Raw genomic sequence first — 57435 nt, 5'->3', positions numbered from 1 at the left:
ATCGGAATTGGCGCTGAGGGTGCCATATCTGGTTTGGGAAGGAGCGCGAGCGGCGAGGGGCCGTGGACGCGCGACACGGGCTGCGGCGGTTTCGGGGGGAACCGGCCGCAGCCCGAAACCTTCTACTTCGCCGCCACCCGCCAGATCACATTGCCGACATCGTCCGCCACCAGCAGCGCGCCGGTCCTGTCGGTGATCACGCCGACCGGGCGGCCCTGCGCCTGGCCGTCCTTGTTGAGGAAGCCCGTCAGCACATCGACGGGCTTGGTGCCCTTCAGCGGGAAGCCAATGTCGCCGAACGGCACATAGATGACCTTGTAGCCCGACACCGGCACCCGGTTCCACGATCCATGCAGGCCGACAAAGGCGCCATTGGCGAACCGCTCCCCAAGCTTCGCGTCGCCAGCGAAGGCGATGCCGAGCGCGGCGGTGTGCGGCCCAAGCGCATAATCGGGGCGCTTGGAATATTGCTGGAGCTGCGGATTGCCTGGATCGACGCGCGTGTCCGGATAGCCGCCCCAGTAAAACCAGGGCCAGCCGAAATGATCGCCCAGCTCGACCGCGGTCATATAATCGGGCGCGAGATCGGAGCCGAGCATGTCGCGCTCGTTGACCGTTACCCACAGCCCGCCCGATTTCGGTTCGATCGCCAGGCCATTGGGGTTGCGCAGGCCCGCGGCAAAGACGCGGAAGGTCTTTGCCTCGGGATAGACCTGCAGGATATTGGCGCGGAATTTCTCCGCCTCGATCCCGTTCTCGGCAATATTGCTCGCCGATCCGACTGTCACGTACAGCGTCTTGCCGCCCGGATCCGCGATTACGTTGCGTGCCCAGTGATTGCCGCCCGGGTTGAGCTTGATCACCGTCTCGGGCTTGGCGGAAATCGTCGTCTCGCCGTCCTTGTAGGGCACGCGGACCAGCGCATCGGTATTGCCGATGTACAGCCAGCCCCCCATCAGCGCCATGCCGAAGGGCGAGTTGAGCCCGGTCATAAAGGTCGTGCGGCTCTCCGCCACGCCGTCGCCGTCGGTGTCGCGCAGCAGGATGATCTTGTTCGGGGAAGCCACGCCCGCGCCGGCCCGGCCCATCAGATACCCCATCACTGCGCCGGCGATGCCGCCACCCTCACGCGGCGGCGAATTGCTCTCCGCTACCAGCACGTCGCCATTGGGCAGGCGGTAGAGCCAGCGCGGATGATCGAGCCCGCTCGCAAACGCCTTCACCGCAAGGCCGGCGGCGGGCACCGGTGTCACGCCCTGCGGCCAGCCGACCGCGTCTGCCACCTTCACCGTCGGGAAGCTCTGGATCCGCGGAGGGGTGATCTCGGGCCTGTTGCCGGTGACGGCTTCGACCGGGAGATGCGCCACATCGGGCTGGCGCAGCCAGAACCAGAAGGCGATCGCCGCGACGATGAGGATTCCGGTGATGATCAGGAAGTGTTTGCGCATGAGATAAGGTTACGCCAGCGACAGGGGGAAAGGAAGAGGTGTCGCACGCTCTACGCCGCCCTTTCGGCGTTGTTCCGTTCCATGGAAGACGCGGGGAGGATTGGCCGAACCGCCCATCCCCCGTTATGGCGCACTCATGCTCCGCATCACTGAACTGAAACTGCCGCTCAACCATGCGGAAGAGGCCCTGGCCGCCGCGATCCGCAATCGCCTGCGCATCACCCCACGCGACCTGGTCCGCTTCACCATCGCCCGCCGCGCTCATGATGCGCGCGACAAGATGGACATCCAGCTCGTTTATTCCATCGACGTCACTCTGCGCGACGAAGCGCCCGTGCTCGCGCGCTTCAAAAAAGACCGCCATGTCCAGCGCACGCCCGACACGAGCTATCGCTTCCCGGTAAAGGCCCACGCCGGCTGGAGCGGCAAGCGCCCCGTCGTCATCGGCACAGGCCCCTGCGGCCTGTTCGCCGGGCTGATCCTAGCCCAGATGGGCTTCCGCCCGATCATCCTCGATCGCGGCAAGGAAGTGAAGCAACGCACCAAGGACACCTGGGGCCTGTGGCGCAAAAGCGAGCTCAACCCCGAATCCAACGTCCAGTTCGGGGAGGGCGGCGCCGGCACTTTTTCCGACGGCAAGCTCTACAGCCGTATCAAGGATCCGCGCCATCTCGACCGCAAGGTGCTGATCGAGTTCGTCAAGGCCGGCGCGCCCGCCGAGATCCTCACCGAGGCCCACCCCCATATCGGCACCTTCCGCCTCGTCGCGATGGTCCAGAGCCTGCGCGAGACGATCGAGGGCCTGGGCGGCGAATATCGTTTCGAACACCGCGTCGACCGCCTCGACATCGCGATCGACCCTGACGGCACCCGCCGCGTGCGCGGGCTCCACCTCCACACCGGTGAGTATCTCGAGGCGGATCAGGTCGTGCTCGCGATCGGCCACAGCGCGCGCGACACCTTCCACATGCTCCATGACGAGGGCGTGTTCGTCGAGGCCAAACCCTTTTCGATCGGCGTGCGCATCGAGCATCCGCAAAGCTGGATCGACGACGCCCGCTTCGGGCCCTCGGCCGGCCACCCGATCCTCGGTGCGGCGGACTACAGTCTGTCGCACCACTGCAGGAATGGCCGTACCGTCTACAGCTTCTGCATGTGCCCCGGCGGCACCGTGGTGGCGGCAACTTCGGAGGAAGGCCGCGTCGCCACCAACGGCATGAGCCAATATTCCCGCAACGAGCGCAACGCGAATTCAGGCCTGGTCGTCGGCATCGATCCCGCGCGCGACTATCCCGACCACCCGCTCGCCGGCATCGCGTTGCAGCGCCACTGGGAATCGCGCGCCTATGTCGCCGGCGGCTCCAACTACAAGGCGCCCGCCCAGACCCTCGGCGACTTCCTCGCCGGCCGCCCGTCGAGCAAGCTCGGCACTGTTGCGCCTTCCTATCTCCCCGGGGTCACCCCGACTGACCTGGCCGAATGCCTGCCCGATTTCGCCGTGACGGCCATGCGCGAGGCACTGGTCGCCTTCGGCCGCCTGGTCCCCGGCTACGACCACCCCGACGCGCTGATGACCGGCGTCGAAACGCGCACCTCCTCCCCCATCCGCATCACCCGCGGTGCAGACTTCCAGAGTCTCAACACCACCGGCCTGTTCCCCGCCGGCGAAGGCGCGGGCTATGCCGGCGGCATCCTCTCCGCCGCGGTGGACGGCATCAAGGTGGCGGAAGCCGTGGCGGCGCGCATTATGGGTTAAACCTCGCCCGTTCCCCCGTTCGTTTCGAGCGAAGTCGAGAAACTGACCCGGGCGCTATTTGGCTTGTTTCTCGACTTCGCTCGAAACGAACGGGGAAGGGGATGTAGCCAACTCGTTGGCGCATCCTCTTCGCGCCTCCGCGCGAACCAAATAAAAAGGCCGCCGGCGAGGGGGATCGCCGGCGGCCTGCGAGCGCGTGCGCTCGGGGAACGGATTATGCCCGCAGATCGTAGCGATCGGCGTCCATCACCTTGGTCCAGGCGGCAACGAAGTCCTTCACGAACTTCGTCCCCGCATCGCTCGACGCATAGACCTCGGACACTGCCCGAAGCTGCGAGTTGGACCCGAAAACCAGGTCGGTCCGCGTCGCGGTCCATCGTTGCTCGTTCGTGTTGCGGTCGGTGCCCGCGAACTCCTCGTCGCCAGCCTCGTCGATTTCCTTCCACGCCGTGCCCATGTCGAGCAGATTGACGAAGAAATCGTTGGTCAGCTGCCCCGGCCGGTCGGTCAGCACGCCGTGCGCCGATCCGCCATAATTGGCGCCCAGCACGCGCAGGCCGCCCACCAGCACCGCCATCTCCGGCGTACTCAGCCCCAGCAACTGCGCCCGGTCGACCAGCAATTCCTCGGTCGGCACGCTGAACCGCACCGAGAGGTAATTGCGGAACCCGTCCGCCTTGGGCTCGAGCACATCGATATTGCCGATCTCGGTCTGCTCGGCGCTGGCATCGGTGCGGCCCGGCGAGAAGGGCGCGGTCACGTCCTGACCCGCATCCTTCGCCGCCTTCTCCACCGCGGCCGAGCCACCGAGCACGATCAAATCGGCAATGCTGACCTGCTTGCCGCCGCCAGCACCGTCGAAGTCGCGCTTGATGCCTTCATAGACCTCCAGCACCTTGGCCAGCTTCGCCGGCTCGTTGACTTCCCAGTCCTTTTGCGGTGCCAGCCGGATGCGCCCGCCATTGGCGCCGCCGCGGTGGTCCGATCCGCGATAGGTCGCGGCCGACGCCCAGGCCGTCCTCACCAGCTCGGCCACGCTCAGCCCCGATCCGAGGATCTTCTGCTTCAGCGCCGCCACGTCGCCGCTGTCGATCGGCGCATAATCCGCCTTGGGGATCGGGTCCTGCCAGATCAGGTCCTCGGCCGGTACGTCGGGTCCGAGATAGCGCACCTTCGGCCCCATGTCGCGATGGCACAGCTTGAACCAGGCGCGGGCAAAGGCATCGGCGAACTGGTCGGGATTGTCCCGGAACCGCTCGTTGATCGCGCGGTATGCCGGGTCCGCCTTCATCGCGATGTCGGCGGTGGTCATCATCGTCGGCAGGCGCCGCTCGGGGCTGTGCGCACCCGGCGCCAGATCCTCGGGCGCCTGGTTGATCGGCTGCCACTGCTTGGCTCCCGCCGGGCTGCGCACCAGTTCGTACTCATAATCGAACAGCATGTGGAAGAAGCTCATATCCCAGGTGATCGGCGTCGGCGTCCACGCGCCTTCGATGCCGCTGGTGATGGTGTGATCGCCCACGCCCGATTCATGCCCGCTCTGCCAGCCGAGGCCCTGCTGCGCGATATCGGCGCCTTCCGGCTCCGCACCGACCAGCGAGGCATCGCCCGCGCCATGTGCCTTGCCGAACGTATGGCCGCCCGCCACCAGCGCCGCGGTCTCCTCGTCGTTCATGCCCATCCGGCCGAACGTCTCGCGGATGTCGCGCGCCGACTGGATCGGGTCGGGGTTGCCGCCCGGCCCTTCGGGATTGACGTAGATCAGGCCCATCTGGATCGCGGCGAGCGGGCTTTCCAGCACCATCTCGCGCTCGGGCTGGATGCGCGTCTGGTTGTCGGCATGGCCGACCCATTGCTCCTCAGTGCCCCAGTAAATGTCCTTCTCGGGCTCGAACACATCGGCACGGCCGCCGCCGAAACCGAAAACGGGTCCGCCCATCGATTCGATCGCGACATTGCCCGCCAGGATCATCAGATCGGCCCAGCTCAGCTTGCGGCCGTACTTCTGCTTCACCGGCCAGAGCAGCCGGCGCGCCTTGTCGAGATTGCCGTTGTCCGGCCAGCTGTTGAGCGGCGCGAACCGTTGCGACCCGGAAGAAGCCCCGCCGCGCCCGTCGCCGCTGCGGTAGGTGCCGGCGCTGTGCCACGCCATGCGGATGAAGAACGGGCCATAATGCCCGTAATCGGCCGGCCACCAGGGCTGGCTGTCGGTCATCAACGCGGTCAGGTCGCTCTTCACCGCCGCCAGGTCGAGCGTCTTGAACTCGGCCGCATAGTCGAAATCGTCGCCCATCGGGTCGCCCGACAGGCCGTTCTGCTGAAGGACCTCCAGCGACAGCTGGTTCGGCCACCAGTCGCGGTTGGTCCGCCCGAGAAGGGATCGCAGCGCGGCAGGCTCTTTCATCGGGCAGCCCAGTGGGTCGCCGCTCGTCTTCGCGTCCATGTCGGTATCCTCTCGTGGTTGAACCTTCTTCACGGAACCTAGACTCGGCGCCGTGCGGGCGGAAACGACTTAACTCGGTTAGTGCGAACGGGGAAATCGATCAGAGGCGAGGGAGGGGCGAGGCGTGCGAAGGGCGAGCCCGAAGGGGACTGGCGCATCGAGTCCTCCCGCCACGGGCGCCGGCCACAGTTTTTGTGTGGTTTCTGGAGTTTTGTCACAAAAAATCCACAGCCTCCGCATAACGGACCCTTCGTAACGCGGTTTCACCGCGTTTCCGGCTTCAATCACCAAAGGGGAAATTCGATGTTCCGCTTCACGCGACTTTCGTCGCGCGCAGCTTTGCGCGCGCTGCTGATGCTCGGTTCGACTGCGGTCGTCGTCATGGCGGCCTCGCCTGCGGGCGCGCAGGATTATACCAACATCTCCGCCTCGGGTCGGGTAACGTCGATGGACGGCGCACCGATCGCCGATGCGCAGGTGAAGATCACCTCCTCGGACAAGGGCGTCAGCCGCACGGTGACGACCGATGGCGCCGGCGCCTACACCATCCCGCAGCTCGCACCCGGCAATTACGACGTCGCCATCACGGCGGACGGCTTCACGGCCTATAGCGAGTCCAGCGTCCCGCTGACGCGGGAGACCGGCGGGGCCAACAGCTACCGCCTGGTTCCGGAATCGCAGAATGGCGACATCGTCGTGACCGGTGCGCGCCAGCGCGTCGCGGATTTCCAGGACACCACTGTCGGGAGCACGATCAACCTTGCGTCCCTCACGCAGCGCGTGCCGATCGGCCGCTCGCTGCGCGACGTGATGCTGCTGACGCCGGGCACCGTGCAGGGCTCGTCGCCCTCGAACGGCGGCTTTGCCAACCAGGTCTCGATTGCCGGCGCGGCCTTCACGGAGAACGCCTTTTACATCAACGGCCTGAACGTCACCGACTTCGTCTCGGGTGGCCAGCCGACCGAGGTGCCGTTCGACTTCTACCAGACCGTCGAGGTCAAGACCGGCGGCGCCCCGGCGGAATTCGGGCGCGCGACGGGCGGTTATGTCGTTGCGACCACCAAATCGGGCTCGAACGAATATCATGCGAGCGTGACCGGCATCTGGGAACCGGAAGACCTGCGCGGCAATGCGCCGTCGACGCGCACCATCGATTATCGCCACGCGACCGCCAGCCGCAAGGAACTGATCCTTCAGGCCAGCGGCCCGATCATCAAGGATCACCTGTTCGTCTACGGCCTCTACAATATGCGCGACATCCGCTCGATGACGCCGCAGGCCAATCAGAACAACGCAACGGGCGTGACGAACACGAGCCCGTTCTGGGGCGGCAAGATCGATGGCTACATCACCGGCGACCATCATTTCGAATTCACCTATTTCGACACGACCAACGACACGCATAATCGCAGCTACAACTGGGATCGCACCAACCACACGCTCGGCAACAAGACGGGCGGCACCAATGCCCGGGCGGGCGGCATCAACTATGTGGGCCGCTATACCGGCACCTTCACGCCGTGGCTGACGCTGTCGGGCGCGTACGGCGTCAACAAGCTGCGCTCGGGCAATCTTCCGCTCGATACCGCCAATCCGCAGGTCGTCGATTATCGCAGCGACCCGGCCGGCATCCAGATCGGCCTCAACAAGGTGACCGACGCTTTCAGCAGCACTGATGACGAGCGCGAGTTCTACCGCGTCGATGCCGACCTGCAATTCCATCTGTTCGGGTCGCACCATGTCCGCATCGGCTACGACCATGAAAAGGACACCCAGGCGCAGACCTTCCAGACGATCGGCGCCGGCGCGTTCAAGATCTACGCCGTCACCGCTGATTCCGCCGCGCGCATCGGCCTGCCGATCGGCACGGAATATTACACGACGCGCGTCTATGCCCAGAACGGCATCGCCCATGTCCGCAACGAGGCTTATTATATTCAGGATCAATGGTCGCTGTTCGACAATCGCCTGCGCCTCGATCTTGGCCTGCGCAACGACCGCTTCAGCAATCAGGGCGTCAACGGCAAGTCCTTCTTCGAATCGGGCAACCAATGGGCGCCGCGCGTCGGCGCTTCGTTCGATCCGCTGGGCGACGGGCGCACCAAGATCTTCGGCTCCTATTCGCAATATTATCTGCCGATGGCAGGCGACATCAATCTGAACGTCGCTGGCAGCCTGGTCACCTACACCCGCTATAACCGCTTCAACGGCGTCAGCGGCGCGGGCAGCATCCCGGCCGAGGGCGCCCCGATCCTGTCGGTCGTCAACACGACTGCCTGCCCCGATACCGGCGTGCGGAACTGCGAGGTCTCGGCCGACGGTTCGGCGTTCAACCCGGCGGGCGCCATCGCCACCAACATCAAGCCGCAATCGAGCAACGAGTTCATCCTCGGCGCCGAGCACCAGTTCGGCGATCATGTGCGGATCGGCGCTTATTTCACGCATCGCGAGCTGAAGGACGTGATCGAGGATATCTCGATCGACGCCGGCGCACGCGCCTATTGCGTCGGCAAGGGCTTCACCGCGGCGGCGTGCCAGTCGGCCTATCCGGGCGGCAGCCAGTTCGTCATCGCCAATCCCGGGCGCGACGTGACCGTGCAGATCAACAAACTGCCCGACGGATCGACGCCGACGGTGACGCTGAAGGCAGCCGACCTCGGCTATCCCAAGCCGAGCCGCAATTACAACGCGCTGACGCTGACCTTCGACCGCAGCTTCGACAAGAAATGGAGCCTGGCCGGCTCCTACACGCTCGCCTTCGACAAGGGGAATTACGAGGGCGGCGTGCGATCGGAAAATGGGCAGCTGGCGATCAACCGCACCGCCGACTTCGACTCGCCGGGCTTCGTCAACGGCGCGTACGGGTATCTGCCGAACGATCGCCGTCACACCTTCAAGGCCTATGGCAGCTACCGGCTGCTCGACATGCTCGACCTGGGCGCCAACGCCGTTCTCCAGTCACCCGTGCATTACAGCTGCATCGGCGCGGTGCCGGTCAGCGTCGACGCCTATGCGAACACCTATCACGGCTATGCCTATTATTGTCAGGGCAAGCTCATTCCGCGCGGCACGGCGTTCACGGGCGACTGGCTGACTCAGATCGATGTCAGCGCGGTCGTGCATCTGCCGCTGCCGCACGGGGTCGACGCGTCGGTGCGTCTCGACGTGTTCAACCTGTTCAACAGCCATGCGGTGACGTCGTATAACAATTTCGGCGAACTGGGCGACGGATCGGCGAACCCCGACTATCGCTCGCCGGTCAATTATCAGACGCCGCGCTCGGTGCGGCTGACGGCCCGCCTCGGCTTCTGAGGCCATATCGCCGGGGGCCGGCCCGTGCGGCCGGCCCCCGGCATCCCGCTTGCAAAAACCCGGACACCAAGCATGGTCGGCCGGAATAGCGGGGCGAGCGGGAACAAGCACATGGAGGGGGCAATAGAGAAACGATCACAACGGCAGCGCGAGATCATGTCGCGGCTGCGCAGCGGGCGAACGCTGTCGGTGACGGCGCTCGCGGCGGATCTCGCCGTATCGGACGAGACGATCCGCCGCGAGCTTCGCGCGCTCGAGGATCACGGCGTCATCATCCGCGAACATGGCGGCGCGCGCATGACGGCGCCGGTCCATGAAGGGCCGCTCCATCAGCGGATGGAGGAGAATTCGGACGCCAAGCTGCGCATCGCCCGTGCGGCTGCCGAATTCGTCCTGGACGGCGCGATCCTGTTCATCGACTCCGGCACGACGAGCTGTTTCATCGCGCGGCAGCTGGTCGACCGGCGGGCGCTGACCGTCATCACGAATTCGCTGCGCGTGGCGAACGATCTCGGCGGCATCAACAACAACCGCCTGTTCCTCGCGGGCGGGCAGATGGACTATGATTATCGCGCCTTCTCGGATCATCACGCACAGGACTTTGTCCGCGGTTTCACCCCGCACCTGGCGATCCTGTCGGTCGGCGGGATCAGCACCGAGCGCGGGCTGATGGATTTTCATCCCGGCGAGGCGGAGATGAGCCGGATCGCCTATGCGACCTCGAAGCAGGTGCTGCTCGGCGCCGATTCATCCAAATTCGGTCGCTATGCGCTGATCCAGACGGCGGCGCTGAGCGAGGTCGATATCCTCGTCACCGATCAGCCGCTCGAGGATGACTACGCGCGAGCGTTCGCTCATGCCGAGGTGGTTGTCGCCTGACGCGCGTTGACCGCGCGCATCAGCGGTATCCCGACCAGCAGCACGAGCAGCGCGCCCGAGCCCGCCACCGCCGCCTGGAGCAGCCAGAAGGACGCCGGCGCCATGCGCTCGTAATAGACGCCGCTGAACCCGACCCACAGATGCGCGAAGAAGCCGTGCAGGTAGAACAGCCCCATCCAGAACCCGACCAGCCGGCGCGGCGCGACGCCGGCGATCAGGCTCAGGCCGGATGGCCAGATCAGCACGATCGCGCTGTCGATCAGCAGCAGATAACAAAGCGCCCAGGGCAGCGTCAGCGGCGCCCCGCCACCGCTCGCGCTGCCGACCGCCAGGAGCAGATATCCCGCCGCGCAGCACAATCCGCCGAGCAGGACCTGCACCACCGCGCCGATCGCGATGCGACGCCGCTCGAGCGCACGGATCGCAAGTTGCGATCCGGCGATCAGCACCAGCGTGAAGGCGCCGTCGAGCGACAGGAACCAGGCGACCGGCATCGTCCACCCGCCCGCCCGCAGGTCGACATGAGTGCGCGCCCACACCAGGAAGATGTTGCCGAGTTGCTCATAGGCCGCGAAGCACAGATAGATCGCGATCAGCGTGACGATCAGCAGCCCGGTCGTGGCGAGCGGTGCGCGCGGCGCACCGGCCGGCACGGCCACTGCCGGTGCGCGGTCAGGTTCGCCGCCGATGCGCAGATAGAAGGCCAGCCCCAGCACGACCGCGGCAATGGCCGCGCCGATCGCGTTGACCGGCCCCGCAACCATCGCCACGGCACCGCACGCCAGCGGGCCGCAGATCACGCCCGCATTCAGGAAGCCGAGATAGACGGCATAGCCGCGCCGCCGCTGCGCTTCGTCGCGAAACAGCAACCCGACCTGCGCCGATAAATTGCCCTTCAGCAGGCCGGTGCCGACCGCGAACGGGATCAGGCCGATCAGGAAGCTGTGCTCGCTCAGCATCATCACCAGGCCGAGCAGCATGCCGACCCCGCCGGCCACCACCATCGTTCGCCGGCTGCCGATCAGGTCGCCGGCCAGTCCGCCGAACGGGATCGAGAGATAGATCAGCGCATTGGCATAGCCGTAGAGCTGCGAGGCGAGGGCGATGCTGGAGACCGGTCCGAACAGCGCGGTGCTCGCCGCGCGGAAGGCCGACGCCCCGATCACGCGCGACAGGTCGCCCACGAGAACCCGGTCGACCAGGATCAGCACGAGCAGCGACTTCACCCCGTACATGGCGAATCGCTCCCAGAACTCCATCGCCGCAAGCGACAGGAAGCGCGGATCCAGTACCTTGACGTCCGCCGCCGCGCCCTCGCCCGATTCCATCTCGCCAGCCCTCATCGAGCGGAGCCCTAGGCAGGCTTGGCAACATGATGATGACAGTGGCCGCGGACGGCTCAGGCTGGGTGCGGGAAGGCCAAAGCGGGTTCGCTGAGGCCGGGCGCGCCGGTCTCGACATGCCCGGCGAGCCGCAGCCGCACCCCATTGTCCGCGGTCAGCATCAGGTCGTACCAGCGATGGTCGGCGAGCAGGACCGGCCGTTGCACCTCGGCGCCCGCGGGTACCGCTACCTGCTCGCTGGTGCCGCGATGGGCGCAGTGCAGTGTCATGGCGATCGGTTCATCGCCGCGATTGGCGAGGCGCAGCGCCCCGCCCGTCCCGTCCTCGCGCCAGGCGATCGCCGACTCGATTCGGCGCGCGCGTCCATCGCCGCGGAATTCGCGGTGAAAGCCGTCTGGCCCGCGCACGACGATCGCATGCGGCCGGTCCCGGCGGAGCGGCCAGGCTTCCTCGAGCTGCGAGGTCGCGGCGACGGTGAAATAGCGCCAGCCGGAAAACATGGTTTCGTCCTGCACCCCGAACACGATCCCGACGGGCCCCCGATTCTCGAAGCGCAAGGTCAGGCCGGCGTCGGACCAACTGGGTTCGACGGCGAAGCGGTACGGCAGCGGGCGGGCCCGGCGGGTTCCGGGCTCCTGTGCCGGCACGTCGTCGCCCTTGGCGATGGCCGGTGCGGGCGCGCTGGCGCACAGCCGCTCGGTTTCGGCGATATAGCCTGCGACTGACGGCAATGCCGCCGCCCAGCCTGTGTCGAGGCGCGCCTCGCGCGACACGTCGAAATCGAAGATCGAGGTCAGGTCGCCGCACACCGAGCGCCGCCACGGCGAGATATTGGGTTCGGCCACGCCGAAGCGCTTCTCCAGGAAGCGCAGCACGGACGTATGGTCGAAAAGCTGCGAGTTCACCCAGCCGCCGCGCGTCCAGGGAGAGATCACCAGCATCGGCACGCGCGGGCCGAGCCCGACCGGCTCGCCCTGATAGGTCTCGCTCCGCACATCGACATTGCTCGCGCCATAGCCGGGCGCGATCGCCGGCATCGGCGCGGGCACATGATCGAAAAACCCGTCATTCTCGTCATAGTTCAGGATGAAGACGGTCTTCGCCCACACCTTCGGGTTCGCGGCGAGCGCCGCGACGAGGTTGCCGATCAGCACTTCGCCGAACGGTACCGGCGCATCGGGATGCTCGCTCATCTGCATCATCGGCACGATCCAGGAAACCGAGGGTAGGCGATCGGCGGCGACATCCGCCGCAAAGGCTGCGATCAGATGCTGTGCCTGCGTCTTTTCCGGATCTTTGGGTGCCGCGCCGCCGATCCAGTCAACATAGGCCCGCCCGCGCCGGTAGAGCGAGGATGCCGGATCGAGCTTCCGGAACTCCTTGAAATAGCCGAGCGGGTTGTCCGAATAATTGGCCAGTTCCTGATAGACGCGCCACGAGACGCCCGCTTCCTCCAGCCGCCCGGCATAGCTGCGCCACGGCAGTCCGTCGGTCGCGTCGTCCTTCGCCATGTCGGCACCGGGATTGGGATCGGTGCCGCCATTGGTGACGCAATAGACGCCTTCCTGGCCGACGCTGAGGCCGTTCGTGCCCGAAAAATGATAGAGCCGGTTGGGGCCGGTCGGCCCCTGCAGCGAGCAGTGATAGCTGTCGCAAATGGTGAACTGGTCGGCCAGCGCGTAATAATAGGGGATATCGGCGCGCGTCAGGTGTGCCATGGTGAGCGGTCCCTTCTGGTCCGCCCACACGTCCCAGTTGTGCCAGCGCGCCTGGCTGTCCTTCCAGCTATGGTCGAGGCCGGTGAAGCACCGCGCGTTGCTGCTGTTGTAATCGAGCCGGAACGGCCAGGCGATCTGCCCGCCGTCGCGATCCGCGCGGCGCTGCGCCCAGACGGGCTTGCCCCCCGGCAGCGTCACCGGGCGCGGATCGCCAAAGCCGCGCACGCCGCGCAACGTGCCGAAATAGTGATCGAACGATCGGTTCTCCTGCATCAGGATCACGACATGCTCGATATCCGCGATCGAGCCGTGCCCGCCCAGTCGCCGCAACCCCTGCGCCGGTTCGCTCGTGGCGATGGCGGCACCGGAAGCGCCGAGGAGAAAAGCCCTGCGGTCGATCGTCACATGTGTCTCCCAAAGTGATCCGATCCGGCCGACGCATGAAGCACCGACCGGAAGCATCCCCGCAGCTAACCGCGCTATGTGCAAGAGATGTGACGGAACTCGGGTTCTTTGGGATTTCTGATCGAACCAGTCATCGCGTCAACACAGCGGCAGGCTACGCATTCCGGAATCCGTGCCTCGCTACGTCCTGCTTGCGCCCGCATAAACTTCACCATATGGTGAACTATAGAACAGGCCGGCCGGCCTCCTCGTTGGCCGCGGGCGCCACGGGTCGCACTATCTGGAGGGTGAATGAGGATGACGACGAAAGTTTTGCAGTCCGATATGCCGGGCGCGCAGCGTCCCTGGCTGGTAGAGGTTTCGACCTCGCTCTTCTTCAGCGCACTGGGCATCGCCGCCCTTGTCTGCGCGTCCTCGACTGGAGCCGAGGCCCAGGCCGCCGCTGCGGAACGCTATGCCGCCATGGCACCAATCGAACAGTACAGGACGGCCAGTCAGGCTGAAGAGATCGCTCTGGCGCGCAGTGCCGCGCCTGCATCCATCTCGGACAAGGCCGAGATCCTGACGCTCGGCGCCGCCGGCTATGAGACCGCGGTGAAGGGCACCAACGGCTTCGTCTGCATCGTGCAGCGCGCCTGGGCCAGCGACTTTGCGGATGCTCAATTCTGGAACCCGCGGCTGCGGGCGCCCAACTGCTTCAATCCGGCGGCGGCGCGGTCCGTGGTGCCGGCCTATCTCACCCGCACCAAATGGGTCCTTGAGGGCGCTTCGAAGTCCGTCATGCTGGACCGGACCAAAGCGGCGGTTGCCGCCGGGCAGATCACGCCGCCCGAGGTGGGCGCCATGTGTTACATGATGTCGAAGCTGGGCTATCTCAGCGACGACGCGGCGGGGCCGTGGCACGCCCATCTGATGTTTTTCGTGCCAAAGGCGGACGCCGCCTCATGGGGCGCAAATCTCGCCGGTTCTCCGGTCATCGTCGGCGATGCCGGCGCGGAGCCGGTCACGGTGTTCCTCGTGCCGGTAGCGATCTGGTCGGATGGTACGTCCAGCGTTCAGCCCGCGCCGATGAAGATGTAGCACGCGCCGCAGCCCGGATTGACATTGGACCTGCCTCGAATGAAGTTCACCAGATGGTGAACAATCTGCCCGGTCTCAACCGCACCTTCGCGGCGTTGGGCGATCCAACCCGGCTGGCCATCCTGGCGCGGCTCGAGCGGGAGGACGGCGCCACCGTCTCCGATCTCGCCGCGCCCTTCGCCATCAAGCTGCCGGCCGTCATGAAGCATCTGGGGATACTTGAGGACGCCGGACTGATCACCCGGAAGAAGCAAGGCCGCACCGTGACGGTGCGTCTCGCGCCCGATCCGATGGAAGAGGCGATGACGTGGCTCCGCCGGTACGAGCGTTTCTGGTCCACCGGGCTCGATCGGCTGGCCGCGGCAGCCGAGGAGATGGAAGCCAGGGCCACGGAGAAGCGTGCATGACGAGTATTTCCCTGGTCAGGCGCATTGCCGCGCGGCCGTCGATTGTGTTCGACCTGCTGGCCACGCCCGAGGGCATCCCGCTCTGGTGGGGGCCTGATGACGGCCCCGTTCTCATCGCAGAATCGGACTTTCGGCCCGGCGGCAAATTCCGTGTCAGGTTTCGGGATGCACTGGGTGACGAACATGAGACATCCGGCGAATTCCTGGAAATCGTCCGGCCGGTGCGGGTTGTCATGAGCTGGTCGTGGCTGGGCGGCGTGGAAGACCCTGGCGAATCCCGTGTGGAATTCGACCTTGCAGAGGCTGGAGAAGGCACGACTCTGACCCTTACCCATTCCCGCCTGCACGAAGAGGCAACGGGTCTCACCCATCAGACGGGTTGGATCGGGGCGCTCGACAAGCTCGCGCGCCATTTCGACGTGGCTTGAGTAAGTCGGGTCTTGAGTAATTCGGGGACACTAGCCAAATTGACTGCACCCCTTGAGTGAGGCACAGTAATTGAGTGACATAGCTGATGGGACAGCGGTCACCCTTAATCAAAGCACTCCAGAAGTTATGGCCGGATTAGTCGATATTTAGGGCCGCGGCAGCTCTGAAGAAATATGGAAGCGTGATTGACTTCCTCCCATGCGGACGAGACACTCTTGGTAAGGTGTGCGCCGCGCTCGGTGGGCGTGCTCTTGTTGCGCGAGCGATCGGGGGAAGGCATGGCAACGACAAAAACTACCAAGGCCAGCACGACACAGCGAAATCGAGGCAGGACAACGGACGCCGCGTTTCGCAAGGGCATCATGACCTTGCCCAGGCTGGTCGACGTCCCGTCCTCGCCGCTCGACCGGCCGGCCCGCGCCGATGCCGTGCCGTCGTCCCCTGATCTGTCGCTGGGCAGGATGGTGGAAACCAATGGTGGCAGCTCGCTGGAGAAAGTGCCGGGCTTCGATACTGCAAGGGCGCGCAATGCGGGCCTCTTTCCGCGCGCCACGGCGATGGGCGCCGCGTCTCTCGGTGTGGATGGCTTTGCTCTCGAGAACATGATCGGCGTCGACAATCTGGTGCCTGTACCGGATACCACGAGCGTTCCCTGGCGCTGCGTCGCGCTGCTGTCGATCACCTATGAGGATGGCATCAGGGCAACGGGCACGGCCTGGTTCATGAGCGCAAAGGCGCTCGGCACGGCCGGCCACAATATCCGCCATCCCGAACATGGCCGCGCTACCGAAATACTGGTGTCGCCCGCTTTCGACGGCAGTACTGCCCCGTTCGGCACGTACCGGGTGAACCAGACCTATTGCGATCCGGCCTGGCTTAACGGGAATACTGACGCCGGTCTGGATTTCGGCGTGCTTGTGCTGGATGACAATAGCGTCGGGCTCAGGCTCGGCTGGTTCGGCTTCGCTGCGTATGACGACCGGCAGCTCAACAAGCTGCTGCTGAACGTGAGCGGCTACCCGATGGATCGCGCGAGCCGTACGCAGCATTACAATGGCGGCCGTATCGACGATGTCGGCAGCATGTTTCTGCGCTACACGTTCGACACCGTCGGGGGCATGAGCGGAGCGCCCATTTTTGCTCTGTTCGGGGAACAGCGCGTCGTCGTCGGCATCCATACTTCCGGCAACGACCGGTCGAACAGGGCGCGCCGTATCGACAGGTCACTCTACGCGATTCTCAGCCGGTTCGCGATGGCATGATCGCGCTGCCTTCCTGTCCCGGCTGATCTCAGAGAGTCTTCATATACGCGACGAGAGCCATCCGCTCGTCCTCGCCGAAGCCGCGGTTGCCATAATCATGGCCCAGGTTCGAATTGCCGAAGATATTGCGGCCGTTCGCGTCCTTGGTGCGGAACCATGAGCCATAACCCTGTTCCTTGCTGACGAATCCGACATGCCGGGGATCGAATTCCCGGTTGCCGACCCAGAAGCTGGTGGGTCGCTTTTCCGGCGAGAGAAGCAGGTCGTAGAGTGAACGTACCGAGCCATTGTGCAGATAAGGCGCGGTGGCCCAGATGCCGTTCAGCGGCCTGCCCTTGTACGCCAGTGTCCTCGCGGCCTTGTCGGTCGGCGGCAGCGCGTTCGCCGCGGCTTTGCAATTCTCGAGTCTCTGGTCGTCGCTCAGCGGCTGATCGGCCGGCGGCTGGCGTTCGATGCCGCTCTCGAGACCAAAAACCTCGATCCGATCCTTCTTCCCGATCGCCTTGCCCACGGCGATCCACACGATCTTGCTCTTCTTGCCCAGCAGAACTCCGATCGCCTGGGTCTTCAGATAGTCTTGCGTGGGGGCGATCGCGGGCAGGGGGAATCCGCCAGCGATGGCATCCTTCGTTCCCGTCAGGTTTCCTCCGCGGGCTTGATAGCTGAAGGTATTGCACGCCATCCAGGGATCGGTCCCGAGGCCAGCCGGGTCCCAGATGGGGGTCATCTGCGCGACGATCGGCGTTTTGAGGTCGGTCCGCTTCAGCGGCGCATGACAACCGGCGCAGGACTGATTGAAGAGTCGCTTGCCGTAGGAAACCTGCCCCGTATCCGGCATCCCGAACGCCGCCGGCCATTTGGGCGACATCAGCCGTCCCAACTGATCTTCCATCGCCACCAGGTTGCCGACGTCGACGCTGGATCTGTAGCCGTTCAGCCCCGCCTCTCGCCGGGTGGTGACATCCGCAAAGACTCCGATGACTTCGCTGGTGTTCCTGACCAGCGCGCCCGCGTCCAGATCGCCTCTGCCGATTCTGATGTTCTGGTTGGGAACAAGGCCGTTCCACTGGACGAAATCATGCTGGTTCGCGTTCCAGATAAAAGGATAGCTGACCGGCGCATCCGGTTCGCCGCGAAGAGGAGCGGAGGAGTTGTTCAGAAAGGCCACCTTGTTCAGGATGTGACCGACGGCATCGAGGCGCCCATACCCGTATACGCTAGCGGTGCGATTGAACCCCTCCAGTTCGTTCTGGTGGGCTAGAAGCCTGGCGAACGCCGCTTTCAGCAAGACCCGGTCCGCCGCGACGCGTAGATCGTTCTTTTCCTTCGGCCGTCGCGGCGTCACCACCCGGGCGGCAAACCGGTCCCATTTTGCGGGTTCGGCGAGCGTCTGCTGCATCGCCACGCGCAACGCATCGGTGAAACCCTGGAAGTCCGACAAGGCCGGGGCCCCGTCGATGACGCGGGCTTCACCATTGTAGGTAATCCTGGTGGTGTGGCAGGCGGCGCAGTTGAGGCCGATCCAGGACTCCTTGTCCGACTGACCCTGGTACCAGCGCAGCTTCGTGACGTTGAGCTTTTCGTCCGACTGGCAGTCGCGGGCAAAGCCGATCGGAAGCTGGTCGCCCGGTGCCGCTGTGGGGCAGGGCCGCTTCGCTCTTCCGACCACCTGCGGCGCGACATCGGCCGGCAGATAGTTGAAGCGGTCGAAATAGGCGCGATCCATGAACAACATGGTGGAGGTGGGTGCTTCGATCGCCATGAGCCACTTTTCAGGTATCAGCCGGGAGCCCTGCGAGCCGCGATACCATTCAAATCGATCGCGATCGGTCCAGTTCTGACCCTCGGGTTCGGGCGCCGGGGCCGGCTCGCTGGCGACATGAGCACAGGCGGTCAGCGCCAGGATCGACGCTGAGACCGCTAAGATGAAATGTCCTGTTCTGCTGCCGATCGCCGAAGTCACGCGCGCCTCCCCCCGAAGTCTTTGCGGAATATGGCTCGAATATATTCCAACAATTAGCAAATGCAACCGCGCGAATAATAAGTCGTATTGCGACAGGGGAGTTGGTATTTTCTGAAGAGCAATAAACATCGAGATCGGCGATAAAGGAACCGAATCTGGTTATATATCGCGGCCATTCGCTAGGAATCTGGTCGTGATTGAGCCTGTATTGCGCTGCTCGCTATTCAGATGACACGTACCGCGGCCCTATATCTCTTCCCGGCCTCCAGCTTCGCTCTCTGGAACGCGTGATTTGGCGCGCTGCAAAGCCGCCGCCGCTGGCCGCGTCGCACCGCGCCGGCCGCTGCTCCGCCTGTCGCCGCTCCAGACGCCTCCGCCCGGGCCTTGGATCGAAGCGCAAGCATAGCCCTCCGCGAATCGGCCATCGATTCAAAACATCTCCACGCCCCCCTAAAGATATGTCGTCCGGTCCATTTGGCAGAGATTGCCATCCGAGACCGTGGCGCGGCCGACGCAATATTGATCATCGGCCAATGAAGGAGGCCGTCGCGTCGCGACGGACTGTGTTCGCGCGGGAGAAGTACAATTGGAACCTTCCGCAGAACTATGTGTCAACCAAGGAGCATTTATGAAAATTTCCAAATCGATCAAAGCGGCGCTCTCGTGTGTCGCGATGATGACCATGTCGTCCGCGGCTTTCGCCACGCCGACCTATTCCGGACTGACCACCATCCAGAGCGTCGTTGTTTTTCAGTCGGGCCTCGTGCTTATCACGATCGGCACGACGACGCCGTCTTCGCCCTGGTCGACCTGCAACGGCAACCATCAATTTGCGTTCGGTACCTCAAGCCTGGGCGGGCAGACGCTCTACAAGAACGTCATCACCGCGCAGCAGGGCGCCAAGGGCGTGTACGTCGTGGGGACTGGGACGTGCACCTTGCGGAGCTCGACCGAAGACGTGGATTACATCCAGATCAATCCGTGATCTGAACCTCGCGTCCGCTATTGTCCGGTGAGGCCAGGGCCGCCGGACAATAGTACGGACCAACGCCTGACCGTGCCTCCCGCCTTGGGGGCACGGATCAGCGAAAAGGCCCGTCGCCGCCCGGTCTCAATCGAACAACGGCGCCAACCGCTCGGTAATCCGCTCCAGTACCGTCGCCCCCGCCAGATCGGGCTCGAACCCTTCGCCCGTGATCGTCTCGAACGCCTCGGCATAGATCGCCGAGGTGCCCAGCACGAGCTCCTGCGGAATCGCCGGGATCGGGTCGGTATATGGGTCGCACCGCGCCGCCACCCAGGCGCGGATGAAGTCCTTGTCGAAGCTTTCGGGCCGCTCGCCGCCTTCGAAGCGCTCGGCATAGCTCGCCTGTTTCCAGTAGCGGCTGCTGTCCGGCGTGTGGATCTCGTCCGCCAGGATGATCTTGCCGTCCGGGTCCACGCCGAACTCATATTTGGTGTCGGCCAGGATCAGCCCGCGCTCGGCCGCCATGCTCTGACCGCGTGCGAACAGCGCGAGCGCAGTGGCGCTGATCTCTTCCCACTGCGCGGGCGTGAGCAGCTTGTGCTCGAGGATCTCGGCCGGCGTCAGTGGGGCGTCGTGCCCGCCGTCGAATTCCTTGCTGGTCGGCGTGATGACGGGGGCGGGCAGGGCCTGATTGTCGTGCATCCCGTCGGGCAGGGTCATGCCGTACATGGTGCGCTGGCCCGCCTTGTAGAGTGTCAGGATCGAGGTGCCCGTCGTCCCCGCGAGATAGCCGCGCACCACAATCTCCACCGGCAATATGTCGAGCCGGCGGCACAGCAACACGTTGGGGTCAGGATATCCCAGCACATGGTTGGCGCAGATATCGGCGGTCTGCTCGAACCAGAAGCGCGCGGTCTGAGTAAGGATCTGCCCCTTGAACGGCACGGCGCAGAGGATCCGGTCGAACGCGCTCAGCCGGTCGCTCGCGATGATCACCCGGCGCCCATCGGCCAGATCGTAATTGTCGCGCACCTTGCCGCGGTAATGCTTCGGCAGCTGCGGGATCGTCGCATCGTCCAGCACGCGCGTGGCATAAGCGGCAAGGTCTTGAGGCGACATGGACAGGTCCTTGTGAGGGTATGCGGCGCGTCCCTAGAGCATCGAGCGGCAAATCCGAACCCCCGCTGTTCGCCCCGAGCCGGCTCAACCCTCGTCGCTCTCCGGCCGCGCCCTGGGTGGATGCAGCCGCACCCGTTCCACCCGGGTCGGCTCGGCCTCGATCACTTCGATCGTCCAGCCGCTGTCATGCTGGATGCACTCGCCCCGTTGCGGCACGTGCCCGGCCAGCACCGCGGCCAGGCCGCCGATCGTGTCGACATCGCCGTCCACGTCCAGCTCGGTCCCGATCGTCTCCGCGACATCCTCCAGCTCGGCGCGCGCATCCGCTTCCCACGCGCCGCCATCGAGCGGCACGAGCAGCGCTTCGGGCGCGTCGTCATGCTCGTCCTCGATGTCGCCGGTGATCTCCTCGATCAGGTCCTCGATCGTGACGAGCCCTTCGGTCCCGAAATACTCGTCGAGCACGATGGCGAGATGCACACGCTTCTGCCGCATGTCCGCCAGCAGATCGAGCGCCCCGCGCGACATCGGCACGTACAGCGGCTCGCGGATCAGCCCTTCCAGCGTCGCGGGATGCTCGGCCCCGGTCGCCAGGATGTTGAACACGTCCTTCATGTGGATCATGCCGATGATCGTATCGAGCTTCTCGCGGTACACCGGCAACCGGCTGTGCCCGGCCTCGGCGAACAGCTTGATCAGGTCGGCGAAGCTGGTCTTCTCCTCCACCGCAACGATGTCCGCGCGCGGCACGCCGACATCGCCCGCGTCGCGCTCGCCGAAATGCAGCAGGTTCCGCACCATCTGGCGCTCGAGCGGGGAAAGGTCGCCGGCCGCGTCGGGCTCGGGATCGTCCTCATGCGCGTCGATCGCTTCCTCGAGCTGCGCGCGGAGCGAATCATCCCCCGGATCGCCAAAGATGAAGGAGCGGAAGGAGCGCCATATGCTGCCTTCCTGGGTTCCGGCGCCGTCCGTGTTTCGTCCGGTGCCGCTGCTACTGTCGCCTTCGGGCATTTTAGTGGGTCAGTCCTCTTGAATCAGATAGGGGTCGTCGATCCCCAGCGCCTTCAGCGCCTCGGTCTCGATCCGCTCCATCGCCTCGGCCTCAGGGTCTTCCATATGATCATAGCCGAGTAAATGCAGCGTGCCATGCACGATCAAATGAGTCGCATGATCCGCGATGGAGATATTCTTCTCGGCCGCCTCGCTTGCGCACACGCCGTACGCCAGCACGATATCGCCGAGCAGCACTTCGCCATCGTCCGAATTCTGGTCGATCGTGTCGAGCAGGTCCGCCTGCACCATCGGGAAGCTCAGCACATTGGTCGGCTTGTCCTTCTGCCGATACTGCGCGTTGAGCGTCCGTACTTCCTCATCGGTGGTGAGGCGAACGGAGATCTCGACCAAGGCGGACGCAGTCAGCATCTCCCCATGCTCGGTCCGCTCCATCGCCGCGGTCGCCGCGCGCAGGGCGAGCGCCTCCCAGTCGATGGTCTCGGGCCAGGGGGCCTCGATGGAAAGGGCGGTTTCTAACATCCTCCCCTCCCTGAAAGGGAGGGGCAGGGGGTGGGTAGCGAGCGCAGCGAGCCCTCCGTGCGTCCCGCAAAAAGCGTCGACCGGGGCATCGAGCCGGGCTCGCCACTGGACCCACCCCTTTGTCCCCTCCCTTGCAGGGAGGGGAAGATGATCAATTCAAGCATCCACGCCCTCATACGCCTCGACGATCCGCCCAACGATCGGATGCCGCACCACGTCGCCCGAGCCGAATCGGCAGATCGACAGCCCCTCGACTCCCTCCAGCCGCCCGACCGCATCGTTCAGGCCGGACGCCGCCATGCCCCCGGGAAGATCGGTCTGCTTGGGGTCGCCGCACACCACCATGCGGCTGTTCTCGCCGAAGCGGGTCAGGAACATCTTCATCTGCGCCGGCGTGGTGTTCTGCGCTTCGTCCAGGATGATGAAGGCATCGGCCAGCGTCCGCCCGCGCATGAAGGCGATCGGCGCGATCTCGATCTCGCCGCTGAGGATGCGCCGCTCGACCTGCTCCGCCGGCAGGCAGTCGTTCAGCGCGTCGTAGAGCGGCCGCAGATAGGGATCGACCTTCTCCTTCATGTCGCCCGGCAGGAAGCCGAGCTTCTCGCCCGCCTCCACCGCCGGCCGCGACAGGATCAGCCGCTGCACGCTCCCCGTGATCAGCTGCGCGACGGCCTGCGCCACCGCGATATAGGTCTTGCCCGTGCCTGCCGGCCCGAGCGCGAAGATGATGTCGTGGTTAAGCAGCTCGCGCATATAATGCTGCTGCGCCAGGGTCCGCGGCACGATCGTCTTCTTGCGCGTGCGGATCATCACCTGCGGCGCACCGTCCGCGTCCGCGCGGATGATGCCCGCCAGCGTCGGCTCGGCCGACATCGCGATCACGGCGTCGACCAGCCCGGCATCGGCCCGCTCGCCGCGTACGATGCGGTTGTACAGGCTCTGCAGCACGTCGCGCGCCGCCGCGACCGACTCGGCGGTGCCTTCCAGCCCCACGCGATTGCCCCGCGCGGTGATGTATACCCCCATGCGATTCTCGAGCAGCAACAGGTTCTGGTCGAACTCCCCGAAGAGCTGCGGCATGAGCTGGGGCTTGTCGAACACGACCTCGGTACGGCTGCGGTCACCGGACTGGGCTTGGACAGGCTTGCGGCTCATGCGGTTCCTTCAGGCGGGAGGGGGGGCGGGCGACTCACCCGAACGGACCGCGCGGCGCGGTGTTCCGGGGAAGGGGCGAGTCAGCGTCATCCGCTCGCGAGTTTGGCAGAGCGCAGGCGCGGAGGACAGAGGGAAACGGGCAACAGTCCCGATCTTTCGGCAACGAAGCTCTCCCCTCCCTACAAGGGAGGGGCCGGGGGTGGGTGGCGAGCGCAGCGAGCCCTCCGCACGTTCCGCCAGAAGCGGCGATCGGGGCATCGAGCCCCGCTCGCCGCTGACCCACCCCCAGCCCCTCCCTTGTAGGGAGGGGGAGTAAGTTAGGCCTCGACCCGCACCCGCTCAACGCCCGACACCGAATTCGGCCACGCCGCCTCGATCTCCACCTCGACCATATCCCCGATCGCCCCGCTGGAGACGAGATGCACCGATTGCAGCCAGGGCGACTTGCCGATCAGCTGCCCAGGCAGCTTGCCCTTGCGCTCGAGCAAGATGTCGCAGGTCCGCCCGACGCTGGCCTTGTTGAACGCCTCCTGGTCGCGATTGATCGCCGCCTGCAGCCGCTGCAGCCGCTCGTCCATCACCTCGGGCGCGATCTGGTCGCTCATCTCCGCCGCCGGCGTTCCAGGACGCGGGCTGTATTTGAAGCTGAACGCCTGGGCATACCCGACCGCTTCGATCAGGCTCAATGTATCCGCGAAATCCGCCTCGGTCTCGCCCGGGAAGCCCACGATGAAATCGCCCGACAGCGCGATGTCAGGCCGCGCTGCGCGCACCCGGTCGAGGATGCGCAGATAGCTGTCCCGACTATGGCTGCGGTTCATCGCCTTGAGGATGCGGTCGCTCCCCGCCTGCACCGGCAGATGCAGGAACGGCATCAGCTTCCCGACATCGCGGTGCGCGTCGATGAGTTCCTGGGTCATGTCGTTGGGGTGGCTGGTCGTATAGCGGATGCGCGCAAGTCCCGCGATCCGGTCGAGCTCGCGCACCAGCGCATCCAGCCCGCCCGTGCGCCCGGCCGCATCCTCGCCCGTCCAGGCATTGACGTTCTGCCCCAGCAGCGTGATCTCCCGCGCGCCCGCATCGACCAGCGCCTTCGCCTCGTCGACGATCGCCGCCCAGGGCCGGCTTACCTCCGCACCGCGGGTATAGGGCACCACGCAATACGTGCAGAATTTGTCGCAGCCTTCCTGCACCGTCAGGAACGCCGACGGCGGCACGCGGCGGCGGGCGGGCAGGTGGCCGAACTTGGTCTCGACCGGCATGTCGGTGTCGAGCGCTTCCTCGCCCCGAACCGCCTTCGCCACCAGCTCGGGCAGATTGTGATAGGCCTGCGGGCCGACCACCACGTCCACCTTGGCGCGGCGGACGATCTCCGCGCCCTCGGCCTGCGCGACGCAGCCGGCTACCGCGATCATCGGCGCACGGCCATTCTTCCGCAGGCGGCCGATGTCGGAATAGACCTTCTCGGTCGCCCGCTCGCGGATGTGGCAGGTGTTGAGCACGACAAGGTCCGCGGCACCGGCGTCGTCGGTCGCGGTCAGCCCCTCGGCGGCCATGAGCTCGCTCATGCGGTCGCCGTCATACATGTTCATCTGGCAGCCGAACGACTTGACGTGGAAAGTCTTGGGGGAGGGTTTCATGATGCGGCGCCTATAGGCCGAGCGCCGCGCCACTTCAAATCATCCCCCATCGGAGGATGGGATCTCGATCGGCTGCTCCGCCGGCGCTTCATACCGCACCGCATCGACCGCATAGGCAAAGGGTCGCAGCGGATGCCCGAGCGACGCCACCAGCGCCTCCTCGATCCGCCGCCGGCTCTCCGCCGCGATCGCCTTCCGCCCGGGGAAATCCTGCGGATAAAAAGGCTCCAGGAAATGCACCTTCATCCGGAACGATCCGCGCCGCGACAACAGCCGCTTGGCGTTGTCCACGCCGGTCTCGACCCCGACCCAGCCGACCTCCTCGCTCATCGCGCCATAATCGAGCAGCACGGGCTGGACGAGCACGCCCGGCGGCGGGGGCTCGAGCACGCGCAGCATGGGCGTCTTGAACGGCAGCAGCGATTTGCCGTCGGTCGTGGTCCCTTCCGGAAACACGGTGACCGACCAATTGTCGGTCAGCGCATCGCGCAACTGGTTGATCTGCTCCGCCACGCCCATGCGGTTCTCGCGCTTCACATAGACCGTCTGGTTGAGCGTCGAGAGCCAGCCCACCACCGGCGCGTCGCGGATTTCCTCCTTGGCGACGAAGGCAGTGCCGCTCTGCCCGGCGATCGCCAGGATATCGATCCAGCTCAGATGATTGGAGATGTAGAAGACGTCGCGCTTCAACGGCACGCCGACCCGCTCGACCCGCGCCCCGGCCATGCGCCCCGCCCAGGCGAGGAAGATCCGCGGCCAGGGCGATCCGATGCGCAACAGGCGCCACAGATAGTGGAGCGGAACGGTGACCAGCAGCCCGAGGATCAGTCCCGCTGCGCGCAGGCCGATCCGCATCCAGCCAAGGGCATCGATGGGGGCAGGTCTGCCTGCCGCCGCGTCACGCCTCAGATCGGCGTCGGGCAAGGCTCAGGACTTGCGGTCGAGGGCGACGCCGTACAATTCCATGCGGTGGTCGACCAGGCGGAAGCCGAGCCGTTCGGCGATCGCCTTTTGCAACTGCTCGAGCTCGGGATCGACGAACTCGATCACCTTGCCGGTCTCGACGTCGATCAGGTGATCGTGGTGCGATTCGGGCGCGGGCTCGTAGCGTGAGCGGCCGTCGCCGAAATCATGGCGGTCGAGGATGCCGGCCTCCTCGAACAGGCGCACCGTGCGGTAGACGGTCGCGATCGAGATGCCGGGGTCGATCGCCGAGGCGCGGGCATAGACCTTCTCCACATCGGGATGGTCCTCGGCTTCGGAAAGGACGCGCGCGATGACGCGGCGCTGGTCGGTAATCCGCAGGCCCTTTTCATTGCACAGGGCTTCGAGATCTATCTTGCGTGCCATGACACGCATGTAGTCTCTTTGGGCTTATTGATAAAGGGCGACCGACTCGCAATAAGCCGAAAGCCCCCCTCCCCGTCGGGGGGATGGGTCGGGGGGCTCGTAAGGCAGCGGTCCGATCAGCGCGGCTTGCGGCGCTTCGTGCCCAGGCCGATCTTCTTCGCCAGCGTGCGGCGTTGCTCGGCATAGTTGGGGGCGACCATCGGATAGTCGGCCGGCAGGTTCCACTTGGCGCGGTACTGTTCCGGGGTCATCTGATAGTGAGTCATCAGGTGACGCTTCAACATCTTGAGTTTCTTGCCGTCCTCGAGGCAGACGATATAGTCGGGCTTGATCGAGGCGCGGATCGAAACCGCCGGCTCCTGCTTCACTTCCGGTACCGGAGCGGCGCCGCCAAGGCCCGCGAGTGCGCCGTGCACGTTGGCGATCAGCACCGGCAGGTCCGAAACGGCCACGCTATTGTTGCTGACATGGGCGGCGACAATATCCGCAGTCAGCGTTATCAAGGTTTCCTGCAACTCGCTTTGCGTATCCATTATATTCCTTTCGACCCATTATTCGGTTGCATTGAATTCGCATCCGTGCCGCGCGCTATCCTACTTCGGATCGCAACGTGCAAGTAACAATTGCGAATTGAAACCGTTTTCAGGGAAGGTTGCGGCTATAGGTATAGGCGTGGAATGCCTGACCCGCGGTACCCCGATAATAGTTACGGCGCTCGCCAACCTTAACGAAACCTGTACCGCGATACAGCTTGATCGCTTCATTGCCCTCGCGGACTTCCAGATGGAGAGTAACCGCGCCGGAACTTATGGCATCGCTAATGACAGAACGTAGTAACGCGGCGGCCACGCCGCGGCGTCGCATCGCGGGCACTGTCGCCAGCAGCAGCAACTCCGCCTCGTCGGCGACGATCCGCGACAGGGCGAAGCCGGCGGGCATGCCGTCGATCGCCGCGATGGTCAGCCACACGCCAGGCATGGCGAGGATTCCCAGGCACTGGTTGCGGGTCCATGCCTCGCCGAACCGCGGATCGAACGCCCCCTGCATGAGCTGATCGATCAGCGCGAGATCGGCAACGCTGCCGGAACGCAATTCGATCATGTTGAGGGTCGTACTCATTGCGCCGGCGCGAGCGGCTTCGCGTCGGGCGCCCGGCCGTAGATCGGTCGGGGCGGCAGGGTGGAGAGGAGGGCGGGCAGCAGCACCGCATCGGCGGCGCGCGGCAGCGCTTCGGTCAGCGCCAGCGTCTCGTCGATCGCCTTCAGGAAACGCACGCCGTTGCCGATCGCCGGCCGCCCGTCCAGCAGGGCGAGCGCCGCCTCGGGCTTGAGCGAGGCGAGCGCGGAGAGGGGCGCGAGCTGAGCGTCGAAGGCCTGCATGAAGACCTCGCCATGCCCGCCTTCCAGCACGACGGCAAGGCTGGACCAACCCGGATTCTGCGCAAATCCAGCCGCAGCGATTAGTGGCAGCGAGGAATAGCCGAACGCCTCGGCGCCCCAGCCCAGCGCCAGGCCGCGTGCCGCGGCAATGCCCACGCGCACTCCGGTGAAGCTGCCCGGCCCGCAATCGACCAGGATGCGCGACGCGCGGCCGCCTTTAGGCAGTTCGGCGATCATCGGCACGAGCCGTTCGGCATGGCCGCGCCCGACGACCTCGTGCCGCGCCTCGATCACCACGCCGGCCTCGATCAGCGCGACCGAGCAGGCGGCGGTGGCCGTTTCGATGACGAGGGTAAGAGCCGTCTCAGGCAATCGTGTTGAACCGCTCGAATTCGGGCCGCGGCAGCCGTTCGAAGATCGTCGCGGGATCGCCATGCCCCAGGGTCGAAATGAAGTTGGACCGCACCGCCGGCGTATCGGCGAAGAACGCCGCATCGACCTTGCCATTGTCGAAGCCGGACATCGGCCCGGTATCGAGTCCCAGCGCGCGCGCCGCGATGATGAAATAGGCGCCCTGCAGGGTCGAGTTGCGCAACGCCGACACCTCGCGCACTTCGCTATTGCCGTCGAACCAGCTCTTCGCGGTCTGGTTGTGCGGGAACAGCTCGGGCAAATGCTCGTGGAAATTGGTGTCCATGCCCAGGATCACCGTCACCGGCGCGGCCAGGATCTTGGGAGCGTTCTGCGCGCTGGCGCAGGCGGCGAGCTTCGCCTTGGCCTCGTCGCTCACGCACCAGATCAGCCGTGCGGGCAGCTGGTTGGCGGAGGTGGGGCCCCATTTCATCAGGTCCCAGATGGCGCGCAGATCGGCCTCGGACACGGCCTCGTCAGTATAGCCGTTGTAAGTACGCGCGGCACGGAAGATCGTGTCGAGCGCTGCGTCGGACAGCTTCTCGCTCATGGCAGAACCCTTGATAGCTACAGGCGCGGAATCAGACCGCGCGGACCTCGGTGACCTCGGGGACATAATATTTGAGCAGCTGCTCGATCCCGTTCTTCAGGGTCGCGCTCGACGAGGGGCAACCCGAACAGGCGCCCTGCATCTGCAGATAGACCTTGCCCTTGTCGAAGCCGCGATAGATGATGTCGCCACCGTCGTTCGCCACCGCCGGGCGCACCCGCGTCTCGATCAGTTCCTTGATCTGGATGACGATGTCGGCATCCGCGGGGTCCTCGGCAAAACTCTCGTCCGCGCTCGGCACTGCGATCCCGCCGGCACTGCCGGGGCGGAACAGCGGCATGTTGGCGCTGAAATGGTCGAGCAGCAGGCCCAGCACGTCGGGCTTCAGCCCTTCCCACTCGACACCCGGTGCCGCGGTGACCGAGATGAAGTTGCGCCCGAAGAACACGCCGGTCACGTCACCCAGCCCGAACAGCGCGTCCGCCAGCGGCGAGGCTTCGGCTTCCTCCGGCGTCGCGAAGTCGCGGGTACCCGCCTCCATGACCGTGCGGCCGGGGAGGAACTTGATGGTCGCCGGGTTCGGCGTCGTTTCGGTCTCGATCAGCATAGGGTGCATGTGGGCCGGACGAGGGGCGGGATCAAGGCGCTAGTGCGAAACCCTGCCTTTCGTTTCGTCAAAAACACCTTTCCCATCCTCGATTTCGGCTCAGCGGCAGGCGCCGTCGACCATGCCGCGGGCGATCTCGCCGACCGGGCCGGGCAGGGCGCCCCCCGCCGCCTCGGTGATGTCCATCGCATGTCGGGTCTGTCCGGCGCAGATCGCCGCACCCAGCGCATCCGCGCGCGACCGCCCGGTCGACGATAATTCCTCCGCCGCCGCGGTGATATAGTCGAATGGGTCCTGCAGGCCCTTCAGGATCACCTTTTCGGTAGCCATGAATGCTTCCAGATTCTTCCACGTCCCGCTCACCGGCGTGGCGATCAGGGAACGGCCCGCCGCATACATCTGGCCGACGCGCCTGTTGGTCAGGCTGGCGACCATCGCCGGCGTGGCGTTCGCCTTCACCAGCCGCTGCACCGCCGGGATCGCGACCTCGTCGCGCAGCGTCTGCAACGCCCAGGTTTCGACCGCGGTGCGCACCATGTCCCGGGCGATGGTCCGCTCGTTCTGGACCGTCCGGTCGCGCTTGTCCTCCGCCGCGCTAGCGGCGAATTTCAGTGTCCAGATCTCGCTCTCCATCGCGTCGCCCTGCTGCTTCAGCGCGTTGACGCGCAGGGTGAGTTCCTCGGTCGCCGCCTCCAGCGCGCCGATCTGCGGGTTGAGCGCATCGACCGCGCGCGCGGCGGTCTCGATCAGGCCGGGCAGCCGCTCGACCGCGACGAGCTTCTCCTCGACCGAGCCCCCGGGTGGCGCCCGGAACGCGACGCCGCGCTCGGGCGGCACGGGCAAGGGCGGCCGGCTGACATTGAGCCGCGCCGGCCCAGCGCTCTCGCCGAACTCGGGCACCAGCCACCCCGCGGCCACGCGCCCGCGGGCCTTGGCATTGGCCGCCGTCACCAGCCGGGCCTTGGGCGGCGCGGCGACCGTCACCCACTGCACGATGTTCGCCGCGACCGCATCCGATCGCCGGTTCAGCGCGGCGGTGCGAATGGTCATCGCGGCGATCGTCGCCTCCGCCTCGCGGATTTTTGCCCGCGCGGCATCGCGCTGCTGGAGGAACGTCGCCCTGCGCCCCGCCGCCGACGCCATGTTCGCCTCGAGCCGGTTCGCCTCCTCGCGCAGCGAATCGACCTCGGTCTGCGAGCTGTACGCCGCCGCCGACAGATGATTGCGCCGCGCGTTGAGCGCATCGAGCCGGTAAGCCCCGCCGACAAAGGCGACATCGAGCCGGCTGTTCAATTCCTCCATCGTCGCGGGCGCGCCCGAAGCGGTCAGCGCCTCGAGCCCGCGAACCTGCGCGCTCAACCGCGCGAGCGCTGCCTGGTACCGCCGGTCGAGATCGGGCAGCGGATCGTAAGGTGGCGGCACATAGGCGGCCGGGGGCGGGCCGCTCGAACAAGGCGCATAGCCGCTGGGATAGGCGCACATCAGCGGCCCCATCGCGACGCCCCCCGGATCGGACTGGGCAAGGGCCGGGGCCGAGCCCATGGCCGCGAGAACACAGGCTGCTGTCCGCACGCTCCGCATGATTCCCCCCTCGTCGCCGGGACGTGGTCCAGGCGCTGCCGACTATAGCGCGATTCCATGACTGGCCCTAATTAAGACCGGATCGGTCATTTCTTGAGGGATAACCGTCGCTTGCGGATCGCGGTCCTGCGGGCGATGTCGATGTGACGGTCGCGCGCTGACCGGCTTCCTGCACAACCAATCTTGCATACATTCTGGAAATCCTGCATCCAAATATCGGGATGGGGGAGGAATGGCATTGTCGCGTCGCTTGATTGCCGGTCTGTGCCTTTCCTTTGCGGCATTCGACGATGCGCCGCTCCGCGCCCAGGAAGCACCAGTCCCGGACAGCGCCGCGCCGGTGACCGAAGCCGACGATGGCGGCCGTGTCACCACCTGGCCGCCAGCCTTCTTCGCCGAGTTCCAGCCGACCAATGCGCTCGACATGATCCTGCGCATCCCGGGTTTCACCTACGAACGCGGCGATACCGGCCAGCGCGGCCTGTCCGGCGCCAGCGGCAACATCCTGATCGACGGCCAGCGCCCCTCGACCAAGTCGCTGGCGCTGGACGACATATTGCGCCGCATCGCGGTCGAGGATGTGACGCGCATCGACGTCATCCGCGGCAGCGCGCCGGGCGTCGACATGCAGGGCCGCCCGATCGTCGCGAACGTCATCCGCAGGGCAGGGGGCATGTCCTCGGCCGCAGTCGAGCTGATGACCAAATTCTACGGCGACCACACCCCCGCGCGCATCGCCCGGATCGAGGGATCGCGCGTCCGCGGCGGTCTGTCGCTCGAAGGCGCGATCCAGTATCGCGACGAAAAGGATCAGGGCGCGTCCGGCACCGGCCGCCTGACGCGCCGTGACCGCAACGGCGCGCCGACCAGCTTCGGCACGTTCGAGGCAGCCTGGGACCGGAGGCTGCTCGCCGGCAACGGCGCGGCGGAATATCGCACCGGCCCGAACTTCTTCCGCCTGAGTCTCAGCGGCGAGCTCAGCCATGAAGACCGCCGCGACCTCTCCGATCTCGCCGACACGGCGGGCAACCATTTCGACGAGCGGGTCATCACTGGCTTCCAGAGCAACGAGTTCGCGGCGAGCCTCGATTACGAGCGCGAATTCGGCAACGCGCTGACGCTGCGCCTGCTGGCGCTCGAAAGCCGCGAGCACGACACCAGCAACTCGATCTCGACTGGCCTTTCACCCGTGCAGGTCTCGACCGAAGATGCGCTCGCCGGCGAATCCGTCGTCCGCGCCGCTGCGACCTGGCTCCCGGCCGAAACCCTCACGCTCGATGGCAGCGTGGAGCGCGCCTTCAACTTTCTTGATGCGGAGAACACGCTGGAACGCGGCGGTGTGCCGGTCATCCTGCCTTCGGCCAATGTCCGGGTGGAGGAGCGCCGCGTCGAGGCGCAGATGTCGGCGCGGTGGCAGGCCTGGGCCGAAGGCACGCTCGAGGCGAATCTGGCCTATGAGACCTCGACCATCGCGCAACAGGGCGACACCGACAGCGCGCTCACCCTGCGCTACTGGAAGCCTCGGCTGAACGCGACGATCGCGCCGTTCAAGGATTGGGAGCTCCGGCTGCGTGCCGAACGCACCGTCAGCCAGCTCGATTTCGAGGATTATGCCAGCACGGCCTCGCTCGACACCGGCACCGTCAACGCCGGCAATCCCGATCTCGTGCCCGAACAGGCCTGGGTGATCGAGGCAGCGATCGAGCGTCATTTCTGGTCGCGTGGCGCGCTAACCCTCACCGCCAGCCACGCGGCGATCAGCAACGCCATCGATCTGGTGCCGATCGACGGCCGCTTCGACGCGCCGGGCAATATCGGCAATGGCACGCGGCAGGAGGCGAAGGCCGCGCTGACCCTCCCGCTCGATCGCTTCGGTGCGCAGGGATTGTTGCTGCGCTTCAACGGCGCCCTGCGCTGGTCGCGGGTGACCGATCCGGTGACGCTGGTGCCCCGCCGTATCTCCTATCAGCGCCCGACCGGCGGCGATATCTCGCTGATCAAGGAACTGCCCGCGCTCAAATCGGTGTTCACTGCGGACGTCTTCTTCGGCTGGAGGGAACGCTCCTACCGCATCAACGAGATCCGCACCGAAAGCGCGTCGAACGATCCGCTCGCCAAGATCTATTGGGACTGGACGCCCCGCCCGGGCACCTCGCTGCGCCTCCAGGTCGAGAACATCGCCTTCCGCCAGCGCAGCCGCGACCGCATCCGCTTCGACGGGCCGCGGAGCGCCGGCCACATTTCCGGGTTCGAGCGGCGGACGGCGGTGCTCGACCCGTTCTTCATGATGCGGCTGCGCAAGAGCTTCTGATCGCACGCTATTGCGGCGTCAGCGTCGCCATGCCGTGCAGATAATAAAGCGCGGTATGGCCCTCATAGCCTGAGTCAGTGCCGACATAGAGCCATAACCGCCCGCTCGCATCGCTGGTCGCGCTCACGCCGGTGCCATCGGCGGTCAGGGTCTTCTCGGCATAGAGCGGCGGATCGCCGCAGACACCTGTGGGCTTGGCCAGGTTGCCCAGCACGGTGGAGGTGGCGCCCGCCTGGCTTTGATCGCCCTTGTCGAAGGCGGTCCGCACCATCGTGCCCGAATCGGTGCGGTGCGCGGGCGGCTCGGCGAGCAGTCCGGCCTTCACCGTCACGGCTTCCCCCGGCGCACCGCCCGCGCCCGGGCAGCCGCGCGGCGCATTGGTCGCGATCGTCAGGGTCAGGCCGAGGCGATAGCGCGTGGCCGGGCGCAGCCCGTCGACCCGCCGCCAGACATACATGAACAGATCGTCCGAGACGTTGCGGCTGAAGTGGCGCAGGCCGCTCGATGCCTGGAGCGGACTGGGCAGCTGTTCCCAGGTGGCGGAAAAGGCGAGCGAGGGCTCCATACCGATCGTGTAGTCGGCATAAGCCGAAGTCCAGGCCGGATCCTGCGCGGCGAAGGTGAAGCCGAGCGTGACTGGGTCCGCCGCCGGCGGAGTCGGGGTCGGCGTCGGCGCCGGAGTAGGGGAGGGCGTCAGCGTCCCGCCGCCGCCACAGCCAGCCAAGGCAAGGCTTGCGACCAGGGCAAAACAGGCGAAGCGCGCGGAGATGGCGGCCATGCGGTGATCCTCCCGTACTGACTCAGGAAGACGAAGCGGCCGCGCAACAACCGTAGTATTTCGGCGACAGGTTACGTAGCCGAACTGCCGCCGCCAGCCTCTCAGTCCATCAACCCCGGCAGTGCCGCAGCCAGCGCATCCACGGCAAGGCGGACCCTCCGCGCCAGATGTGGCGTCTGCAGCCACAGCGCATGGCAGTCGTACGGAAATTCCGGCTGATCCGGCAGGAGCTGGACCAGCGCGCCCGCCTGAAGCCGTTCACGCACCAGCCAGGAGGGAAGCCAGCCAAGCCCCATGCCGTCGGTCACCGCGTCGGCGATGGCATCCAGGTCGTCGAACCGCAGCCGGCTGGCCGGCATGACCTCCACCGGAGCCCTGTCGTCGCAGGGAAACAGCCAAGGGCGCGCCCGGCCCGACCGGCCATAGACCACGGCCTGATGCGCGCCGATATCCGCGATCTGCCGCGGCGCGCCATGCCGTTCGAGATAGGAGGGCGACGCGCAGACGATCATGCGCTGGCGGGCGATGCGGCGCGCGATCACCCCCGCTCTGTCCTCCAGCGTGCCGGTCCGGATGGCGAGATCATAACCGCCCTCGGCAAGGTCGGCGATGCGGTCGCTGAGCGAGAGATCGAGCTCGAGCGCGGGATGGTCCCGTGCCAGCGCCAAGAGCACCGGGGCGACGCAGCGCCGGCCGAAATGCACCGGCATGGTGACGCGCAGCCTGCCGCGCGGTTCGGAAAACTGGTCGGCCGCAAGGGCGTCCGCTGCCTCGGCCTCGGCGAGCACGATGCGGCACCGATCATAATAAGCGCGCCCGAACTCGGTAAGGTTCTGGCGGCGCGTGGTGCGGTTGATCAGCCGCACACGCAGCCGGTCTTCGAGAAATCGCACATGCTTGCCGACCATCGGCCCGGACAGGTCGAGCGCTGCCGCCGCGGCCGCGAACGAGCCCAGATCGACCGCCTTGACGAACACGGCCATGCTGGTGAGGCGATCCATATTCCAAACCTGTGGTTTCTACTGTTCTGTCGATCGCCTCATTTATCGCGCGTTCGCTCCTCGTCATAGCCAATTCAGGTCATCTGATTTGGAGTTTGCCCCATGCCGCGCGTCGTCCGCTTTCACGATTATGGTGGCCCCGAGGTCCTGCGGATCGAACATGCCGACGTCCGGAATCCCGGTCCGGGCGAAGTCCGCATCCGCGTCAAGGCGCTCGGCCTCAACCGCGCAGAGGCGATGCTGCGGACGAACATCTATATCGAGACCGCGCCCTTGCCGTCCGGCCTCGGCCTCGAGGCAGCGGGCCTGGTCGAGACGGTCGGCGAAGGCGTGGAGGGCCTTGCCCCCGGCGACGCCGTCAGCGTGGTGCCGTCCCGCTCGATGGTCCGCTGGCCCGCTTATGGCGAACTGGCCGTCTTCCCCGCCGACCTGGTCGTCCGGCACCCGCCATCGCTGAGCTGGGAGGAGGCCGCCGCCACCTGGATGCAATATGTCACTGCCTATGGCGCGCTGGTCGACATCGCCAACCTCAACCGCGACGACTTCGTCGTCATCACCGCCGCATCGAGCAGCGTCGGCCTCGCCGCGATCCAGATCGCCAATCTGGTCGGCGCGACTCCGATCGCGGTCACGCGCACATCCGCCAAGAAGCAGGCCCTGATCGATGCCGGCGCAGCGCATGTCGTGGTGTCCGATGAGGAGGATCTCGAAGCCCGGCTAGGCGCCATAACCGGCCCGGAAGGCGTACGCGTGGTGTTCGACCCGATCGGCGGACCCTCCTTCGGCCCCCTGACCGCGGTGATGGCGCGCGGCGGCATCCTGATCGAATACGGCGCCCTGAGCCCCGAGCCGACGCCCTTCCCGCTGTTCGCCGTGCTGGGCAAGTCCCTGACCCTGCGCGGCTATCTCATCCACGAGATCGTCGCCGACCCGGTCCGGCTCGAGGCAGCCAAGGCCTTTGTCCTGGACGGGCTGGGCTCCGGCGCGCTCCGGCCCATCATCGCCAGAAGCTTTCCGTTCGACCAGATCGTCGACGCGCATCGCTTCCTCGAATCCAACGACCAATTCGGCAAGGTCGTCGTGACGGTTTGAACGGCGGCGGCACATCGGAGCTCGGCATTCCGCAGCTGGTGATACCCGGACGAAATCGATTATGCGATCAGGCCGGATGGAATGTGATCAGCTGCGGAGAAAGAAGGCATGGGCAAGCTCACCTGGTCGATCAACGTGACGCTCGACGGATGCTGCGACCATATGCATGTCGTCGCCGACGCCGAACTTCATGCCTATGCCACGGAGGTTCTCGATCAATCCGATTGCCTCTTGTTTGGCCGCGCCACCTACGAACTGCTCGAAAGCTACTGGCCGCTTGTGGCGCGAGGCGAGAGCGCCGAGACCGACGAGGTATTGATCGACTTCGCGCGCAAGCTCGACGCGAAGCGCAAATTCGTGGTCACACGCACCCTTGACCAGGTCAGCTGGAACGCCTCCGTCGTGCAAGGCGATGTCGGGGACGCGGTGCGGAGGTTGAAGGACGAGCAGGGCCGGATTCTCATCTTCGGCAGCCCGGGTCTGGGGTCGTCGCTCACCCAGCTGGGTCTGGTCGACGAGCACCATTTTCTGCTCCAGCCCATCGCCGCCGGCCATGGCCCCCACCTCTTCGACGGTGCGGCCAATCGCCATTTTCGGCTCCTCGGAACGCAGTGTTTCGCCTCCGGGGTCATTCTCGCCCGCCAGGGCGCTGCGCCCGCGCCATAGCCGAACGCCCTTGCACAGCTTAAGAATCCGAAAGTCGCAAATGACAGGTCGTGGCAGGGTCCGGGCATTGTGCATTCAGTCAGTCGATTGACTCAGGCCGGCGTCCCGGCACGCTGGCCTCCAGGGACGATCAGCGCGTTCGGCGATCCGGTGCGAGACGTCGCCTGGCGTCGCGAAACGGTCCACGATTCGCCCTCGCTCCTGATCGAGGACAGCGCCTTGCCCTTCGCGCAGGCGCTGGGTCGCGACTATGCGCCGAACGACCAGTTCGCTTTCCCGTATTTCGGTGTGTTCCGCTGGCGGGTCGGGTCGTTCGAGCGCCTGATCGACGCGAATGCGATCCTGCGGATAAGGGGCGGCGAGGAGGCGTTCGAAACGCATCCGGTGCAGGGTGTCGGACATGCGAGCGCGATCCTTACGCCGTCGCCGGCGCTGCTGGACGAGGTGCGCGCCTTGTCCAGGCGGGCCGGCGGCGATGTGGCGCCGATCGTCACCTCGATGGACGATCGAACGCGGCTGATGGTGCACGACATCCTCTTCAACCCGATATCGACCATACTCGGCCGGGATGAAGCCTCGATCGATCTGCTGGCCGTGGCGATGGGGACTGGCTCGGCGGCACCGCCGCGGCCCTCGCCGCTGGTGGAAAAGGCGAAGGAGATCCTGCACGACCGCTTCGCCGAGCCCCTCTCGCTCGAGCAGATCGCCCGCGACCTGGGCGTCACGCCGGTCTATCTGACCCAGATCTTCCGGCGGCAGGAAGGCCTTCCGCTCTATCGGTATCAAACGCGCCTGCGGCTCAGCCGGGCGCTGCTCCTGCTTCCGGATTGCGCCAGCATCACGGAACTCGCCCTCGATCTCGGCTATTCGAGCCATGCGCACTTTACCGCGACGTTCAGCACGGTCTTCGGGATCACGCCAAGGGCGTTTCGGGCATCGCGCAATGGCGGCCGGCCGATCGACTGGACTGTCGCCCTTGGCGGTTCGCCTCAGGACTCGCGGAACGGCAGCGACCGCGAGGCCTGGCCGAACGCATAACGCCATCCCCTCGGCGTCCGCACATAGGTGTCGCTGAACCAGAGCAGGCGCGCAAAGGGCTGCCCGTCCTTGCCCCTGCCCCTGATGCGCAGGCGCGCGGTCACGACGGCGGTGCTGCCCCATACCCGCACCATCTGGGTTCCCGGGTCCTCGTCCTGGATCTCATACTCGTAGACCCGCTGCCGCGCTTCCTGGAGGATCTCGTCGCGCGTCACGACCGTCCCGTCACCCAGGATCAGCGCGAAGCTGGGGTGCAGGATCGCGTCGATGCGCTTCACGTCGTTGGTTTTCACCGCAAGCTGAAAGCGGCGATCCAGCTCGGCAACCTCCGCCGCGTCGGCGGTGGCGCGGGCACCGATGAACGGCGGCGGGGGGACGGGCAGGGTAAAGATCATCGTACAATCTCCTCACGGTCGGATCGCTTCGTTGAAAGGATGAGCGCGCCCGCAAGCGCGAGGGCCATGGCCGCAAAACGCCATTCGCTCGCGTCGCCGGGCTCGGCCAGCAGCCGGGGCAGATGGATCAGCGGCAGCCAGCTCAAGTACATCGCGGCCATCGTCCAGGCCGGCCCGCGCGACGGGCGAACCGCGAGCCACAGGCCGGCGGCGATCTGGGCAAGGCCGCTGGCATAGGGGGCAACCGACCGCATCGGCAGCCAGGCCGGGGTCAGCGCGGCGATGGCGGGGCCCTGCGACAGATGGATGCCGCCGAACAGCAGGAGAAGCATCGCGGCGGTGATCGGCAGCACCCGGCGCAAGCCGATCACCGCACCGCCGGCCGCTGCGGCAAGCGCGAGAAGGGCGGCCTCGGCCGGCGCGACCCAGGCGGTCGGGCGTGCGATCGCCGCGCCGTCGAACGGCAGGCTCAGCGCCAGGCTCGTCAACCAATACAGGGCGAGCGGCCACGCCCACCCCCGTCGGCAGGCAGCAACGATCGCGGCCAGACCAGCGAAGACGGCGCCGAAAGCGGCGCCCCTTCCGTCACTCGCCGCGCCGGCGGCGGCCTGGCCCGCCGAGCCGATCAGCAGCGCGTACCAGCCAAGGCTTTCCCCGCGGCGAACCCATCTCGCTCGATCTTCTGTCACCAGCAGCCAGCCTCCCCGCACCCCTCTAGGCGCAGAGCCAGTCAGCCGACTTTCGGAAAAGACAGGTCCGAAGCAGCGCTTACATCAAGGCGTTCGTGCTGGACGGGCTGAGGTCAGGCGCGCGCCGGCCGATCAGGCTATGGGCCGCCTGCCGCAGTAGCGGGGTGGCCTCGCCGGGCTCGAACAGCTGCGCGCTGACAAAGGCGCCGTTGATGAGCACTGCAAGCTGGCCAGCAAGCGCGTCCGGGTGCGCGACCCCAAGTCGTTCGGCGATATCCCGCAATCGCCGCCGCATCTCCCGCTTGTGAGCGGCCGCGACCTTGCGCGCGGGGTGGTCTCCGTCGGGGAATTCGGCGGCGACGTTGATCTGGGGACAGCCCCGGTACGCGGGGCGGCCCACCCGCTCGCCGATCCAGTCGAGATGCGCGTCAAGCTCGGCCGTCGGATTGTCCCGGTGCCGATCGGCCACCATGTCCCAGGTCCTCCAGAAATCCATATCCTCACGCTCGAGAAAGGCGGCGATCAGGTCGTCCTTCGTCCCGAAATGGCGATAGAGGCTGGTCTTGGCGACATCGGCATGTTTGACGACCAGATCGACGCCCACCGCACGCACCCCCATGCGATAGAAGAGCGCCGACGCCGTCTCCAGGATGCGCTCCTTCACATCGGCGCTTTGAATGTCGGGGGTAGTGGCGGGCTTCGGCATCGGAATCTCCAGTCAGGCCCGATTATCATATCGGCGATTGACTCGCTACAGACCTGTACGTATCACAAAAACAGACAGGTCTGTAGCGCAAAGGGAAAAGGTCATGGATGGGATGGAAAGCCGGAAGGGGCACCGCGTCGCGGTCTTCGGCGCGGCGGGACATACCGGCAGGTTCGTTATTGCCGAATTGCTGCGCCGGGGTTTGACGCCGATCGCCGTTGGACGCGATGCCGCCGGGCTTGCGGCGCTGGAGGGTGTCGAGCGCCGGGTCGCGTCGATCGAGGATCCGGCCTCGCTCGACCGGGCGTTCGCTGGCGCTGCTGCCGTGATCAACGGCGCCGGCCCGTTTCTCGAGACGGCCGAGGCCGTGGCAGCCGCTGCCATAAGAGCGGGTATCCCCTATCTCGACGTGACCGCCGAGCAGGCCAGTGCCAGCGCCCTGTTCGACCGGTTCGATGCCGATGCGCGCCGGGCCGGCGTCATCCTGATCCCGGCGATGGGTTTCTATGGCGGCCTTGCCGACCTTCTCGTCACCAGCGCCATGGGAGAGTGGGATTCGGCCGATGCGATCGAGATCGGCATCGCGCTGGATAGCTGGCACCCGACCCGGGGTACGCGGATCACGGGGGCACGGAATACCGCGCCGCGCCTCGCGATCGAGCAGGGGGCACTCGTACCGATCGCCTTGCCCGCCGCGACCAGGGCCTGGGATTTCCCGCCTCCCTTTGCCCGGCAGACCGTGGTCGAGCTGCCCTTCTCGGAGGTGATCCTGATTTCCCGCCATCTGCGGACAGGCACACTCCACACCCATCTCAACGAGACCGCGCTGAACGACATCCGCGATCCGGCGACGCCCGCACCAGTGGCAGTGGATGCCAGCGGGCGATCGGCGCAGCGTTTCCTGGTCGAAGCGGTGGTGACGCGCGGGGCGGATCGACGCCGAATCGCCGCTCAGGGCCAGGACATCTACGCTTTCTCCGCCCCGTTGATCTGCGAAGCGGTGGAGCGCCTTCTCGACGGGCGGTTCCAGGGAGTCGGCGTGCAGGCGCCGGGTGCCGCGTTCGATGCGCCGGATTTCCTGGGGGCCCTCGGCTGCGCAATAGCTTCTGATTCCGAGAATAATTTCAGGCAATAGCACCGTTTCGGTTCTAAGTCCTGTCACTCTGGGCGAGACGATGTCACATTGATGTAGAGGAGGAATAGGGCGTGAGAGGATGGAAGCGTATATCGATACGTGATATCGAAATAACTTTTTGCGATAATCCAACGATTACTGAGATATATGCATCTTTTATTGAGATAGACCCGTTTAATAATTTAGAATTTCTTGGAAATAAGCTGTATAAGGTCAGGTATGAGACATTTGACCATCCGTTGGTAGCGGTTCCGTTTATTACATTCGCGTCTGATATCGAGAAATCCGCCGCCGACGGGAGTGTTATAGTAAAATTCCTCGGACTGATTTCAGACGAGTCTGAAGGATATTTCTTGTCAACAGTAGGTATGGGGGCTGCGTCGATTCGACCATAAATTATGACATGAGTTACGGTGACACGTGTGGAGTGCATTGGACTGAACTGCACGCCATCGGTGAGGCACCATAATTGAGTGACGGTCTCCGAACAGGGCCCTTCACATCACCCGCTCTCGAACCCCCACCCAACACCCCCATCGATTCAAATCCCACCCCAAACCGCCTATCCCCGTCCGCATGAAATCCGGACCCCCCACCCGCTACAAGCCCGCCTTCGCCGAGGAGGCCCGCCGCGCCTATGAGCGTGGCGCCTGCGACAAGGACGTGGCGCACCGCCTCGGTATCGGCCTCGCGACGCTCCATCGCTGGCGCCACCGCCATCCCGAATTCGCTACCGCCATCGCGCTCGGCAAGGGCGAGGCCGACGATCGCGTCGAGCATGCGCTGTACCGGCGCGCGGTCGGCTACCAGTACAGGGTCGAGCCGGACATGCGCGTGGTCCTCGCCGATCCGCGCACCGCGCTGCAATGGCTCCGCATCCGCCGCCCCGATCGGTGGCGCCTCGACGAGTCCCGCGACGATGGCGGCGATCTCGCCCGCGACATCGAGGAGGCGTGGCAGCGCGTCGCTGACCGTCAGGATGGCGATGCGCAAGGCTGAGCAGGATGCCGGCCGGCTGCGCCGCGACATCGCCGGGTTCCGGTACGATCCGCTCACGCATGCGAAGTTCGTCTATCCCTGGGGCAAGGGCGCGCTGACCGGCTTGCGCGGCCCGCGCGCGTGGCAGCGCGAGGTCATGGCGACGATCGCCGCCCATCTCGCCAACCCCGCCACCCGCCACACGCCCTGTCGCATCGCCCGCGCCTCGGGCCATGGCATCGGCAAGTCGGCGCTGATCGCGATGCTGATCAAATGGGGCCTCGATACCGCCGTCGATACGCGCATCATCGCGACCGCCAACACCGAGAGCCAACTGCTCACCAAGACCGCGCCGGAGATCATGAAATGGCATAACCTGTCGATGACCCGGGACTGGTTCCGCGCCACCGCGACCTCGCTCGTCTCGGTCCAGACGGGCCGCGATCGCAGTTGGCGGTCGGATCTCGTCACCTGGAGCGTGGTCAACACCGATGCGTTCGCTGGCCTGCACAACCAGGGCAAGCGCATCATCCTGATCTTCGACGAAGCCTCGGGCATCGCGCCGAAGGTGTGGGAGGTGGCGCTCGGCGCGCTCACTGACGAGGAGACCGAGATCGTCTTCCTTGCCTTCGGCAACCCCACGCTCAACAGCGGCGCGTTCCATGATTGCTTCAATCGCCACCGCCATTTGTGGAACGCCGCGCAGATCGACAGCCGCACGGTCGAGGGCACCAACAAGGCTTATCTGGACGAGCTGGTCGCGACCTATGGCGAGGACAGCGACATCGTCCGGGTCCGTGTGCGCGGGCAATTCCCCACTGCCTCCTCGATGCAGTTCATCTCGACCGCTTTGGTCGATCAGGCCCGGGTGCGCGAGGTCTATGGCCTCACCACCGATCCGCTGATCTTCGGCCTCGATTGCGCGCGCTTCGGCGACGATCATTCGACCCTCGCGATCCGCAGCGGTCGCGATGCCCGCTCGCGCCCGTGGAAACGCTGGCAGCGCGCGGATGCGATGGCGCTTGCCGGGGACGTCGCGCTCCAGGCCCAGGCGTTGAAGCCCGACGCGATCTTCGTCGATGCCGGCAATATCGGCGCCGCGGTGATCGATCGCCTGCGGCAATTGGGCGTCGAGAATGTCCATGAAGTGTGGTTCGGCGCCAGGGGCCGCGATGCGCTCTGGGCCGGTGAGCTGCGCGTGCAGACTGCCAACAAACGCTCGGAGATGTGGACCAACATGCGCGGCTGGCTCGCCGGCGGCGCCATTCCCGACGAGGAGGCGCTGGCGACCGATCTCACCGGTGTCGAATATGGCTATGCCGCCGACCAGGTCTCGATCCTGCTCGAGAAGAAGGAGCATATGAAGGCCCGCGGCCTCGCGTCGCCCGACGATGCCGACGCGCTGGCCCTGACCTTCGCCGAGCCCGTGAGCCCTCGCGAGAATCCCTATTGGCCCGAACCGCGCAGCCGCCGGCACGAGCGCGAGGAGACGGACGACGAAATCCACGCCAGCATCTACCGGGAGCTGTACGAGGACAATGACGACATTTACCGGGAGCTGAGGGAGGACGCTCAAGACCTTTATCGGGACCTCAGATGAGGGTCTTCTTCGCCCCACCACCCGCAACGTCGCCCCGGACTTGATCGCATCAACCAGTTTCTGCTTCCCCGGCGGAGGCCGGGGCCCAGTCGGGAAGGTTCCAGCGATGGCGCGCCACATTGGTCGCCGGCGTCCCCCAACTGGACCCGGCCTTCGCCGGGGAAGTGTCTGCGTCGGAAGGGACTGGGCCGGCTTGGCCATGGTTACGCGATCATCGCGCACGACGCTCGCGACAGTAAATCCAAATGCTCCTTAACCGACTCTCACATTGTGCAAGTAAAAATAAAGTAGCGAGAATCGCTATTGGTCCAATAGTAGAAGAAACATGACTCACAGTGCGCAATAACGCTGAACAAAAATGTGCTAAACCGTCACCAGACCCCGAATGAGAGCCCCGAAAAAAACACGTAAACCGACTCTCACATTCCCGTCATGACTTTAGAAAAATGCCCATGTCGTCACATGTCGAGTTGCTTCACTGCCTCGTTCCAGCTCCGGATATTGTCCCGCGCCTCCTGCACGAAGGCGGAACGGCGCACGATCCCCAGGAACAGGTCGGCGATCCACTTGCCCGGGCGCTTCAGGGGCCGCTCGAACTGGATCAGCAGCACCACCCGCGTGCCGGCCGTGTCGTTCCACACCTCATGGTCATAGGTGTCGTCGAACACCAAAGTCTCGCCCTCGGCCCAGCGCACCACGCGGTCGTCCACGCGCATCCGCACATCGCCGTCGCGCGGCACGATCAGGCCGAGATGGCAGGTGATCAGCCCCTTGGTCACGCCGCGATGCGCCGGGATATGCGTGCCCGGCGCCAGGATCGAGAAGAAGGCGCTGTTGAGCTCGGGGATCCGCGCGACGATCGCCGCGGTCTTCGGGCACTCAGCCAGATTGTCCTCGATCGGGTAGCTGTACCCCCACAGGAAGAAGGATCGCCACATGTTCACCGCCGCGATGGCGCGGTGATCGGGGGAGATGGTGGCCAGGCTCGGCGAGGCATCGCCCTGCAGCGCGACCGAGATCGCCTCCTCGCGGATGTCCTGCCAATGCTCGCGCAGCAGCGCCGTCCAGGCGAAGTCGCGCACGTCGAGCACCGGATCGTTCGAGACGAGCGAGGACGACGCGATCAGCCGGTCGAACAGCCCGCGCAGATGCTTGCCATATCTGATGATCAGCGGCCGGTTGCGCTCCGCCTCCAGCTTCGGCTTCGGGCTCGGCACGCCCGAGATCACCGTGAGATCGGGGATTCGCGAACCGTGTGGGGGCGTCCTGCCCGATTTGCGCCACAAAGCGCCCGCGTCCGGTCTCGTCTCGACGCCCATCTGCTACCACGCCTCCGTACGCTACTGGCGCTGCAACGGCCCGGAAAAGCCAAGGATGCGGCGCGGTCGATCTTTCGCCCGAACAACGGGACGAACGAATCGTTATCGGTCGTGTTCGTCCAAATCGTGGCGGCGGCGTGGTGTTTCACGGCAGGTTCAGCTTGCCGACACCAACGCTGGCCGCGGCCCGATTACGCCGCTAGGATCGATTCATGCATGTAACCCCGCGCGCGCTGCGCCTGTCGCTCATCGCCTCGCTGCTGCTCGGCCTGTCGCCGACGGTCAGCGGCCAGACCGTTCCCGCCGTCGATACGGGCTCGAATCCTGTGCCCGTCCCGGGCTCCAATAACATCGCGAGCCGCGAGGCATGGCTGTACAAGGGCAGCGACATCGTCCCCGACGCCGCCTGGCGCTTCGGCACGCTGACCAACGGCCTGCGCTATGCCGTGCGCAAGAATGGCGTGCCGCCGGGCCAGGTCTCGGTCCGCGTGCGCATCGACGCCGGCTCGCTGATGGAGCAGGACAGCGAACTTGGTTACGCCCATCTGATCGAGCATCTTTCCTTCCGCGGCTCCGAATTCGTGCCCGACGGCGACACCAAGAAAGTGTGGCAGCGGCTCGGCGCCACCTTCGGCTCGGACAGCAACGCCCAGACCACGCCGACCCAGACGGTCTACAAGCTCGATCTGCCCAATGCGTCCGAGGCGAGCCTCGACGACGCGCTGAAGATCCTCGCCGGCATGGTGAGCAAGCCGAACATCACGCCCGCCGCGCTGACCGCGGAGCGGCCCGCCGTGCTGGCGGAGCAGCGCGAGCAGCCCGGCCCGCAGGTCCGGCTGTCGGATGCGATGAACGCTGCCTTCTTCGCTGGCCAGCCTTTCGCCGATCGCTCGCCGATCGGTCACACCAAGGAACTGGAGGCAGCCACTGCCGACACGGTCAGGGCCTTCCACGACCGCTGGTACCGGCCGGAGCGTGCCGTCGTCGTCGTCTCGGGCGATCTCGACCCCGCGCTCTTCGAACGCCTCGTCGCCAAATATTTCGGCGCGTGGCGCGGCACCGGGCCGGCGCCGGCCGAGCCCGATTTCGGCGTGCCCGACGCGAAGCAGCCGACCACCAAGGCGATCGTCGAACCCGGCCTGCCGACCATGGCGATGATCGCGGTGCTGCGTCCCTGGAAGTTCAACGCCGACACCGTGATCTTCAACCAGAACCGCCTGGTCGACATGGTCGCGCTGGCAGTGATCAACCGGCGGCTCGAGACGCGGGCAAGGGCGGGGGGCAGCTATGTCTCGGCCCGGGTCGGCCTCGACGATCCGGCGCGTTCGGCCAATGTCACCTTCGTTCAGGTCGCGCCGGTCGGCGACGATTGGGAAGCAGCGATGAAGGATGTGCGCGCGGTGATCGCCGACGCGCAGGCCTCACCCCCGTCCCAGGCCGAGATCGATCGCGAACTCGCCGAACAGGGCATCGCCTACAAGACGATGGTCGATACCGCGCGTGCCGATGCCGGCAGCAAGCTCGCCGACGACATGGTCCAGGCCGTCGACATCCGCGAGACGACGACCAGCGCGGCGGTGATCCAGAACGTGTTCCTCGATGCGCGGCGCAAGGGCATGTTCTCGCCACCGCGGATCCTCGCCTCGACCAGGAAGATCTTCGAGGGCACGGCTACCCGCGCAATCGTCAGCGCACAGAAGCCCGAAGAGGGTGCCGCCACGAAGCTCGCCGCGGTGCTCAGCGCCGATGTGAAGGGCGTTGCCGGCATCCGCAGTGCCCAGGCCGCGGTCAATTTCTCCAAGCTGCCCAAGCTCGGGCCGCCGGCCAAGGTCGTCAGCCGCCGCAAGATCTCGGAATTCGGGCTCGAACAGGTCCAGTTCTCCAACGGCGTCCGCCTGATGGTCTATTCGACCACGTCGGAGGACGACCGGGTCTATGTCCGTGTGCGGTTCGGCAAGGGCTTCAACGCGCTGCCGGCGGATCGTGAGAGCCCGGCCTGGGCGGCCGAGTTCGCGCTGATCGCCGGCGGCATCGGCAAGCTCAAGCAGGGCGATATCGACGCGATGGCTGCCGGCCGCCGCATCGGCCTCGACTTCGACGTCGACGACGATGCGTTCCAGTTCGCCGCCATGACGTCACCCGGCGACCTGGCCGACCAGCTACGGCTGATGGCGGCCAAGCTCGCCGCACCCGCCTGGGACCCGAGCCCGCTCGCCCGCGCCAAGACGGCAGTGCTGGCGAACTATGCCGGCCTCGAATCCTCGCCCGACGGCGTGCTCGCGCGCGATCTGGACGGCCTGCTCCGTGCGGGCGATCCGCGTTGGGGCACCCCGACCCGCGACGAGATCCGCAACACCACGCCCGAGGCGTTCCGCGCGCTGTGGGAGCCGCTGCTCGCGACCGGCCCGATCGAGGTTCAGGTGTTCGGCGATATCGGCACCGACAAGGCGATCGACGCGGTCGCGCGCAGCATCGGGGCGCTCAAGCCGCGCACCGACGATGCGCGTCCGGTGCCGCCGGTACGGTTCCCTGCGCACAACGTCACCCCGGTGGTCCGCACGCATGATGGCCCGGAGAACCAGGCTGCGGCGGTGATCGCCTGGCCGACCGGCGGCGGGGTCGAGGGCATCGCCGAGAGTCGCCGTCTCGATGTGCTCGCCGCGATCTTCAGCGACCGGCTGTTCGATCGGCTGCGCTCGGAAGCGGGCGCGAGCTACAGCCCCAATGTGTCGAGCAGCTGGCCGATCGGCTTGCCCAGCGGCGGCCGCCTGATGGCGGTCGGCCAGGTGGCCCCGGTCAACCTGCCGCTGTTCTTCAAGCTCTCGCGGGAGATCGCTTCTGATCTGGTCGCCAACCCCGTCAGCGACGACGAGCTGCGCCGGACGATCGGCCCGATGATCGAGGTGCTCAAGCGTCAGTCGACCGGCAACCAGTTCTGGATGCTCAACCTCGAAGGCGCGACCTATGATCCGCGCCGCATCGCTGCCTTCCGCAGCGTGCTCAGCGACATCTCGACCTTGACCTCGGCGCAACTGCAGGAAACCGCGCGGAAATATCTGCGCCCCGATACGGACTGGACGATGGAGGTTCTGCCGAAGTCGGTAGCCGGGACGATCGCCTCGGCGAAGTAAATCCCTCTCCCAGCGGGAGAGGGAAGGAGCCGCGAAGCGGCGGAAGGGTGAGGGCGAAGGCCTGTTTTCGGTCACCCTCATCCGGCCCTTCGGGCCATCTTCTCCCGATGGGAGAAGGGTTCAGGTCATCGATTCAACCTGCCGTCTCGACATGCCAAACAAAGGGCATGCCTACCCCTTGTACAACGCGTCCAACCTCGGCCCGTACACTTCCTTCAGCACATGCCGCCGGATCTTCAGCGACGGCGTCAGCTGCTCGTTCTCGATCGTGAAGTGCTGGTCGGCCAGGATGAAGCGACGGACGCGTTCGATCACCGACAGGTCCTTGTTGACCCGCTCGACCGCCGCGCCGATCGCAGTGCGATAGCTGCTGTTCTCGGCCAGGCGCGAGAAATCGCACGCGTCGCCGTTCTTGGCGCACCATTCCTGCGTCCATTCCGGATCGGCGACCAGCACTGCGACCATATACGGCTTGCGGTCGCCATAGATCATCGCCTGGACGATCTCGGGCTGGAGGGTCAGCATGCCCTCCACCTTTTGCGGCGCGACATTGTCGCCCTTGTCGTTGACGATGATGTCCTTCTTGCGGTCGGTGATCTTGATCCGGCCCTTGTCGTCGATCAGGCCGATATCGCCGGTGTGCAGCCAGCCGTCCTTGAGCACCCGCGCCGTCTCGGCCTCGTTGCGCCAGTATCCGTGCATCACCAGCTCGCCGCGCACCAGGATCTCGCCGTCCTCGGCGATGCGCACCTCGGTGTTCTTGAGCGGCGGGCCGACGGTGTCCATGCGCAGGCCCACCGAGGGGCGGTTGCACGAGATGACCGGCGCCGACTCGGTCTGGCCATAGCCTTGCAGGAAGGTCAGCCCGAGCGACTGGAAGAAGATGCCGACCTCGGGCGTCAGCGGTGCGCCGCCCGACACCATCGCCTTCATCCGTCCGCCGAAGCGCTTCTGGATCTTGGGCTTGAGCGTCGCCTTGAGGAACAGGTTCATCGGCTGGTCGAGCAGCCCCATCCGCCCCTCATATTCCTTGGCGCCGATCTCCTGCGCCTTGCCGAGCAGATAGTTGGAGAACTTCCCCTGTTTCTCCACGGCCTTGGAGATGCGCGTGCGCAGCACCTCGAACAGGCGCGGCACCACGACCATGATGGTCGGCCGCGTCTCCTCGATATTGGAGGCGAGCTTGTCGAGCCCTTCCGCATAATAGATCTCGGCGCCCAGCCCGATCGGGAAATGCTGCCCGCCGGTATGCTCGTACGCATGGGAGAGCGGGAGGAAGGACAGGAACACCTCGTCCTCCCAGCCGAAATCCTCGCTGATCACGGTGCAGCAGCCATCGACATTGTGCAGGATCGCGCCGTGATGCTGCATCACCCCGCGCGGCGCGCCGCCGGTGCCGCTGGTGTAGATGATGCAGGCGGTGTCGTCGCGCGTCGCGGTGCTGATGACGGCGGACGGATCGGTCTTGTGGTCGGCGATCAGCTTCGACCAGCCATGCACCTCGAGCGAGCCGGACTGGCCGACGCGGATATCCTCCATGCCGATGATGATCTTGGCGTGCTCCGCGCGGATCGCGGCGGGCAGCAGGGTCCTGGCCAGCTTCGCGGTCGATACGATCACTGCCTTCGCCGCCGAATTCCCGATGATATGGGTGTGATCGCGCTCGGTATTGGTGATGTAGGTCGGCACCGTGATGCAGCCCGCCGCCATGATCGCCAGGTCGCTGATGCACCATTCGGGGCGGTTCTCCGCCACGAGCATCACGCGGTCGCCGGGCTCGAGCCCGATCGCCTTCAGCGCGGTGGCAAGGCTGGCGACCTTCTCCGCGGTCTCGCGCCAGCTCGTCGACACCCAGGCATTGTCCGCCTTGTGCCAGAGGAACGGCTTGTCGCCTTTCTCGCGGGCGCGCGAGAAGAACATGGTGACCAGGTTGGGGAAATGTTCGAGCGTTCGCATGGTCTCTCCCGGGGAGGGGACGCGCCGTGTTCGGCTGCGCCTTTCATGATTTCAGGGCAGGTCGCTCAGCGCGGTGCCGACACTCCTTGGATCAGCCGCGCCGACCCAGCCCTTGGTCGTGCGTTCCGCGGCATTCGCCTTGAGCCCGAGGCCGGATATCACGACCTGATGACCCAGCTTCTCGAGCGGTTCCTTCATCGGTTCGAGCGAGGTGCCCTTTTCGAGGATCAACGTCCGGCCGCTGAAATAGATCAGCCCCTGGCCGATCGACTCCTGCGCGCTCATCCCCCAGTCGAGATGCGCGATCAGCGCCTTGGCCACCTGCATGATGATCGTCTTGCCGCCCGCCGCGCCGACGGTGAAGACCGGCTGGCCCTTCGCGTCATAGACGATGGTCGGCGCCATCGACGACAACGGGCGCTTGCCGCCCTCGACCCGGTTGGCGACCGGCGCGCCATTTTTCTCGGGCGCGAGGCTGAAATCGGTCAGCTCGTTGTTGAGGATATAGCCGTTGGCCATCAACTGGCTGCCGAACGGTCCTTCCACGGTCGAGGTCATGCCGACGATATCGCCATCCTTGTCGACGGCGATGAAATGGGTGGTGCCGTGCACTTCGTTCTGCACGACGGCAGTGCGCGCCTGCGCGCCCGGCGGCGTGCCCGCCTCATAGGCCGGCAGGGTCGCGGTGGGGGAGATCAGCTTCGATCGCTGGGCGAGATAGGCCGGGTCGATCATGCCCTTCACCGGCACCTGCACGAAATCGGTATCGCCCAGATATTTCTCGCGGTCGGCATAGGCCAGTTCCATCGCCTCGCCGATCAGATGCCAGGCGACCGGAGAGGCCGGCCCCATCTTCTTCAGGTCGAAACGCTTCAGCATGCCGAGGATCTCGAGCACGGTCACCGCGCCCGAAGAGGGCGGACCCATGCCGCAAATCTTGTAGGTCCGGTAGAAACCGCACACCGGCGGCCGTTCCTTCGCCTGATAGGCGGCCAGATCGGCGGTGGTCATGTCGCTGGTGTTGACCGTCGTGCCGGTCGCTGCGGCAACGATCGCCTTGGCATTGTCGCCGGCGTAGAATGCCTCGGGACCCTCGTCGGCGATCCGCCGCAGGATCGCGGCAAGCGCCGGGTTCTTCATTGTCGAACCCACCGCCGGCACCTGCCCATCAACGGTGTACTGCTTGGCGATCTCGGGAAATCTGTCCCAGATCCGCGCCATGCCGGCGATGCGGTCGTTCAGCGGTTTGCTGACCTGATAGCCGTCCTCGGCCAGCTTGATCGCCGGGGCGAACAGCGCCTTCCACGGCAGCTTGCCCCATTTCTGGTGAGTCAGCGCCATCAGCCGGATATTGCCGGGCACGCCGACCGACTTGCCGCCCTGAAAGGCCTGGCCGAACGGCATCGGATTGCCGTCGGGACCGAGGAAACGCTGCGGCGTCGCGGCGGCCGGTGCTTTCTCGCGGCCGTCGATCGTGTCCATCCTGCCGGTCTTGCCGTCGTGATGGACCAGGAAGCCGCCGCCGCCGATGCCGCTGGATTGCGGCTCGACCACGGTCAGCGCCAGCATCATCGCCATCGCCGCGTCGGCGGCGCTGCCGCCTTCGCGCAAGATTTGCTGACCGGCCTGGGTCGCGCGCGGATCAGCGGAGGTGACGACTCCCTGGGCGGACGCAACGGGGGAGTAAGCAAGGAGGGCAAAGGCGAGCAGGAGCTTCTTCATGGCCCCGTGGTAGCGGTGACTATCGCTACGTCAACCGGCCCCGACGGCATCCGCGACATGATCATACCCATCTTGTTTCAGCAGCCGCGACAGGCCGCGCGCGATCCGGCGCGGCAGGCCGGGCCCCTCATAGACGAGCGCCGTGTAGAGCTGGACCAGGCTCGCCCCGGCACGGATGCGGGCATAGGCTTCCTCGGCGCTGCCGATCCCGCCGACCGAGATCAGCGGCAGCGCGGTGCCGGTCGCCTTGCGGAAATCGACGAGGCGCTGGCGGGCGAGCACCGCGAGCGGCGCGCCGGACAGGCCGCCGGCCTCCGCGGCATGGGCCGATGTCAGGCCGGGGCGGGATATGGTCGTGTTGCTGACGATCAGCCCGTCGATATGATGGTCGATCGCCGCCCGCGCGATCTCGTCGATCGCCGACGGCTCAAGGTCGGGCGCGACCTTCAGGAACAAAGGCGGCCGCTGGATCGGCATGCGCCGCGCCTCGTCGGCTGCGGCCAGCAGTTCCGTCAGCGCCGCGCCGTGCTGCAGGTCGCGCAGGCCCGGCGTGTTGGGCGAGCTGATGTTGATCGTGACATAGTCCGCGATCTGCGCGGCTTTCTCGACGCCGTCACGGTAGTCGGCGATGCGATCCGTCGCATCCTTGTTCGCGCCGACATTGATGCCCAGCACGCCGCGCCGCTTCGCGGCCGCGGCGCGGGGCAACGCTGCCTCCAGCCCGCCATTGTTGAAGCCCATGCGGTTGATCACGGCGCGGTCGCCCTGCAGCCGGAACAGGCGCGGGCGCGGGTTGCCGGCCTGGGGCAGGGGGGTCAGCGTACCGATCTCCACCGCGCCCAGGCCCAGACCGAAAAATCCGTCGATCGCCCGCCCGTCCTTGTCCACGCCCGCCGCGAGCCCGATCGGGTTGGCGAATGCCACGCCGGCGACGTTGATACGAAGCCGCGAATCGCCCGGTCCGGCGGCCAGCGGTGTGCCCGCGCGACCCCAGGCTTCGAGCATCGCGATCGTCAGGCCGTGGGCGCGCTCGGCTTCGATGCTGAACAGGGCGGGGCGGAGCAGGGGGAACATCATGGAGGTCGCCTTTGGCATCGCCCTGCGCGCAGGTCAAAAATCATCCTAACCTGCGATAAGATTGCGACGAATATGACCGATTTGGCGCTTTCATCCAATACGACCGGATCGGACACTGCTTTAACAAGCTTGCGACCCGAAGAGCTCCCAACAGGGGTCTCTTTCACTAGGCCCGGCCAGCTTGCTGGCCGGGCCTCTTTTCATTGGGCGCAGGGCCGGGTACATGTCGTTTCTGTACAAAAACAGGGGCGCGTACATTGCCGGACATCCAGCTTGACTATGCGGTCCCGGCTGCCGACTTGGCCGAGTACATCACTCTTTTCTATCACTTCCGCGCGGATGTTCCCATGTTCGAGGATACCGAGCGCGCGGATCATGCGCAGATCCGCTTCCGCCTGTCCCCCGGCGGTTCCGACTATACCTTCCCCGACGGCACGCTGCAGGACGCGACCGAGATCCATGTCGTCGGCCCGACCAGCGGCGCAATGGGCGTCCGCTGCCACGGTCCCGTCCTGGTGCTGGGCATGGGCGTGACCGCGACGGGCTGGGCCGCGCTGATCGGCAACGATGCGTCGAGCATGCTCAACCGCGTGATCGACGCGACCGACCTGTTCGGCGGGCCGCGGCTGCGCGCTGCCGCCAACGCGATGCGCGAGGCGGCCGATATCCCGGCGCGCGTGGCGATCGCCGAACAATTGATCCGCGAACTGGTGCGCGGCTGCGATCGCAGCTCGACGATCTTCGTGCGCCACGTCGATACCTGGCTGGCCGGCAGCCCGTCGCCCGACATGGAGGATCTGGTCGCCGCGACGAAGCTCTCGCGCCGCCAGGTCGAACGCAAGTGCAAGGCGCTGTACGGCGCGCCGCCCAAGCTGCTCGCCCGCAAATATCGCGCGTTGCGCGCCGCGGTGGCTTTGGTGTCGGAAAGCCAGTCAGTTGACGACCTGATCGCGCGCGGCTTCTACGACCAGTCGCACCTGATCCGCGAAGTGAAGCAGTTCACCGGCCACACCCCGCGCCAGATCAAGGCGGAACCGAGCCTGTTGTCGCAACTGACCATCAGCCAGCGCGTCGCCCTCGGCGGCCAGGTGAGCCCCCTGATCAGCGACACCTGATTTATTCCTCCCCGGAACGGGGAGGGGGACCAGCGAAGCTGGTGGAGGGGCTTGGAGCGCGGAACGCTTGCCTCGCGCTCCAAGCCCCTCCACCACCCGCTGAAGAGGCGGGTGCGCGCGCGAGATCGTGTCCCCCGGACACGATCTTGGATTGCTGGGGGCAATCCAAAGCTCGCGCACCCCCTCCCCGTGCCGGAGAGGATTTAGGGGGAGTTTTGGGTTGACCTCGGCGCCCTACGTCCCCACATGCGCAATCGGAACGAATCAATCCGATTGGACCAGATGCGCCTTTCCAGCCTTGCAGATTATGCGGTCGTGATGATGTCCGCCGCGGCCCGCCATTGCGGCGGCGCGGCGCGGCTCAACGCGACCCTGCTGGCGGAAGAGACAGGCCTGCCGCTGCCGACCGTGCAGAAACTGGTCAGCCGGCTTTCGGCCGCGGGCCTGATCGAGAGCGCGCGCGGCACCGGCGGCGGCTTCCGCCTCGCCCGTCCGGCCGCAGCGATCAGCCTGGCCGATATCGTCGAGGCGATCGAAGGTCCGATCACAATGACCGCCTGTGTTGAAAACGGCAGCCATGATTGCTGCATCGAGGAGTCTTGCCGCGTGAAGCCGCACTGGAACGTCGTCAACGGAGCGGTGAAGGGCGCGCTCGCGAGCGTCAGCCTCGCCAGCCTGTCGCAGGTGCCGGCATAATGGCCACCAAGAACGCCGAGGCGCATGCCGCCGCGAACAAGACGTACGAATGGGGTTTCCATTCGGACATCGAACAGGAATTCGCGCCCAAGGGCCTGAGCGAGGACACTGTCCGCTTCATCTCCGCCAAGAAGAACGAGCCCGAATGGATGCTCGACTGGCGGCTCAAGGCCTATCGCCTCTGGCTGACGATGACGCCGCCTGACTGGGCCAAGCTCAACGTCCCGCCGATCGACTATCAGGACGCCTATTATTACGCCGAGCCCAAGGCCAAGCCGAAGCTCGGCAGCCTGGACGAGGTCGATCCCGAGATCCTGCGCGTCTATGAAAAGCTCGGCATCCCGATCGAGGAGCAGAAGATGCTCGCCGGGGTCGAGGGCGCGCGCAAGGTCGCGGTCGATGCGGTGTTCGACAGTGTCTCGGTCGCGACGACCTTCCGCAAGGAGCTCGAAGCCGCCGGCGTGATCTTTCGCTCGATCAGCGAGGCGATCCGCGACTATCCCGACATGGTTCGGAAATGGCTCGGCAAGGTCGTGCCGCAGCACGACAATTATTTCGCGGCACTCAATTGCGCGGTCTTCTCCGACGGCACCTTCGTCTACATCCCGGAGGGCGTCCGCTGCCCGATGGAGCTGTCGACCTATTTCCGCATCAATGCCGAGAATACCGGCCAATTCGAACGCACGCTGATCGTCGCCGACAAGGGCTCCTATGTGAGTTATCTCGAAGGCTGCACCGCCCCGATGCGCGACGAGAACCAGCTCCACGCCGCCGTGGTCGAGCTGGTCGCACTCGACGATGCCGAGATCAAATATTCGACCGTGCAGAACTGGTACCCCGGTGACGCCGAGGGCAAGGGCGGCATCTATAATTTCGTCACCAAGCGCGCGCTCTGCCAGGGCAGGAACTCCAAGGTCAGCTGGACTCAGGTCGAGACCGGCAGCGCGATCACCTGGAAATATCCGAGCTGCGTGCTCGCGGGCGAGAATAGCGTCGGCGAATTCTATTCGGTCGCCGTCACCAACAACCGCCAGCAGGCCGATACCGGCACCAAGATGATCCATCTCGGCAAGGGCAGCCGTTCGACCATCGTGTCGAAGGGCATCAGCGCCGGCCATAGCGACAACACCTATCGCGGCCTGGTGCGCGTCGCGCCGACCGCCGAGGGCGTGCGTAACTTCACCCAGTGCGACAGCCTGTTGCTGAGCGACCAGTGCGGCGCCCACACCGTGCCCTATATCGAGGTCCGCAATCCCTCGGCGCAGATCGAGCATGAGGCGACCACCTCGAAAATCAGCGAAGACCAGATGTTCTACGCGATGCAGCGCGGTCTCGATGCCGAGGCCGCGGTGGCGCTGATCGTCAACGGCTTCGCCCGCGAGGTGCTGCAGCAGCTCCCGATGGAATTCGCGGTCGAGGCGCAGAAGCTGCTGGGGATCTCGCTCGAAGGGAGCGTGGGGTGAACTCGATGGCTGAGGCAGAAAGTGCCCTGGCGAGGCTCAAGGCTGCAGGAGGACCTGCGATCGAAGCGCATTCGCACTGCACAAACAATCGCGCTGAACTTGAACAGAGCGAAGTCGCGGGTTGCTTCTATTGTTGCGAGACCTTCTCGCCTAAAAGTATCGATCGTTGGCTGAAGGAGGGTGATGGAACCGCTTTTTGCCCGCAATGTTCGATCGACTCCGTGATTGGTGATGCGTCGGGTTATCCCGCCGGCGATCCGGAATTTCTCAAAGAAATGAACAAGGTCTGGTTTTGAGTGTGATGCTGAAAATTGAAAATCTCCACGCCGAAATCGACGGCAAAGAAATCCTCAAGGGTCTCTCGCTCGAAGTGAATGCGGGCGAAGTCCACGCGATCATGGGGCCGAACGGCGCCGGCAAGTCGACGCTCGGCTATGTGCTCGGCGGCCGGCCCGGCTATGAGGTCACTTCGGGCACCGTCACTTTCGCGGGCGACGACCTGCTGGAAATGGCCCCACACGAGCGCGCCGCTGCCGGCCTGTTCCTCGGCTTCCAGTATCCGGTCGAGATCCCCGGCGTGTCCAACGTCCAGTTCCTGCGCGAGGCGCTCAACGCGCAGCGCAAGGGCCGCGGCGAGGCGCCGCTGTCGGGCGGCGAGTTCCTCAAGCTCGCCCGTGCCCAGGCGGACCTGCTGTCGATGGACCAGGAAATGCTCAAGCGCCCGGTCAATGTCGGTTTCTCCGGCGGCGAGAAGAAGCGCAACGAGATGGTGCAGATGGGCATCATCGGCCCAAAGCTGGCGATCCTCGACGAGACAGACAGCGGCCTCGACATCGACGCGCTGCGCGTCGTCGGTGACGGCATCAACCGCATCATGCGCGCGCCTGACAAGGCCGTGCTGCTGATCACCCATTACCAGCGGCTGCTCGATTATGTGCAGCCCGATTTCGTGCATGTGCTGGCCGATGGCCGGATCGTGCGCTCGGGCGGGCCGGAACTGGCGCACGAGCTCGAGCGCGAAGGCTATGGAGCGCTGGCAGCGTGAGCGCTGGCCCACTTCAGTTCCTCCCCGGGACGGGGAGGGGGACCATTCGCTTCTTCAGCGAATGGTGGAGGGGGAGCGCCGTAAGCGCTTCGCCTGCGGAAGCCCCCCTCCACCATCCTTCGGATGGTCCCCCTCCCCGTGCCGGGGAGGAACTGTGACGCTCACCCTCCCCACCCGCCACGACGAAGCCTGGCGCTACAGCGATCTCGATGCGGTTGCGACCGTCTGGCCGATCGCCGGACCCGAGGTAATCCTGGTCGCCGCCGGCGAGGACTTCACCCGCGTCATCGTCCAGGACGCCCCGACCGACGCTGTCGCGATCCGCGAGTATACCGTCGTCCTCGAAGCCGGCGCGCGCGCGACCTTCCATATCCTCAACACCGGCGGCAAGCTCGGCCGGATCGCAATCGACGTGACCCTCCACGACGGCGCGCATTTCGAGCTTGGCGGGGCGATCCTCGGCGGCGGCGAGCAGACGCTCGAGATCGTCACCACGATGCGCCACATCGAGCCGAACGCGACCAGCAACCAGGTCGTGCGCTCGGTGCTCGGCGGGCGCGCCACAGGCAGCTATCTCGGCAAGGTCGCGGTCGCGCGCCATGCGCAGAAGACCGATGCGAGCCAGTCGGTGAAGGCGATGCTGTTGACGCGCACCGCCACTGCCAACGCCAAGCCCGAGCTGGAGATCTACGCCGACGACGTGAAGTGCGCGCACGGCGCGACCGTGGGCGAACTCGACGCGACGGCGTTGTTCTACCTCGCCAGCCGCGGCATCGCCCCGGCCG

At 65.8% G+C, this 57435-nt stretch carries 49 protein-coding genes (1 of these 49 running past the window's edge); 22 read left to right on the top strand and 27 right to left on the bottom strand.

What is annotated here, in order from left to right; genetic code table 11:
• Nucleotides 1–122 precede the first annotated feature (122 nt).
• On the bottom strand, nt 123–1448 hold the full coding sequence (locus tag WC729_RS12540) for a sorbosone dehydrogenase family protein (protein ID WP_372853141.1): 1326 nt from the start codon (nt 1446–1448) through the stop codon (nt 123–125).
• A 136-nt stretch (nt 1449–1584) separates the two neighbouring features.
• Here WC729_RS12540 and WC729_RS12535 point away from each other — a divergent pair, with 136 nt between their 5' ends.
• Nucleotides 1585–3204 (top strand): NAD(P)/FAD-dependent oxidoreductase, encoded by a 1620-nt coding sequence (locus WC729_RS12535; protein ID WP_372853139.1) that lies wholly within the window; start codon nt 1585–1587, stop codon nt 3202–3204.
• 214 nt (nt 3205–3418) lie between these two features.
• Here the strand turns inward: WC729_RS12535 and katG are convergent, their stop codons facing one another.
• Nucleotides 3419–5647 (bottom strand): catalase/peroxidase HPI, encoded by a 2229-nt coding sequence (gene katG, locus WC729_RS12530; RefSeq protein ID WP_372853137.1) that lies wholly within the window; start codon nt 5645–5647, stop codon nt 3419–3421.
• A gap of 303 nt (nt 5648–5950) precedes the next feature.
• Here katG and WC729_RS12525 point away from each other — a divergent pair, with 303 nt between their 5' ends.
• The gene (locus WC729_RS12525; RefSeq protein ID WP_372853135.1) at nt 5951–8959 is read left to right on the top strand and encodes a carboxypeptidase regulatory-like domain-containing protein; all 3009 of its coding nucleotides are present in this window, start codon (nt 5951–5953) and stop codon (nt 8957–8959) included.
• A gap of 111 nt (nt 8960–9070) precedes the next feature.
• Nucleotides 9071–9838 (top strand): DeoR/GlpR family DNA-binding transcription regulator, encoded by a 768-nt coding sequence (locus WC729_RS12520; protein WP_372853133.1) that lies wholly within the window; start codon nt 9071–9073, stop codon nt 9836–9838.
• Here the strand turns inward: WC729_RS12520 and WC729_RS12515 are convergent.
• A complete protein-coding gene (locus WC729_RS12515) occupies nt 9814–11181 on the bottom strand; it encodes an MFS transporter (protein WP_372853131.1) in 1368 nt (455 codons plus the stop codon). The genes WC729_RS12520 and WC729_RS12515 overlap by 25 nt on opposite strands.
• Nucleotides 11182–11237: 56 nt before the next feature.
• Nucleotides 11238–13304, bottom strand: coding sequence for a phosphocholine-specific phospholipase C (locus WC729_RS12510; RefSeq protein WP_372853129.1), 2067 nt, complete (start codon nt 13302–13304; stop codon nt 11238–11240).
• A 297-nt stretch (nt 13305–13601) separates the two neighbouring features.
• Here WC729_RS12510 and WC729_RS12505 point away from each other — a divergent pair, with 297 nt between their 5' ends.
• From WC729_RS12505 to WC729_RS12490, 4 genes are all read left to right on the top strand, one after another.
• Nucleotides 13602–14384: a hypothetical protein gene (locus WC729_RS12505; protein WP_372853127.1), complete on the top strand. Its 783-nt coding sequence runs from the start codon at nt 13602–13604 to the stop codon at nt 14382–14384.
• 53 nt (nt 14385–14437) lie between these two features.
• Nucleotides 14438–14791 carry an ArsR/SmtB family transcription factor gene (locus WC729_RS12500; RefSeq protein ID WP_372853125.1) on the top strand — a complete coding sequence of 118 codons (354 nt, stop codon included), beginning with the start codon at nt 14438–14440 and terminating at the stop codon, nt 14789–14791.
• Entirely contained in the window at nt 14788–15219 is a 432-nt protein-coding gene (locus tag WC729_RS12495) for an SRPBCC domain-containing protein (protein WP_372853123.1), read from the top strand. The genes WC729_RS12500 and WC729_RS12495 overlap by 4 nt, the downstream gene beginning before the upstream one ends.
• Nucleotides 15220–15582: 363 nt before the next feature.
• Entirely contained in the window at nt 15583–16482 is a 900-nt protein-coding gene (locus WC729_RS12490; protein ID WP_372853121.1) for a serine protease, read from the top strand.
• A 28-nt stretch (nt 16483–16510) separates the two neighbouring features.
• Here WC729_RS12490 and WC729_RS12485 read toward each other — a convergent pair whose 3' ends face one another.
• Nucleotides 16511–18445, bottom strand: a complete 1935-nt coding sequence (locus tag WC729_RS12485; RefSeq protein WP_372853119.1) for a di-heme-cytochrome C peroxidase — start codon at nt 18443–18445, stop codon at nt 16511–16513.
• Nucleotides 18446–19073: 628 nt separating this feature from the next.
• Between WC729_RS12485 and WC729_RS12480 the strand changes: the two genes are divergently transcribed.
• Complete coding sequence (locus WC729_RS12480) at nt 19074–19430, top strand: hypothetical protein (RefSeq protein ID WP_372853117.1); 357 nt, start codon at nt 19074–19076, stop codon at nt 19428–19430.
• Nucleotides 19431–19556: 126 nt separating this feature from the next.
• Here the strand turns inward: WC729_RS12480 and WC729_RS12475 are convergent, their stop codons facing one another.
• The 13 genes from WC729_RS12475 to WC729_RS12415 form a co-directional block, all read right to left on the bottom strand.
• On the bottom strand, nt 19557–20531 hold the full coding sequence (locus tag WC729_RS12475; protein WP_372853115.1) for a phosphoribosylaminoimidazolesuccinocarboxamide synthase: 975 nt from the start codon (nt 20529–20531) through the stop codon (nt 19557–19559).
• Nucleotides 20532–20615: 84 nt separating this feature from the next.
• Nucleotides 20616–21542: a hemolysin family protein gene (locus WC729_RS12470; RefSeq protein ID WP_372853113.1), complete on the bottom strand. Its 927-nt coding sequence runs from the start codon at nt 21540–21542 to the stop codon at nt 20616–20618.
• 9 nt (nt 21543–21551) lie between these two features.
• Nucleotides 21552–22064 (bottom strand): rRNA maturation RNase YbeY, encoded by a 513-nt coding sequence (gene ybeY / locus WC729_RS12465; RefSeq protein ID WP_372853111.1) that lies wholly within the window; start codon nt 22062–22064, stop codon nt 21552–21554.
• Between the two features lie 156 nt (nt 22065–22220).
• Nucleotides 22221–23219 (bottom strand): PhoH family protein, encoded by a 999-nt coding sequence (locus WC729_RS12460; RefSeq protein WP_372853109.1) that lies wholly within the window; start codon nt 23217–23219, stop codon nt 22221–22223.
• Between the two features lie 317 nt (nt 23220–23536).
• Nucleotides 23537–24859 (bottom strand): tRNA (N6-isopentenyl adenosine(37)-C2)-methylthiotransferase MiaB, encoded by a 1323-nt coding sequence (gene miaB / locus WC729_RS12455; RefSeq protein WP_372853107.1) that lies wholly within the window; start codon nt 24857–24859, stop codon nt 23537–23539.
• Between the two features lie 39 nt (nt 24860–24898).
• Complete coding sequence (locus WC729_RS12450) at nt 24899–25714, bottom strand: lysophospholipid acyltransferase family protein (protein ID WP_372853324.1); 816 nt, start codon at nt 25712–25714, stop codon at nt 24899–24901.
• A 72-nt stretch (nt 25715–25786) separates the two neighbouring features.
• Nucleotides 25787–26209: a Fur family transcriptional regulator gene (locus WC729_RS12445; RefSeq protein ID WP_372853105.1), complete on the bottom strand. Its 423-nt coding sequence runs from the start codon at nt 26207–26209 to the stop codon at nt 25787–25789.
• Between the two features lie 116 nt (nt 26210–26325).
• Nucleotides 26326–26742, bottom strand: a complete 417-nt coding sequence (locus tag WC729_RS12440) for a MucR family transcriptional regulator (protein ID WP_372853103.1) — start codon at nt 26740–26742, stop codon at nt 26326–26328.
• Between the two features lie 109 nt (nt 26743–26851).
• The gene (locus WC729_RS12435) at nt 26852–27328 is read right to left on the bottom strand and encodes a GNAT family N-acetyltransferase (protein WP_372853101.1); all 477 of its coding nucleotides are present in this window, start codon (nt 27326–27328) and stop codon (nt 26852–26854) included.
• Nucleotides 27325–27960 carry a tRNA (adenosine(37)-N6)-threonylcarbamoyltransferase complex dimerization subunit type 1 TsaB gene (gene tsaB / locus WC729_RS12430; protein WP_372853099.1) on the bottom strand — a complete coding sequence of 212 codons (636 nt, stop codon included), beginning with the start codon at nt 27958–27960 and terminating at the stop codon, nt 27325–27327. Before tsaB ends, WC729_RS12435 begins: the two co-directional genes overlap by 4 nt.
• Nucleotides 27953–28549 (bottom strand): malonic semialdehyde reductase, encoded by a 597-nt coding sequence (locus WC729_RS12425; protein ID WP_372853097.1) that lies wholly within the window; start codon nt 28547–28549, stop codon nt 27953–27955. The genes tsaB and WC729_RS12425 overlap by 8 nt, the downstream gene beginning before the upstream one ends.
• Before the next feature lie 31 nt (nt 28550–28580).
• Nucleotides 28581–29156, bottom strand: a complete 576-nt coding sequence (locus WC729_RS12420; RefSeq protein ID WP_372853095.1) for a NifU family protein — start codon at nt 29154–29156, stop codon at nt 28581–28583.
• A 99-nt stretch (nt 29157–29255) separates the two neighbouring features.
• A complete protein-coding gene (locus WC729_RS12415) occupies nt 29256–30698 on the bottom strand; it encodes a hypothetical protein (RefSeq protein ID WP_372853093.1) in 1443 nt (480 codons plus the stop codon).
• 277 nt (nt 30699–30975) lie between these two features.
• On the opposite strand from WC729_RS12415, the gene WC729_RS12410 reads away from it, so the two are divergent.
• Complete coding sequence (locus WC729_RS12410; protein WP_372853091.1) at nt 30976–33048, top strand: TonB-dependent receptor plug domain-containing protein; 2073 nt, start codon at nt 30976–30978, stop codon at nt 33046–33048.
• Nucleotides 33049–33055: 7 nt separating this feature from the next.
• Here WC729_RS12410 and WC729_RS12405 read toward each other — a convergent pair whose 3' ends face one another.
• A complete protein-coding gene (locus WC729_RS12405; protein ID WP_372853089.1) occupies nt 33056–33826 on the bottom strand; it encodes a hypothetical protein in 771 nt (256 codons plus the stop codon).
• Between the two features lie 101 nt (nt 33827–33927).
• Nucleotides 33928–34827, bottom strand: coding sequence for a LysR family transcriptional regulator (locus tag WC729_RS12400; RefSeq protein WP_372853087.1), 900 nt, complete (start codon nt 34825–34827; stop codon nt 33928–33930).
• A 102-nt stretch (nt 34828–34929) separates the two neighbouring features.
• On the opposite strand from WC729_RS12400, the gene WC729_RS12395 reads away from it, so the two are divergent.
• The 3 genes from WC729_RS12395 to WC729_RS12385 all read left to right on the top strand — a co-directional run bounded on the left by WC729_RS12395 (nt 34930) and on the right by WC729_RS12385 (nt 37623).
• Nucleotides 34930–35919: a zinc-dependent alcohol dehydrogenase family protein gene (locus tag WC729_RS12395; protein WP_372853085.1), complete on the top strand. Its 990-nt coding sequence runs from the start codon at nt 34930–34932 to the stop codon at nt 35917–35919.
• Between the two features lie 108 nt (nt 35920–36027).
• Complete coding sequence (locus WC729_RS12390) at nt 36028–36585, top strand: dihydrofolate reductase family protein (protein WP_372853083.1); 558 nt, start codon at nt 36028–36030, stop codon at nt 36583–36585.
• A 69-nt stretch (nt 36586–36654) separates the two neighbouring features.
• A complete protein-coding gene (locus tag WC729_RS12385) occupies nt 36655–37623 on the top strand; it encodes a helix-turn-helix domain-containing protein (RefSeq protein ID WP_372853081.1) in 969 nt (322 codons plus the stop codon).
• Here WC729_RS12385 and WC729_RS12380 read toward each other — a convergent pair.
• From WC729_RS12380 to WC729_RS12370, 3 genes are all read right to left on the bottom strand, one after another.
• Nucleotides 37575–38018 carry a nuclear transport factor 2 family protein gene (locus tag WC729_RS12380; protein ID WP_372853079.1) on the bottom strand — a complete coding sequence of 148 codons (444 nt, stop codon included), beginning with the start codon at nt 38016–38018 and terminating at the stop codon, nt 37575–37577. The two genes, WC729_RS12385 and WC729_RS12380, sit on opposite strands and share 49 nt — an antisense overlap.
• Nucleotides 38015–38707, bottom strand: coding sequence for a hypothetical protein (locus WC729_RS12375; protein ID WP_372853077.1), 693 nt, complete (start codon nt 38705–38707; stop codon nt 38015–38017). Before WC729_RS12375 ends, WC729_RS12380 begins: the two co-directional genes overlap by 4 nt.
• Nucleotides 38708–38786: 79 nt before the next feature.
• Nucleotides 38787–39413, bottom strand: a complete 627-nt coding sequence (locus tag WC729_RS12370) for a TetR/AcrR family transcriptional regulator (RefSeq protein WP_372853075.1) — start codon at nt 39411–39413, stop codon at nt 38787–38789.
• Nucleotides 39414–39516: 103 nt separating this feature from the next.
• Between WC729_RS12370 and WC729_RS12365 the strand changes: the two genes are divergently transcribed.
• The 3 genes from WC729_RS12365 (at nt 39517) to WC729_RS12355 (ending at nt 43126) form a co-directional block, all read left to right on the top strand.
• A complete protein-coding gene (locus WC729_RS12365; RefSeq protein ID WP_372853073.1) occupies nt 39517–40548 on the top strand; it encodes a trans-acting enoyl reductase family protein in 1032 nt (343 codons plus the stop codon).
• Between the two features lie 576 nt (nt 40549–41124).
• Nucleotides 41125–41547, top strand: coding sequence for a hypothetical protein (locus WC729_RS12360; protein WP_372853071.1), 423 nt, complete (start codon nt 41125–41127; stop codon nt 41545–41547).
• A complete protein-coding gene (locus tag WC729_RS12355; protein WP_372853069.1) occupies nt 41528–43126 on the top strand; it encodes a terminase in 1599 nt (532 codons plus the stop codon). The genes WC729_RS12360 and WC729_RS12355 overlap by 20 nt, the downstream gene beginning before the upstream one ends.
• Before the next feature lie 458 nt (nt 43127–43584).
• On the opposite strand, the gene WC729_RS12350 is transcribed toward WC729_RS12355, so the two are convergent.
• Nucleotides 43585–44445 carry an aspartyl/asparaginyl beta-hydroxylase domain-containing protein gene (locus tag WC729_RS12350; RefSeq protein ID WP_372853067.1) on the bottom strand — a complete coding sequence of 287 codons (861 nt, stop codon included), beginning with the start codon at nt 44443–44445 and terminating at the stop codon, nt 43585–43587.
• Between the two features lie 212 nt (nt 44446–44657).
• On the opposite strand from WC729_RS12350, the gene WC729_RS12345 reads away from it, so the two are divergent.
• A complete protein-coding gene (locus tag WC729_RS12345; protein WP_372853065.1) occupies nt 44658–47576 on the top strand; it encodes a M16 family metallopeptidase in 2919 nt (972 codons plus the stop codon).
• A gap of 171 nt (nt 47577–47747) precedes the next feature.
• Here the strand turns inward: WC729_RS12345 and WC729_RS12340 are convergent, their stop codons facing one another.
• Genes WC729_RS12340 through WC729_RS12330 form a run of 3 tightly spaced genes read right to left on the bottom strand, consistent with a single transcriptional unit; the run spans nt 47748 to nt 52331 of the window.
• A complete protein-coding gene (locus WC729_RS12340) occupies nt 47748–49532 on the bottom strand; it encodes a long-chain fatty acid--CoA ligase (RefSeq protein WP_372853063.1) in 1785 nt (594 codons plus the stop codon).
• A gap of 51 nt (nt 49533–49583) precedes the next feature.
• Nucleotides 49584–51254, bottom strand: a complete 1671-nt coding sequence (gene ggt, locus WC729_RS12335) for a gamma-glutamyltransferase (protein ID WP_372853061.1) — start codon at nt 51252–51254, stop codon at nt 49584–49586.
• 30 nt (nt 51255–51284) lie between these two features.
• The gene (locus tag WC729_RS12330) at nt 51285–52331 is read right to left on the bottom strand and encodes a quinone-dependent dihydroorotate dehydrogenase (RefSeq protein ID WP_372853059.1); all 1047 of its coding nucleotides are present in this window, start codon (nt 52329–52331) and stop codon (nt 51285–51287) included.
• Nucleotides 52332–52678: 347 nt separating this feature from the next.
• Between WC729_RS12330 and WC729_RS12325 the strand changes: the two genes are divergently transcribed.
• The 6 genes from WC729_RS12325 to WC729_RS12300 form a co-directional block, all read left to right on the top strand.
• Nucleotides 52679–53446 carry a helix-turn-helix domain-containing protein gene (locus WC729_RS12325; protein ID WP_372853057.1) on the top strand — a complete coding sequence of 256 codons (768 nt, stop codon included), beginning with the start codon at nt 52679–52681 and terminating at the stop codon, nt 53444–53446.
• 282 nt (nt 53447–53728) lie between these two features.
• Nucleotides 53729–54142 carry an SUF system Fe-S cluster assembly regulator gene (locus WC729_RS12320; RefSeq protein WP_372853055.1) on the top strand — a complete coding sequence of 138 codons (414 nt, stop codon included), beginning with the start codon at nt 53729–53731 and terminating at the stop codon, nt 54140–54142.
• Nucleotides 54142–55605, top strand: coding sequence for a Fe-S cluster assembly protein SufB (sufB, locus tag WC729_RS12315; protein ID WP_372853053.1), 1464 nt, complete (start codon nt 54142–54144; stop codon nt 55603–55605). Before WC729_RS12320 ends, sufB begins: the two co-directional genes overlap by 1 nt.
• A gap of 5 nt (nt 55606–55610) precedes the next feature.
• Nucleotides 55611–55901 carry a cytoplasmic protein gene (locus tag WC729_RS12310; protein WP_372853051.1) on the top strand — a complete coding sequence of 97 codons (291 nt, stop codon included), beginning with the start codon at nt 55611–55613 and terminating at the stop codon, nt 55899–55901.
• 5 nt (nt 55902–55906) lie between these two features.
• A complete protein-coding gene (gene sufC, locus WC729_RS12305) occupies nt 55907–56650 on the top strand; it encodes a Fe-S cluster assembly ATPase SufC (RefSeq protein ID WP_372853049.1) in 744 nt (247 codons plus the stop codon).
• 154 nt (nt 56651–56804) lie between these two features.
• A protein-coding gene (locus WC729_RS12300) for a SufD family Fe-S cluster assembly protein (RefSeq protein WP_372853047.1) crosses the window boundary here: on the top strand, nt 56805–57435 show its 5' portion. It continues 119 nt past the right edge of the window; only the first 631 of its 750 coding nucleotides appear in the window; its start codon is at nt 56805–56807; the stop codon falls past the right edge of the window.

The sequence above is a fragment of the Sphingomonas sp. genome (genome assembly GCF_041661825.1).
In the GTDB taxonomy this organism is placed as follows: Bacteria; Pseudomonadota; Alphaproteobacteria; order Sphingomonadales; family Sphingomonadaceae; genus Sphingomonas.
The sequence above is the reverse complement of the archived record's forward strand: the minus strand, read 5'-3'. Positions and strand labels throughout refer to the sequence as shown.

Excerpts from the sequence above, each read along its gene's own strand:
- WC729_RS12310 (WP_372853051.1), top strand. The coding sequence starts at position 55,611 with ATGGCTGAGGCAGAAAGTGCCCTGGCGAGGCTCAAGGCTGCAGGAGGA.
- WC729_RS12425 (WP_372853097.1), bottom strand. The coding sequence starts at position 28,549 with ATGAGCGAGAAGCTGTCCGACGCAGCGCTCGACACGATCTTCCGTGCC.
- ybeY (WP_372853111.1), bottom strand. The coding sequence starts at position 22,064 with ATGTTAGAAACCGCCCTTTCCATCGAGGCCCCCTGGCCCGAGACCATC.
- WC729_RS12420 (WP_372853095.1), bottom strand. The coding sequence starts at position 29,156 with ATGCTGATCGAGACCGAAACGACGCCGAACCCGGCGACCATCAAGTTC.
- WC729_RS12355 (WP_372853069.1), top strand. The coding sequence starts at position 41,528 with ATGGCGATGCGCAAGGCTGAGCAGGATGCCGGCCGGCTGCGCCGCGAC.
- WC729_RS12470 (WP_372853113.1), bottom strand. The coding sequence starts at position 21,542 with ATGCCCGAAGGCGACAGTAGCAGCGGCACCGGACGAAACACGGACGGC.
- ggt (WP_372853061.1), bottom strand. The coding sequence starts at position 51,254 with ATGAAGAAGCTCCTGCTCGCCTTTGCCCTCCTTGCTTACTCCCCCGTT.
- WC729_RS12320 (WP_372853055.1), top strand. The coding sequence starts at position 53,729 with ATGCGCCTTTCCAGCCTTGCAGATTATGCGGTCGTGATGATGTCCGCC.
- WC729_RS12495 (WP_372853123.1), top strand. The coding sequence starts at position 14,788 with ATGACGAGTATTTCCCTGGTCAGGCGCATTGCCGCGCGGCCGTCGATT.
- WC729_RS12460 (WP_372853109.1), bottom strand. The coding sequence starts at position 23,219 with ATGAGCCGCAAGCCTGTCCAAGCCCAGTCCGGTGACCGCAGCCGTACC.
- WC729_RS12330 (WP_372853059.1), bottom strand. The coding sequence starts at position 52,331 with ATGATGTTCCCCCTGCTCCGCCCCGCCCTGTTCAGCATCGAAGCCGAG.
- WC729_RS12525 (WP_372853135.1), top strand. The coding sequence starts at position 5,951 with ATGTTCCGCTTCACGCGACTTTCGTCGCGCGCAGCTTTGCGCGCGCTG.
- WC729_RS12520 (WP_372853133.1), top strand. The coding sequence starts at position 9,071 with ATGGAGGGGGCAATAGAGAAACGATCACAACGGCAGCGCGAGATCATG.
- miaB (WP_372853107.1), bottom strand. The coding sequence starts at position 24,859 with ATGAAACCCTCCCCCAAGACTTTCCACGTCAAGTCGTTCGGCTGCCAG.
- katG (WP_372853137.1), bottom strand. The coding sequence starts at position 5,647 with ATGGACGCGAAGACGAGCGGCGACCCACTGGGCTGCCCGATGAAAGAG.
- WC729_RS12350 (WP_372853067.1), bottom strand. The coding sequence starts at position 44,445 with ATGGGCGTCGAGACGAGACCGGACGCGGGCGCTTTGTGGCGCAAATCG.
- WC729_RS12440 (WP_372853103.1), bottom strand. The coding sequence starts at position 26,742 with ATGGATACGCAAAGCGAGTTGCAGGAAACCTTGATAACGCTGACTGCG.
- WC729_RS12450 (WP_372853324.1), bottom strand. The coding sequence starts at position 25,714 with ATGCGGATCGGCCTGCGCGCAGCGGGACTGATCCTCGGGCTGCTGGTC.
- WC729_RS12370 (WP_372853075.1), bottom strand. The coding sequence starts at position 39,413 with ATGCCGAAGCCCGCCACTACCCCCGACATTCAAAGCGCCGATGTGAAG.
- sufC (WP_372853049.1), top strand. The coding sequence starts at position 55,907 with ATGCTGAAAATTGAAAATCTCCACGCCGAAATCGACGGCAAAGAAATC.
- WC729_RS12505 (WP_372853127.1), top strand. The coding sequence starts at position 13,602 with ATGACGACGAAAGTTTTGCAGTCCGATATGCCGGGCGCGCAGCGTCCC.
- WC729_RS12445 (WP_372853105.1), bottom strand. The coding sequence starts at position 26,209 with ATGGCACGCAAGATAGATCTCGAAGCCCTGTGCAATGAAAAGGGCCTG.
- WC729_RS12535 (WP_372853139.1), top strand. The coding sequence starts at position 1,585 with ATGCTCCGCATCACTGAACTGAAACTGCCGCTCAACCATGCGGAAGAG.
- WC729_RS12475 (WP_372853115.1), bottom strand. The coding sequence starts at position 20,531 with ATGTCGCCTCAAGACCTTGCCGCTTATGCCACGCGCGTGCTGGACGAT.
- WC729_RS12390 (WP_372853083.1), top strand. The coding sequence starts at position 36,028 with ATGGGCAAGCTCACCTGGTCGATCAACGTGACGCTCGACGGATGCTGC.
- WC729_RS12395 (WP_372853085.1), top strand. The coding sequence starts at position 34,930 with ATGCCGCGCGTCGTCCGCTTTCACGATTATGGTGGCCCCGAGGTCCTG.
- WC729_RS12500 (WP_372853125.1), top strand. The coding sequence starts at position 14,438 with ATGGTGAACAATCTGCCCGGTCTCAACCGCACCTTCGCGGCGTTGGGC.
- WC729_RS12405 (WP_372853089.1), bottom strand. The coding sequence starts at position 33,826 with ATGGCCGCCATCTCCGCGCGCTTCGCCTGTTTTGCCCTGGTCGCAAGC.
- WC729_RS12415 (WP_372853093.1), bottom strand. The coding sequence starts at position 30,698 with ATGGGCTCGGCCCCGGCCCTTGCCCAGTCCGATCCGGGGGGCGTCGCG.
- WC729_RS12325 (WP_372853057.1), top strand. The coding sequence starts at position 52,679 with ATGTTCGAGGATACCGAGCGCGCGGATCATGCGCAGATCCGCTTCCGC.
- WC729_RS12540 (WP_372853141.1), bottom strand. The coding sequence starts at position 1,448 with ATGCGCAAACACTTCCTGATCATCACCGGAATCCTCATCGTCGCGGCG.
- WC729_RS12340 (WP_372853063.1), bottom strand. The coding sequence starts at position 49,532 with ATGCGAACGCTCGAACATTTCCCCAACCTGGTCACCATGTTCTTCTCG.
- WC729_RS12365 (WP_372853073.1), top strand. The coding sequence starts at position 39,517 with ATGGATGGGATGGAAAGCCGGAAGGGGCACCGCGTCGCGGTCTTCGGC.
- WC729_RS12490 (WP_372853121.1), top strand. The coding sequence starts at position 15,583 with ATGACCTTGCCCAGGCTGGTCGACGTCCCGTCCTCGCCGCTCGACCGG.
- sufB (WP_372853053.1), top strand. The coding sequence starts at position 54,142 with ATGGCCACCAAGAACGCCGAGGCGCATGCCGCCGCGAACAAGACGTAC.
- WC729_RS12345 (WP_372853065.1), top strand. The coding sequence starts at position 44,658 with ATGCATGTAACCCCGCGCGCGCTGCGCCTGTCGCTCATCGCCTCGCTG.
- WC729_RS12380 (WP_372853079.1), bottom strand. The coding sequence starts at position 38,018 with ATGATCTTTACCCTGCCCGTCCCCCCGCCGCCGTTCATCGGTGCCCGC.
- WC729_RS12400 (WP_372853087.1), bottom strand. The coding sequence starts at position 34,827 with ATGGATCGCCTCACCAGCATGGCCGTGTTCGTCAAGGCGGTCGATCTG.
- WC729_RS12515 (WP_372853131.1), bottom strand. The coding sequence starts at position 11,181 with ATGAGGGCTGGCGAGATGGAATCGGGCGAGGGCGCGGCGGCGGACGTC.
- WC729_RS12360 (WP_372853071.1), top strand. The coding sequence starts at position 41,125 with ATGAAATCCGGACCCCCCACCCGCTACAAGCCCGCCTTCGCCGAGGAG.
- WC729_RS12480 (WP_372853117.1), top strand. The coding sequence starts at position 19,074 with ATGAAAATTTCCAAATCGATCAAAGCGGCGCTCTCGTGTGTCGCGATG.
- WC729_RS12435 (WP_372853101.1), bottom strand. The coding sequence starts at position 27,328 with ATGAGTACGACCCTCAACATGATCGAATTGCGTTCCGGCAGCGTTGCC.